49 protein-coding genes, 3 pseudogenes and 1 riboswitch (2 of these 53 cut by a window edge) are annotated in these 57671 nt (G+C 37.7%); of the genes and pseudogenes, 23 read left to right on the top strand and 29 right to left on the bottom strand.

Translation table 11 applies throughout. The features are described 5' to 3' along the window. Both AC58NB_RS13235 and AC58NB_RS13230 read left to right on the top strand, forming a co-directional pair. Positions 1–129 carry the 3' end of an aldo/keto reductase gene (locus tag AC58NB_RS13235; protein WP_497427312.1) on the top strand. Its footprint begins 804 nt before the window's first position, so only the last 129 of its 933 coding nucleotides appear in the window; its start codon lies beyond the left edge, outside the window; the stop codon is at positions 127–129. 19 nt (positions 130–148) lie between these two features. Next, positions 149–661 carry a GNAT family N-acetyltransferase gene (locus AC58NB_RS13230; RefSeq protein WP_497427311.1) on the top strand — a complete coding sequence of 171 codons (513 nt, stop codon included), beginning with the start codon at positions 149–151 and terminating at the stop codon, positions 659–661. Between the two features lie 57 nt (positions 662–718). Here the strand turns inward: AC58NB_RS13230 and AC58NB_RS13225 are convergent, their stop codons facing one another. Then, on the bottom strand, positions 719–2371 hold the full coding sequence (locus AC58NB_RS13225) for a SulP family inorganic anion transporter (RefSeq protein WP_497427310.1): 1653 nt from the start codon (positions 2369–2371) through the stop codon (positions 719–721). 422 nt (positions 2372–2793) lie between these two features. Here AC58NB_RS13225 and AC58NB_RS13220 point away from each other — a divergent pair, with 422 nt between their 5' ends. Further along, complete coding sequence (locus AC58NB_RS13220; RefSeq protein WP_497427309.1) at positions 2794–3954, top strand: sensor domain-containing diguanylate cyclase; 1161 nt, start codon at positions 2794–2796, stop codon at positions 3952–3954. Here AC58NB_RS13220 and AC58NB_RS13215 read toward each other — a convergent pair. The 3 genes from AC58NB_RS13215 to AC58NB_RS13205 all read right to left on the bottom strand — a co-directional run bounded on the left by AC58NB_RS13215 (position 3947) and on the right by AC58NB_RS13205 (position 6089). Continuing rightward, entirely contained in the window at positions 3947–4270 is a 324-nt protein-coding gene (locus AC58NB_RS13215) for a hypothetical protein (RefSeq protein ID WP_497427308.1), read from the bottom strand. The two genes, AC58NB_RS13220 and AC58NB_RS13215, sit on opposite strands and share 8 nt — an antisense overlap. A gap of 192 nt (positions 4271–4462) precedes the next feature. Continuing rightward, a complete protein-coding gene (locus tag AC58NB_RS13210) occupies positions 4463–5593 on the bottom strand; it encodes a PQQ-dependent sugar dehydrogenase (RefSeq protein WP_497427307.1) in 1131 nt (376 codons plus the stop codon). A gap of 13 nt (positions 5594–5606) precedes the next feature. Next, positions 5607–6089, bottom strand: a complete 483-nt coding sequence (locus AC58NB_RS13205; protein ID WP_497427306.1) for a helix-hairpin-helix domain-containing protein — start codon at positions 6087–6089, stop codon at positions 5607–5609. Between the two features lie 158 nt (positions 6090–6247). On the opposite strand from AC58NB_RS13205, the gene AC58NB_RS13200 reads away from it, so the two are divergent. Both AC58NB_RS13200 and AC58NB_RS13195 read left to right on the top strand, forming a co-directional pair. Further along, positions 6248–6838 carry an undecaprenyl-diphosphatase gene (locus AC58NB_RS13200; RefSeq protein WP_497427305.1) on the top strand — a complete coding sequence of 197 codons (591 nt, stop codon included), beginning with the start codon at positions 6248–6250 and terminating at the stop codon, positions 6836–6838. A 240-nt stretch (positions 6839–7078) separates the two neighbouring features. Then, entirely contained in the window at positions 7079–7636 is a 558-nt protein-coding gene (locus AC58NB_RS13195) for an isochorismatase family protein (RefSeq protein WP_497427304.1), read from the top strand. Positions 7637–7689: 53 nt separating this feature from the next. Here AC58NB_RS13195 and AC58NB_RS13190 read toward each other — a convergent pair whose 3' ends face one another. Then, positions 7690–8730, bottom strand: coding sequence for a S66 family peptidase (locus AC58NB_RS13190; RefSeq protein ID WP_497427303.1), 1041 nt, complete (start codon positions 8728–8730; stop codon positions 7690–7692). 207 nt (positions 8731–8937) lie between these two features. Beyond that, the gene (locus AC58NB_RS13185; protein ID WP_497427302.1) at positions 8938–9813 is read right to left on the bottom strand and encodes a DUF1186 domain-containing protein; all 876 of its coding nucleotides are present in this window, start codon (positions 9811–9813) and stop codon (positions 8938–8940) included. Between the two features lie 150 nt (positions 9814–9963). On the opposite strand from AC58NB_RS13185, the gene AC58NB_RS13180 reads away from it, so the two are divergent. Then, on the top strand, positions 9964–10308 hold the full coding sequence (locus tag AC58NB_RS13180; RefSeq protein ID WP_497427301.1) for a DMT family transporter: 345 nt from the start codon (positions 9964–9966) through the stop codon (positions 10306–10308). Then, positions 10308–10622, top strand: a complete 315-nt coding sequence (locus AC58NB_RS13175) for a DMT family transporter (protein ID WP_497427300.1) — start codon at positions 10308–10310, stop codon at positions 10620–10622. Before AC58NB_RS13180 ends, AC58NB_RS13175 begins: the two co-directional genes overlap by 1 nt. Before the next feature lie 67 nt (positions 10623–10689). On the opposite strand, the gene AC58NB_RS13170 is transcribed toward AC58NB_RS13175, so the two are convergent. After that, positions 10690–11583 (bottom strand): TetR/AcrR family transcriptional regulator, encoded by an 894-nt coding sequence (locus AC58NB_RS13170; RefSeq protein ID WP_497427299.1) that lies wholly within the window; start codon positions 11581–11583, stop codon positions 10690–10692. Between the two features lie 189 nt (positions 11584–11772). Here AC58NB_RS13170 and AC58NB_RS13165 point away from each other — a divergent pair, with 189 nt between their 5' ends. Beyond that, positions 11773–13284 carry a DHA2 family efflux MFS transporter permease subunit gene (locus AC58NB_RS13165; protein ID WP_497427298.1) on the top strand — a complete coding sequence of 504 codons (1512 nt, stop codon included), beginning with the start codon at positions 11773–11775 and terminating at the stop codon, positions 13282–13284. Between the two features lie 16 nt (positions 13285–13300). Here the strand turns inward: AC58NB_RS13165 and AC58NB_RS13160 are convergent, their stop codons facing one another. Continuing rightward, positions 13301–14851 carry an ABC transporter substrate-binding protein gene (locus AC58NB_RS13160; protein ID WP_497427297.1) on the bottom strand — a complete coding sequence of 517 codons (1551 nt, stop codon included), beginning with the start codon at positions 14849–14851 and terminating at the stop codon, positions 13301–13303. A gap of 986 nt (positions 14852–15837) precedes the next feature. Here AC58NB_RS13160 and AC58NB_RS13155 point away from each other — a divergent pair. Next, positions 15838–16308 carry an Hsp20/alpha crystallin family protein gene (locus AC58NB_RS13155; RefSeq protein ID WP_497427296.1) on the top strand — a complete coding sequence of 157 codons (471 nt, stop codon included), beginning with the start codon at positions 15838–15840 and terminating at the stop codon, positions 16306–16308. 779 nt (positions 16309–17087) lie between these two features. Here AC58NB_RS13155 and AC58NB_RS13150 read toward each other — a convergent pair. The 7 genes and pseudogenes from AC58NB_RS13150 to AC58NB_RS13120 form a co-directional block, all read right to left on the bottom strand. Continuing rightward, positions 17088–17749 (bottom strand): annotated as a pseudogene (locus AC58NB_RS13150) (transposase); the annotation flags it as partial. 14 nt (positions 17750–17763) lie between these two features. Beyond that, a pseudogene (locus tag AC58NB_RS13145) lies at positions 17764–17933 on the bottom strand (transposase); the annotation flags it as partial. A 169-nt stretch (positions 17934–18102) separates the two neighbouring features. Further along, positions 18103–19749: a glycoside hydrolase family 13 protein gene (locus AC58NB_RS13140; protein ID WP_497427295.1), complete on the bottom strand. Its 1647-nt coding sequence runs from the start codon at positions 19747–19749 to the stop codon at positions 18103–18105. 199 nt (positions 19750–19948) lie between these two features. Continuing rightward, positions 19949–20629 carry a CAP domain-containing protein gene (locus AC58NB_RS13135; RefSeq protein ID WP_497427294.1) on the bottom strand — a complete coding sequence of 227 codons (681 nt, stop codon included), beginning with the start codon at positions 20627–20629 and terminating at the stop codon, positions 19949–19951. A gap of 519 nt (positions 20630–21148) precedes the next feature. Then, positions 21149–21804: pseudogene (locus AC58NB_RS13130) on the bottom strand (nitroreductase family protein). An 83-nt stretch (positions 21805–21887) separates the two neighbouring features. After that, on the bottom strand, positions 21888–22343 hold the full coding sequence (locus AC58NB_RS13125) for a nucleoside deaminase (RefSeq protein WP_497427293.1): 456 nt from the start codon (positions 22341–22343) through the stop codon (positions 21888–21890). Between the two features lie 309 nt (positions 22344–22652). Then, positions 22653–23243, bottom strand: a complete 591-nt coding sequence (locus AC58NB_RS13120) for a methyltransferase domain-containing protein (RefSeq protein WP_497427292.1) — start codon at positions 23241–23243, stop codon at positions 22653–22655. A gap of 409 nt (positions 23244–23652) precedes the next feature. On the opposite strand from AC58NB_RS13120, the gene qoxA reads away from it, so the two are divergent. From qoxA to AC58NB_RS13085, 7 genes are all read left to right on the top strand, one after another. Continuing rightward, positions 23653–24588 carry a cytochrome aa3 quinol oxidase subunit II gene (gene qoxA / locus AC58NB_RS13115; RefSeq protein WP_497427291.1) on the top strand — a complete coding sequence of 312 codons (936 nt, stop codon included), beginning with the start codon at positions 23653–23655 and terminating at the stop codon, positions 24586–24588. Positions 24589–24621: 33 nt separating this feature from the next. Continuing rightward, complete coding sequence (gene qoxB / locus AC58NB_RS13110; protein ID WP_497427290.1) at positions 24622–26568, top strand: cytochrome aa3 quinol oxidase subunit I; 1947 nt, start codon at positions 24622–24624, stop codon at positions 26566–26568. Continuing rightward, the gene (gene qoxC / locus AC58NB_RS13105; RefSeq protein ID WP_497427289.1) at positions 26565–27161 is read left to right on the top strand and encodes a cytochrome aa3 quinol oxidase subunit III; all 597 of its coding nucleotides are present in this window, start codon (positions 26565–26567) and stop codon (positions 27159–27161) included. Before qoxB ends, qoxC begins: the two co-directional genes overlap by 4 nt. Position 27162: 1 nt before the next feature. After that, positions 27163–27444, top strand: a complete 282-nt coding sequence (qoxD, locus tag AC58NB_RS13100) for a cytochrome aa3 quinol oxidase subunit IV (protein ID WP_497427288.1) — start codon at positions 27163–27165, stop codon at positions 27442–27444. Positions 27445–27699: 255 nt separating this feature from the next. Then, complete coding sequence (locus AC58NB_RS13095) at positions 27700–28008, top strand: DUF2628 domain-containing protein (protein WP_497427287.1); 309 nt, start codon at positions 27700–27702, stop codon at positions 28006–28008. Positions 28009–28249: 241 nt separating this feature from the next. Next, positions 28250–28819 carry a TetR/AcrR family transcriptional regulator gene (locus tag AC58NB_RS13090; RefSeq protein ID WP_497427286.1) on the top strand — a complete coding sequence of 190 codons (570 nt, stop codon included), beginning with the start codon at positions 28250–28252 and terminating at the stop codon, positions 28817–28819. 78 nt (positions 28820–28897) lie between these two features. Continuing rightward, a complete protein-coding gene (locus AC58NB_RS13085; RefSeq protein WP_497427285.1) occupies positions 28898–30331 on the top strand; it encodes a DHA2 family efflux MFS transporter permease subunit in 1434 nt (477 codons plus the stop codon). A 56-nt stretch (positions 30332–30387) separates the two neighbouring features. On the opposite strand, the gene AC58NB_RS13080 is transcribed toward AC58NB_RS13085, so the two are convergent. Together AC58NB_RS13080 and AC58NB_RS13075 are read right to left on the bottom strand one after the other, a co-directional pair. Continuing rightward, positions 30388–31320 carry a TRM11 family SAM-dependent methyltransferase gene (locus AC58NB_RS13080; RefSeq protein WP_497427284.1) on the bottom strand — a complete coding sequence of 311 codons (933 nt, stop codon included), beginning with the start codon at positions 31318–31320 and terminating at the stop codon, positions 30388–30390. 322 nt (positions 31321–31642) lie between these two features. Then, complete coding sequence (locus AC58NB_RS13075; RefSeq protein ID WP_497427283.1) at positions 31643–33460, bottom strand: carbon starvation CstA family protein; 1818 nt, start codon at positions 33458–33460, stop codon at positions 31643–31645. A gap of 412 nt (positions 33461–33872) precedes the next feature. Between AC58NB_RS13075 and AC58NB_RS13070 the strand changes: the two genes are divergently transcribed. Further along, positions 33873–34784: an EamA family transporter gene (locus AC58NB_RS13070; RefSeq protein ID WP_497427282.1), complete on the top strand. Its 912-nt coding sequence runs from the start codon at positions 33873–33875 to the stop codon at positions 34782–34784. A 526-nt stretch (positions 34785–35310) separates the two neighbouring features. Beyond that, positions 35311–35388: riboswitch (glycine riboswitch) on the top strand. Positions 35389–35559: 171 nt separating this feature from the next. Further along, a complete protein-coding gene (locus AC58NB_RS13065) occupies positions 35560–36909 on the top strand; it encodes an amino acid permease (RefSeq protein WP_497427281.1) in 1350 nt (449 codons plus the stop codon). Between the two features lie 492 nt (positions 36910–37401). Here AC58NB_RS13065 and adhP read toward each other — a convergent pair whose 3' ends face one another. After that, entirely contained in the window at positions 37402–38427 is a 1026-nt protein-coding gene (gene adhP, locus AC58NB_RS13060; protein WP_497427280.1) for an alcohol dehydrogenase AdhP, read from the bottom strand. 368 nt (positions 38428–38795) lie between these two features. After that, on the bottom strand, positions 38796–39722 hold the full coding sequence (gene rbsK, locus AC58NB_RS13055; RefSeq protein ID WP_497427279.1) for a ribokinase: 927 nt from the start codon (positions 39720–39722) through the stop codon (positions 38796–38798). 306 nt (positions 39723–40028) lie between these two features. On the opposite strand from rbsK, the gene exaC reads away from it, so the two are divergent. The 3 genes from exaC (at position 40029) to AC58NB_RS13040 (ending at position 43648) form a co-directional block, all read left to right on the top strand. Beyond that, a complete protein-coding gene (gene exaC / locus AC58NB_RS13050; RefSeq protein WP_497427278.1) occupies positions 40029–41549 on the top strand; it encodes an acetaldehyde dehydrogenase ExaC in 1521 nt (506 codons plus the stop codon). A gap of 20 nt (positions 41550–41569) precedes the next feature. Further along, entirely contained in the window at positions 41570–41896 is a 327-nt protein-coding gene (locus tag AC58NB_RS13045; RefSeq protein WP_497427277.1) for a DUF779 domain-containing protein, read from the top strand. A 255-nt stretch (positions 41897–42151) separates the two neighbouring features. After that, entirely contained in the window at positions 42152–43648 is a 1497-nt protein-coding gene (locus AC58NB_RS13040) for a peptide MFS transporter (protein WP_497427276.1), read from the top strand. Positions 43649–43733: 85 nt separating this feature from the next. On the opposite strand, the gene AC58NB_RS13035 is transcribed toward AC58NB_RS13040, so the two are convergent. From AC58NB_RS13035 to AC58NB_RS13015, 5 genes are all read right to left on the bottom strand, one after another. Beyond that, positions 43734–46124, bottom strand: a complete 2391-nt coding sequence (locus AC58NB_RS13035; RefSeq protein WP_497427275.1) for a polyprenyl synthetase family protein — start codon at positions 46122–46124, stop codon at positions 43734–43736. 243 nt (positions 46125–46367) lie between these two features. After that, complete coding sequence (locus AC58NB_RS13030) at positions 46368–47255, bottom strand: spermine/spermidine synthase domain-containing protein (protein ID WP_497427274.1); 888 nt, start codon at positions 47253–47255, stop codon at positions 46368–46370. Positions 47256–47553: 298 nt separating this feature from the next. Then, positions 47554–48972, bottom strand: coding sequence for an L-arabinose isomerase (gene araA, locus AC58NB_RS13025; RefSeq protein WP_497427273.1), 1419 nt, complete (start codon positions 48970–48972; stop codon positions 47554–47556). Between the two features lie 33 nt (positions 48973–49005). Next, positions 49006–49701, bottom strand: coding sequence for an L-ribulose-5-phosphate 4-epimerase (locus AC58NB_RS13020; RefSeq protein WP_497427272.1), 696 nt, complete (start codon positions 49699–49701; stop codon positions 49006–49008). Positions 49702–49723: 22 nt separating this feature from the next. Next, positions 49724–51334: a xylulokinase gene (locus AC58NB_RS13015; RefSeq protein WP_497427271.1), complete on the bottom strand. Its 1611-nt coding sequence runs from the start codon at positions 51332–51334 to the stop codon at positions 49724–49726. 337 nt (positions 51335–51671) lie between these two features. Here AC58NB_RS13015 and AC58NB_RS13010 point away from each other — a divergent pair, with 337 nt between their 5' ends. Next, entirely contained in the window at positions 51672–52760 is a 1089-nt protein-coding gene (locus AC58NB_RS13010) for a GntR family transcriptional regulator (RefSeq protein ID WP_497427270.1), read from the top strand. Positions 52761–52913: 153 nt separating this feature from the next. Here the strand turns inward: AC58NB_RS13010 and dhaQ are convergent, their stop codons facing one another. Then, positions 52914–53912 carry a DhaKLM operon coactivator DhaQ gene (gene dhaQ, locus AC58NB_RS13005; RefSeq protein WP_497427269.1) on the bottom strand — a complete coding sequence of 333 codons (999 nt, stop codon included), beginning with the start codon at positions 53910–53912 and terminating at the stop codon, positions 52914–52916. A 19-nt stretch (positions 53913–53931) separates the two neighbouring features. Next, positions 53932–54489 carry a dihydroxyacetone kinase transcriptional activator DhaS gene (gene dhaS / locus AC58NB_RS13000; protein ID WP_497427268.1) on the bottom strand — a complete coding sequence of 186 codons (558 nt, stop codon included), beginning with the start codon at positions 54487–54489 and terminating at the stop codon, positions 53932–53934. A 175-nt stretch (positions 54490–54664) separates the two neighbouring features. Between dhaS and dhaK the strand changes: the two genes are divergently transcribed. Next, on the top strand, positions 54665–56422 hold the full coding sequence (gene dhaK, locus AC58NB_RS12995; protein WP_497427267.1) for a dihydroxyacetone kinase subunit DhaK: 1758 nt from the start codon (positions 54665–54667) through the stop codon (positions 56420–56422). A 201-nt stretch (positions 56423–56623) separates the two neighbouring features. Here dhaK and AC58NB_RS12990 read toward each other — a convergent pair whose 3' ends face one another. From AC58NB_RS12990 to AC58NB_RS12980, 3 genes are all read right to left on the bottom strand, one after another. Next, entirely contained in the window at positions 56624–56944 is a 321-nt protein-coding gene (locus AC58NB_RS12990; RefSeq protein WP_497427266.1) for a hypothetical protein, read from the bottom strand. Between the two features lie 173 nt (positions 56945–57117). Further along, positions 57118–57327, bottom strand: coding sequence for a hypothetical protein (locus tag AC58NB_RS12985; RefSeq protein WP_497427265.1), 210 nt, complete (start codon positions 57325–57327; stop codon positions 57118–57120). A 117-nt stretch (positions 57328–57444) separates the two neighbouring features. Continuing rightward, on the bottom strand, positions 57445–57671 hold the 3' portion of the coding sequence (locus AC58NB_RS12980) for a hypothetical protein (RefSeq protein ID WP_497427264.1). Its footprint extends 127 nt past the window's final position; the window shows 227 of its 354 coding nt (coding positions 128–354); the start codon falls outside the window, past its right edge; the stop codon is at positions 57445–57447.

Raw genomic sequence — 57671 nt, 5'->3', positions numbered from 1 at the left:
GCACAGGACTCCATTGATGTCATCATCCCTGGTGCAAAACAGCCTGAACAAGTAATTGATAATCTTAAAACATTGGATGTTGCGTTATCTGCTGAGGAAATCAAACAAATCAGTTCTATATTCGAATAAGAAATTGGTATAGCACACTATGGCTCAAATAGTAAAGTGGAATCGAACAGATCATTCGCTCGAGGAAATCGTTTCTCTGTATCAACAAGTATGGAATATGGATACTGACTGTACAGAACAATTCAACCGGCACATGCATTATGAGGATTTTAGAGGGTATATATGCTTAACTGAAGAGGAAAAACCTGTTGGATTCACCTATGGCTATGCTTCTTTACCAGGACAATATTATCATGAACTATTGAGTAGTCATCTAAAACCAGACTTATCCAATGAATGGCTGACAAATTGTTTTGAGTTCGTTGAGTTATGTGTCGATTCCTCCATGCGCCGGCAAGGAATTGGGGAATTGTTACACGATCACTTATTAAAGGACTTGCCTTTTCATACATCCGTATTAACAACCCAGTATCCCAATTTGGCTGCACGAAATCTTTATGATAAAAAAGGATGGATTGTCATTGATGATTCCTTCTTCCCAAATGAAAAAACAAAAGAACGATATCTAATATACGGTAAAAAGCTGTCCTAGCAGCTTGCAATGAAAAAGGAGAGCAGCCAACTTTAGCGCTCTCCTTTTTCATTTATCTTATCTTTGTATTTGATTGATTTTAGCAAGTGCTTGGTCCGTACTCCAGAAGACATTATCTTCTCCAATTACCTCCAGAATACCGCCTCGTTCAAATCGGCTGAGAACTCTACGCTGCACACCACTAAAGATGATGGTTACACCCTCTTGTTTCTTTAATTCGCAGAATTCAAGCAAGGCTTGTACCCCAGAACCGTCAATAGAGGATACACCGCGCATAGAAAGAATCATTATCCCTTGACTGATGTCTTCCAGGCGATCAGTCAACGAGCTCACCGTTGCAAAGAAAATAGGCCCGGTGAGGTAAACAACCCGTATATCATCATATGCCTGATCTAATTTTATCCCTTTATCTTCTAATTTTTCGATATCCACTTTACTGATGTTCATCTCTACGTCTGCACTGTTAATAACAAATAATATGGCAGATAGAGCAATTCCAGCAACAATGGCAACCGTTAAGTCAAACACAACAGTCGCAAGCAATGTTAGTATGAATTTAAAGATGGCCCCTTTAAATTTGTGAGAGAAGATATAATGTATACTTTCCCATTCATTCATTCGCCATGCCGTTACAATCAAAATACCTGCTAAAGCAGACATCGGTATACTCGACATAATCGGGCTAAGAAGAAACATCGACAATAGCAACCCAACTGCATGGAAAATTCCCGTCAATCTTGTTTGCATGCCGGCTTTTATCGCCACACTCGTACGGGCAATCGCAGCTGTAGCCGGAACGCCTCCGAAGAATGGGATAATCATATTCCCAATTCCCTGTGCAACCAGTTCACGATCCCCATTCATTTTTTCTCCAACCATACGACCGGCAGATGCACCACATAATAAACTTTCTATCATTCCTAAGGCTGCAATACTGATTGCCGGCCAAATCAATGATTCAATTTTAGCGAGAGATAAATCTCCAAACACTAGTCGGTTTTCCGGTAAAAATGTTTTTGGTATATCTCCCACTACCGCAACTGGTAATTTTAAAAGGGCATTTATAAGTAAAACAAGCAGTAAGGCTGCTAAGGATGATGGAATAATCGCATTCCATTTTTTCGGCCAAACAATCATCGTGACAACGGTAATGATACCAATCAATACCGTGGCAAAATCAGGATGGAAACCATTCTCTATATAAGACATGATTTGGGCAATAGGATTCTCTCCGCTCGATTCAACACCAAAAAAGTTATCCACTTGTCCCATTGCAATAATGATAGCAATTCCTGATGTAAAACCTGTGATAACCGGCATCGGTATAATAGAAACGACACGACCAAATTTCAATAAACCAGCAATCACCAAAAGGATACCAGCCAGCAAACAGGCAATAAACACTCCATCAAGCCCATACTGAGCAACAACAGCTATCAAAATAGCAGACATTGCTCCCGTTGGTCCTGATATTTGATAGGAGGCACCTGATAGCATACTGATAATTAGTCCGGCTAGAATTGCCGTAATTAATCCGGCTGCTGCATCCGCTCCACTACTCACCCCGAACGCCAGCGATAAAGGCAGTGCAACAGCCGTGACTGTAATACCTGCCATAATATCTTTACGAAGCTTCGCCGAATTGTATCCAGCAAATTCGTTATGCAAATCAAGAATATATTGTTTAAGCATGCTGATTCTTCTTTCCATAGGTAATATAATAATAAATTTCAACCTTTATATTATACTGACCTCAGAAATGGAATTCTATATACAATCAATTCCAATTATGACCTATAGGACGAGGTATGATTTGCCCCCAAATAATCTATTCCTTTGCTCTTTAGTAGATTTTATATCTCTATATTTTGCAGCTCCTTTTTCTTGTCATTCTAACTCAAACTAATCAAAAACTTTCTAAAGAAAAAACCTGTAAAAACTTTGTAAAATAATGTAGAATTAACTTTTAATACCAATAGAAAGAGTGAATTACTCTGCGTAAAAAAGTATTCAAATGGCAAATTGGGCATCGATTCTTCTGGAGTTTATTATCCATTGGATTAATATGGATTTGTTTAAACTTAGCATCTCTTTTTTATGTAAAGAGTGAATTTGTTTCTTCAAACAAAACAATGAAACAACTAGAAGCCATGAACGAACATGTATTAGTTCTTTATCAATCTTTAATCGATCAAGAGACGGGGCAGCGAGGATATAGTTTATCTAAAAATGATGCCTTTCTTGAACCATTTTATTTAGGGACTACAACATTTCAGCAAACCTCTGAAAAGCTCAAACAAGATATAATCATTTTTCCAAGCGTCAGTAAATCTATTACTACCTTGATTACTAGCGGAGAAATATGGATTAGTGAGTATGGAGATGTTCAAATAAAAGTTATTAAAGATAATAAACTCATTTCAAATGATGTACTTGATAATAGTAAAATGGCATTTGATCATATACGGCTCCATTATAAAGAGACAAAAAACGAAATTAAACTGTTAAAATCAGAAATGGAAGAGCGTTCACAAAACAGGGTGATGATTATTCTAACTATTTTTTGTTTTGGTATTCTACTCATGCTGGTACTGGCTGTTTTCTATATCATCTGGCATTTAACCAGTTTGGTTCAACCAATTGTGGAATTAGAGCAAAGCGTTACTTCCTATTCAAATAAAGACTTTTCGGTTAAAGTCCCAGACTATCATAAAGATGATGAACTAGGCCGTTTAATCACCGGTATCGAGCACATGCGTACCGAACTGAAGGAAAAATTTTTCACGCTTGAATCTATCGCCTATAAGGATGGATTAACCGGTATTAATAACAGAAGAACGGCAGATTACTACTTAACAAAATTTATAGAAAAAGCACCACTAGAGAATGATTTAAGTATCCTACTAATAGATATCGATCATTTCAAGGATTTTAACGATAAATACGGACATTTAGAGGGAGATCGGGCATTGAAACATGTTGCATCAGTTCTCGAAAAGAATGTGAAAACCTTTGATGTACTAGCCCGTTTTGGTGGTGAGGAATTTATTCTCATTTTACCTAAAACCAAATATCCTTGTGCGTTGAATATCGCGGAGCGCTTACGGAATGCAATAGAAAAGGAGCCCCTTGGTACGTATCAAATCCGAGCAAGCTTTGGTGTAACCACCTTTGAAAAAGGGGATAGCTATATTTCTTTGATTCATAAAGCAGATGAAGCCCTCTATACGGCTAAAGCAAATGGACGAAATCATGTTGAACTCAAACTTACTAATATTGAAGCACTCAGCTAGGATGATAAATAGTTGAGTGCTTTTCCATTCTATTGTTTATCAGGAAAACGGCCATCATGATTTCCACGACTCCTATCACGATTATCTGAGCAATAATCCAAACGAATAGCATAGAACCTATGATTTGCGCAATTCTCCCCGCTGCTCCATGATTTCTCCTGAAACAAATATAGGCCGCCCAACCACTGCCAATTCCATTCAGACAGAATAATAATAGACCCGGTATAAACCAGATGTTTATAAAAGGAATAGGATCCAGTAAAGATACTGACAATTTCATAGCATCCATTTCAGGGTATACAGCACCAAGCATCATGGCTCCACCCCACCTAAAGCTCCAAAAATACAATTGCCAGCAATAAACCAAGAAGCAGATGAATATACGTTTTTAACTTCTTCACCATCTCACTTCAGTCTATTAATATATTTAAAGAAAAAAGCACTTCATATGGAGAAGGATCACAAACATATGAGGCGCTCTAATCTTATTTCAATTGTTTAACAGTAATTAAATATTTCGGTTTTTAGGAATCAAACGAATGATTCTGTCGTCTTTGTCAGTTGGATTACCTCTTCCATCCCGATTATTGGTCATCATATATAAGGACCCATCCGGTGCCTCTATGATATTTCGGATTCTCCCATACTTTTCTTTAAAGAGGGAATCGATTTTTTCTACCTGTTTGCCAGATTCATCAAGCTCTACCTTAAGTACCTGCATGCCACGTAAATTGGCAACCAGTAATTGATTTTCCCATTCACCTTTGGAGACAAATGTCATTCCTGACGGTGCCCATGTTTCAGTTGCACTTTGGGCTATAGGGGTTTGCATCCCCTCTTTTTCTTCATCCCCCTGAATAATCGGCCAGCCATAATTTTTTCCTGGATCAATTAAATTGATCTCATCATGTGCCGATTGGCCGTGTTCCGAACTGAATAAGTCTTCTGTTACAGGATGCCAGGCTAGTCCCTGCGGATTACGATGGCCATAACTGTAGACAGGTGAGCCCTCTATTGGATTATCATCCGGTATCGAACCATCTGGCTGGATTCTGAAGATTTTGCCGCCCATACTTGTCTTATTCTGAGCTAAGTCAGGTTCATACCGATCTCCTGCGGTAATATAGAGCATCTTGTCAGGACCTATCTTCATCCTCCCTCCATTATGATTCGTATCACCAACAATCCCATCAAGAATCACTTTATCAATACTAGCTTGATTATCATCGACTACAAGACGAAGAACACGATTTTTGATTTCACCATTATCTTTATAGGTGTGATACGTATACATAAAGTGATTCGTTTGGAAATCAGGATCTAGCGCCAATCCAAGTAATCCTCCCTCTCCTTTACTAATGAAAGGGGCCGCCAAAGACAGAAGCGGCTCTTTCACTACTTTTCCATCACGAATTTCCCTAATTTGTCCTGGTCTTTCCGTAAAAAACATTCTCCCATCTTCAGCAATAACTAATTCCCATGGTACATTCAGCCCTTCAGCAACCACTTCAATATCATATGGTTGTTTTTCATTTGTATCTGTTTGCCTGACAACGGTGTCATTTTCCTCTTCTTTTGAACAACCGAGTACAACCATGACAATTAAATAAGGCAGTAATAAACGAAAAGCTGTTCTCATATTAGCCTCCTTTTTAACTTCGACCATTCTGAGATGTCAAACGTGATAAATTTTTTAATCCTGTTTTTTCAGGGCGATTCAGCGGATATCCATGGATATTTCGATACGCTTTCCTTTCCTCCGTAAAATCTGGCCACTCCAGTACACTATTTAATTCATTGGCATGAAAAACAATGCAGCGGAGCTGATCTTCTACACATGGATCGACACGGCAGCCTATCAACTCTTCATAGCGATCAAATAATTCTGCAGGATTTTCGTTTCTGACTTCGCTTACAGAATAGAACTGCAGTTCACGTACCATCATCTTGGCTGCACCCAGCCCAATTGAAGGTATTTGCTGAAATTCTGAAAGACCCTTCAATTCTTTTGCCCGATTTTCCGAACAATTCAAGATATCTCTTAATTCATCCGTCGTTTTAGTAGGAATTTGGTCTATTCGAACCCGGTTTTTACGAAGATAACTCCGTTCCATTGCAGATAAAGGTAGTTTCATCCTCCTAATCCTCCTCTCATTCATGATTTTGTTAAATTTTAACACAATATACTCTTACAACTAAACGATCTGAATGCTTAGAACTAATGAGTTATAGAATCTCTTGAAAAATCCGAGTAAATTATCCATAATAGAATAACTTGGGAGGAAATGAAAAAATGACTAATTCAGAAGCAAATATTACATTATTTCGTGCGGTCAATGACATAGGTAAGGAATATCCTGATATAAACCCCCTTTTTATTTTTTTCGCTGAATATACGGTTTATTGCTTGATACTTATTCTGTTGTTTTATTGGCTAACTCGTAAAACAGAAAATAAATTAATGGTGGTTAGTGCCGTTATTTCATTTTTTGTCGCTGAAGTAACCGGCAAATTGATCGGGTTAATCTACTCCCATCATCAACCATTTGCTGTTTGGTCCAATGTTAACAAGTTAATTGAAAAAGAGGTTGGAAACTCGTTTCCTAGTGATCATACGATTGTATTCTTCTCTGTTTGTATATCTATTGCCCTCTTCCGGAGACGATTCTGGTATTTATGGGCAGCACTAGCACTCCTTCTTTCTATTTCCCGAATCTATGTCGGGGTTCATTATCCCGTCGATATTTTAGTAGGTGCTGTTCTTGGAATAGTTGCTGCTATTCTTGTCCATAAATTCATTCCTAAACAGAAATGGGTTAGACAATCGATTGCCTTATATGAAAAGGGAGAAAGTTATCTATTTGACCGGAATAAAAGTATCTAAACCAAGTTCATATCACCATCATGGTCACCGAAACTATCGGTGGCTTTTTTCTACATATCTTTTTAAATCAGGCTATGTTAAGGTTTAATTGTCTGAAAATTCAATGCGCTGGTTTTTAGCTAGTATTTTAACTGGGAGGTAATTCGTATGAATAATAAAAAATACCGCAGTGTGATTGATAACCTGGGGAATACCGCTAAATAAAAGAGGGTTTCTCCCTATTTGAAAGGGGAAAATGAGTTGAATCAATTATTGCTAGTGATCGATGGACAACAAGAATTAATGGATGGGAATAAAGAAGTAAAGGCTGTTTTCATGAAAGAGAGACTAATCCAGACTATTAATTTAGTCATTGATAAGGCCAAAGAAGCAAATGTTTCTATTGTATTTGTAAGAGATCTTGATGTTGCTGGTGGTAAAGGTAAGGGATTTCAAATTCATGATAAAATTCATGTACCAGTAGAAGCAAAAATCTTCGACAAGGTAGCAACGAATGCCTTTCATGGGACCGGACTTTTAAATTATTTACACTCTAAAGAAATAGAACATATTGTTATAATGGGCTGCGAGACACAACACTGTATTGATAGTGCAGTTAGAACAGCCACTATTAACGGATTTGATGTCACATTAGTTGGTGATGGACATTCTACAAATGGCAATGAAATTATAGACCCTGAACAAATCATCCAACACCATAATAAGACTCTACATGGTCATTACAATGTTGAACATTTTTCAATTGTAAGAAATGCGGAAGAAGATTTATTTCACCCAAGTCATGATTCATATCGGTAAACTTCAACAGTATCCCAATTTGTTCAATGATTGGGATACTGTTTTTTTACCTTTTACCTCACACCAGATTCCAGTATACTAAACGTTTTTCGTTCACAATCTAATTCACCCATCGCTCCAAGAGGGATTGTACTCATTGGAGACGTATGCCCAAAACTCATATTATAGAAAATTGGCATATCCAGTAACTTAAGCTCATCTCGCACCACCATCAGGATTGCTTTCTTATATTCATCGTAATAGCAATCATCGTATGGCTTGGAAAATAACAAGCCCTTAGCATTTTGCAAAATTCCCTGAGCCCCATAACTACGGAGCCAACTAATAAACAGATCCGGACTTACCTTCACTTCTGATGTCTCAAAAAACAAAAGGTTATCCTTCCATTCGGCTTGTGCGGGCCAAACTACAGTTCCTTTAAGCATTTCAAGTACATCCATGCATCCACCCAATAAATTCCCCGTATGTATCCCTTCGCCCTGTAACACCTCATAGCCACGATGGGGAACTGTCTTTCTTTTACGTGTCCAATTCTGTTGTTCCCATGGGATATATTCACTGGTCCATTCAGTTGGTGGCTCCACCTTGCCAATGTGTTCTCCAGAAAATAAAACCTTCTTCACCCAATGATTTGTATAGTCAAAAGCCTCTACATTTTCTGCGAACTCAGCTAATATCGATGGACCATAATAACTCATTAAACCTGCCTTATAACAAATAAAATGAGTCACAGTTGAATCAGAATATCCAAGGAAAATCTTAGGATTCTTTTTGATAATTTCGTAGTCGATATAGGGCAGTATCCGAATACTGTCATCCCCGCCTATGCAGGAGAATATTGCCTTAATGGAAGGATCCCCAAAGGCATTCATCAAATCTCGCGCCCTCTCCTCTGGATGCTCGTGCACATACTCAGAACCCTTTAACGTATGCGGTAACTCAACAACTTCTAAGCCGAATTCCTCCAACCGGTTCTTTCCTATTTGATAACGCCAACGGATATCAGGGTCACCCGCTCCTCCCCAAGAAAGACTGACTGCAGCGATACGGTCTCCCCTACTCAATCGATTCGGTTTCTGTAACTCCAGCCCCATCCAAATCACCACTTCCAAACTTTGGTATAATAGATATATTATAGTATGAATTCTCGGAATATATAAGTGATTATCCGTTAATCGGCTATCTTTTAAACTTGCCTTGATTGCATAGAAAACAAAATAAAGCCACCATAAAAATGGCAGCTTTACTATACAAGACAATAACATTTACAACCAACTAACCTATCTTGTTCAAACGATAAATTAGGATTTACCACAGCATTTCTTATACTTCTTTCCACTTCCGCATGGACATGGTTCATTTCTACCTACTTTTAGTTCCCCAATATTCCTGGTATTATCTGGTTGAAATTGACCATTCCACCAAGTGAACTCTTCATGAATGTTTGTGATGGGGCAATAATCATTGGCATACATTGGATCATAATTTCTGAATTGAGACGCTACATCATCGAATGACATATGAAAGGCATCTACTTTCTTTAGAGCGAATACCTCCTCGATATCGTCATATAGATTTCGAAAATTAAGCACCATACATGAATCAATTAAAATGGTATAGATATAACCAGTCTCATCATCGAGATCACCCCGTAGAAGATCATGGTAGTAATATTCAATCATTTCCCCTGATATACGTTTTTGCAGGACAAGGGAGGTAATCGCCTGAATACCCGTCGCCCGAATACACTCATCCAAAGATATATCATCTATTAATTCAAATAAAGCATCCAAATCCGGAAATGAAGGAGAATTCCCATCCATTATTATTTCGCCAGGATAAGTATCAGCTAGGATTCGTCCTGCCGTTGTAACTAAATACTCATCATATAAATCCAATGCTAGATCATTCGGTAATTTTAATATTTCTAAAAATGGATAAAATGCTTCTCTCGCGCCTAACTGCCCTAATAAAATAGCAGCATAAATGTGGTCAAATCGATCCCGTTCACTTAAAAATAATTCCGGTTCCTGACTAACCAGATTTAAAATATCTATTAGTTCAGTAATAGTATCCTCCCGTTTCAATAACCGGTCCAGCTCATCTTTTGGGTAAGTATCCCCAATATAACGAATATTTTTTATTAATTCCTTAGTTGAAACAGTTGGAGTATCCATATAATTGCACCTCCGCACCCTTCTTATATAATCAGTTTACCAAACTTCCTCGCAATTTCTCTACTCGCATACTAACTGGATAATTGTTAAAATGAACAGAATAACAAGATAATAGGCTACTATATAGTTTACCAACAAGGGAGTGGCATAATGAATAAACATTGGGTAAAGGTTTTTATCGGAGCTTTCTTTGAAGTCATCTGGGTAAGCGGTCTTAAAAATGCAGATACTATTTGGATGTGGCTGATTACACTTCTAGCTATTTGTATCAGCTTCTACATGATGATTGATGCAAGTCGTTATCTACCGGTTGGTACGGTATACGCTGTCTTTGTTGGATTAGGGACAGTCGGAACAGTTATTGCAGAAGTTCTCTTTTTTGGTGAACCTTTAAAGATAGAGAAAATAGGATTGATCCTTCTCTTATTAATAGGGGTAATCGGATTGAAAATGGTGACTGATGAGGACAGTTCCAAAAAGGAGGCTAACCTCTAATGGCCTGGTTCGCATTGATTGTCGCTGGATTTTTAGAAATTTTCGGTGTAGGTATGATTAATAGACTTAATAAAAAAAGAGATTTGTTATCTCTACTTCTTTTAATCATCGGATTTTCCGGCAGTTTTTTCAGTCTATCGTTCGCAATGAAGACACTTCCCATGGGAACAGCCTATGCTGTATGGACGGGAATTGGTGCTTCTGGCGGAGCATTAATCGGTATGGTTTTATTTGGAGAAGCTAAAAGTATAAAGCGAATATTTTTCATAGTGATTATCTTACTATCCGCTATTGGTCTTAAAATCGTTTCATAATAATTATCATACGAAATATATAAAAGCCATGCTGGCAAACAACGACTTGCGTAGCATGGCTCTTTTATTACTTATCCAACCACTCCATAATAATCTCTTTAAAATCTCCATAGTAAGCATTACTCACTAAGATAGGATCGAGATTTAAAGAAGCAATCATATTTTTAACTACATAATGGCGCGGGGCTTTATTATGCAATAGTTCGTCCTGCAGAAATTCAATTATTTGTAACTTTTCCACGCGATACTCCGGTTCTAAAGCCTCTTGCTCAAGGTATGTCTTCAGTTTGTTAACGGTTTGGATTAAATCGTAGCAAAAATCTCTATTTCCCTTAGGGGCATTCGGAATAAACCTATTTAAGACTTCCGGTTCAATTAAAACAACATCATTCTTACTCAAATCATCCACAATCACCTTTATGCAATCTAAATAATAACGAATGGCTCTTTTCGTATCATTGTCTCCTTTTGCGATACTATAAAAATGCATGTGATGTTGAAGCATCGAGGAAAGGAGAATCGCACAATCTAACAAATATGGTTTCTTCTCCACCCCAAATAGATCGACTAGACGGTTGTAAATCCAATTTAAATATAACCATCGTGTTTGTTTCAAATATTCCTTTAATTCAACATCATTCGAAACCATTACATCTTCTATAAGAAGAAATAATTGATTATGAGAATGTGATTTTCTTTGTATATGAAGTTGTTCTATAAAGATGTCTATATCACTTAGATCTCTTCCAATAATCAATTCATCCCGCTGTTTATGATACTCCTCAAGGAACGCATCATATACAGCTTTGAATAACTCACTTTTAGACGGGAAGTAATTATAAAACGTACCTCTGGATATCCCGCTATCCTCTAAAATCTCTTGAATAGAGGTATTTCTATAGCCCTTTTCAATGAAAAGTTTCTTCGCATGATTAACGACTTCCTTTTTCCTTACGTTCATAACAACTCAATCCATTCCTATGACTTCTTCAGTTATTTGAGTGTATATTAGCTTATTTTTTGGGTAAATACAAATTTGTAAATACTGAATTCTTTTAATTGCCAAACGAGGGGAAAGGGAGTAATATATTCAACATGAATTCAGAGTCTAAAAATTAAACACTTAGTATAAATTAAAGGAGAGAAGTACATGGCAACAATAGAAAAACAACAAGTGCGTCCTAATTATGGAATCATAGCTATTCTTTTAGCCGGTGCATTTGTTTCAATTTTGAACTCTACCTTATTGAATGTTGCCCTTCCGTCCATGATGACGGATTTTGATGTTCAGGCAACAACTATTCAATGGCTGGCAACAGGATATATGCTTATAAACGGAATTATCATTCCTACGACTGCATACTTAATCCAGAAGTACTCAGTTAGGAATTTATTTATAACCGCGATGATTTTGTTTACAATCGGAACCGTCTTTTCCGGATTTGCTCCGAGTTTCACACTGTTATTAATTGGAAGAATGATTCAAGCAGCAGGCTCTGCCATTATGATGCCACTCTTAATGAACGTTCTTTTAACCAGCTTCCCAATTGAAAAACGTGGATCTGCAATGGGCGTTTTAGGTCTTGTGATGACTTTTGCCCCTGCAATTGGACCAACATTATCAGGATGGATTATCGAACATTACGAATGGAGATATCTGTTCTATATGATTATCCCAATCGCGGTGATTGTTCTACTCCTTTCAATCTTTAAATTAAAAGATACGAAAGAAAAAAGTGACGCTTCATTAGATACATTATCCGTGATTTTATCTAGTATCGGATTTGGTGGATTATTATATGGATTTAGCTCAGCAGGTGATAAAGGCTGGGGAGATGTCGAGGTATACAGCACTCTGATTGCCGGCACAATCGCCTTAATTTTGTTGATTGTTCGCCAATTTAAATTGGAAGAGCCTATGCTCGATTTCCGTGTCTATAAACATCCAATGTTCTCCTTATCTTCGGCAATTTCGATTGTTGTAAATATGGCGTTGTTCTCAGCTATGATTCTAATGCCAATTTACCTACAAAATATACGTGGGATTTCTCCATTGGATTCAGGTTTATTAATGCTTCCAGGGGCCATTATTATGGGGATTATGTCACCTGTTACCGGTAATCTATTTGATAAATTCGGCGGTCGTGTTCTTGCTATAGTCGGGTTAACGATCACAGTAATCACAACATATTTCTTCAGTGAATTAACAATGGACACCTCTTATACAACATTAATTGTCATGTATTCCATTCGTATGTTAGGGATTTCAATGGTCATGATGCCCGTTATGACAAATGGAATGAATTCATTACCTGCCCGAATGAATCCACATGGTACAGCTATAAACAATACACTTAATCAAGTATCCGGTGCGATTGGTTCTGCCTTGCTTGTATCGGTCATGACGTCGCGTACGAAAATTCATGCGGAAGAATTAGCTGAAAAAGCAATGAGCAAACTGACAGGCCAACCAAGTCCTGAAGCTATTGCTCAAATGAAGGCTGAAATAGGTGCTCAAGCTACGGTTAATGGAATTAACGATGCTTTCTTTGTAGCTACCTTTATCGCTGCTTTCGCTCTTATCCTTTCCTTCTTTATTAAGCGTCCAAATAGAGCTGATGAACAAATTAACTCTCAAGAAACTCAAAACCTCTCCCATTAAGGAGAGGTTTTTTATATTATTCTTCCCATTTCCATTCCTCGATATTATTGAAAACAAAGAAAGGCTGCTCATTTGATTCAAATGTCTGCTCACCTATATTTAATTCTTTTTTCACAAAGAATAAATGGTCTGGATTAACCAACCACATCCATGGCACATCCTCTGCAGTCTGCCTCTGAATCATTTTCCACAACTTAAAATCACCGCTGTCTAGAGCCTCTTCTATCAGTTGATCCACTTCATCAGAAGAATATAAATTCGTATTATAAAATCCTGTTCCAATACTGTCCGTATGGTACCTGCTATATACATCAAAGGGATTATGATTTCCCGCTCGCATGATAATCGGATCTTTAAACTTATTTGCACTGATGTCCGCCCATGTTTGACCGACCAATTCTACCTCAATACCCAGCTCTGTTAATTGCTTCTTGAAGATCTTCGCCATGGCCTGTGCAATAGAATCGGATTCCAAAAACTGCAGCTTAAATTTCGCTTTGAGTTCCTCTTTTTCAAGAACACCATCTTCATCTGTATCTGCCCATCCTGCTATTTTTAAAATTTCCTCAGCCTTTTCTCTATTATTGTATTCTGATTTTGTATCTTTGTAGCCCCATGGAAGCTGTTCAGCATTAGTGTATGCTTCTTTCCCATATCCATATAAAACTTCATCGATAATATACTCACGATCAACCGTTAAATTAATTGCCTGTCGAATAGACCGTTCACTTGTCACGTCATTTCCTGCCTGCTTTCCATCAATTTCTGCTCCTGAAGGTACCGTAACAAAGGCAATTCCATACTGATTGATGCCTTTAAAAGCATTGATGTCCATTCCATCCACACCAACACTTGCATAAGCAGGAGATGTCTGAGCCACATCTATCCCCTCTTTTTGTACGGCTGCATAGGCTTCTTCCTCATCCATAAAAAGAATCGTAATCTTTTTGAAAAAAGGTTTATTTCCATAATACTGTTCATTTCTAATGAAAACTGCCTGTTCTCCTTCCTTCCATTCCTTTAAGATAAAAGGCCCCGAACCAATCGGATTTAATGTGTAAAAATTATCGTATTGATTTTCAGGAACAATTCCCAATTGAGCAGCCGTATAACTAAAGGTTGATAGGGGCTTCTCAAATTGAAAATGGACAGTGTAATCATCGAGCACCACAGCTTCTTTTAAGAATGCTAACTCCTTCCATCCACTGTACTTAGCCATATTAAATGTAAAAGCTACATCATTTGCTTTTACCTGTTCACCATTCGAAAAGTAAGCATCATCTCGAAGTTTAAACTCCCAGGTCAATTTATCATCACTGACCTGGTATTCATCAGCTAAGTCATATGTAATTTCCATATCCTTATCAAGCGATAATAAAGTGCTTTGAAGGATTGGTGTAGCATTGGCTGAGGAAAATACTAAAGGATCAACCCCTTTCAATGCCTCCGGTGTCAGAGCCAATGTTAACTCATCCTGAGTGGTTTCCGCTTTACTAACTACCGGACCAACATTCAAGCATCCGCTTGCCAGAATAAGTATTAAGGTTATTTTCATTATTATTTTCATCCACTTTATCTCCCGCTGAACTAACGCTTTACTAAAGCCAGTACCAAGTAGTCCAAGTACTAAATAGTATTAGTATGTACAGGCAAATCCTGTTCATTCTATTCATCAAAAAGAAAGGCAGTTTTCGTAAGGATTTTTACTATTGACCCGTTATTCAACAAATGCTCCCGTTAGCCATCCATGAAGCGCAAAATCAGCACTTCACCACCTGTTCATATACTTTTGAGCTAGAAATTCTTTTATTCATATGAACAAGTATGTAATAAGAATTAGATTAACAACTAAGAAGATCATACTGCCTTCAATTTTATAGATGCCAACTGATATTAATGAATTCCCTGAAACATACTGTTTAAAAGATTTGATAAAAAAAGTATATAGAATGGGTTCTATATACTAGCCTAAAATGATAGTTGTCAAACGGTCGCCGTATGTAAAGTTTCTTTCCCCTTTACACATGCCATGGCAACACCATAAATGCCCCAACTTCAAAATGTGGCAAGTAAATAATGTTCTTCCTTCACATTTGTTGCAAATCCAACATTCAGCTCGTATTGACTAAAAAATGAATAATAAGAAAATTTAATTCGGTATTCTGACATAAAATACAGATTAGAAAAGATTCCTGACACGCAGGTCTCTTTCATATCATCTAATTGCTGCGGGTTCCGAATAGACAGCACATCTTTTTGTATTTCATGTTTTCTCGACTTTTCTTGCCTTCATTCAAAAACAGGGTCATGAAATCCTTGATGTACAACCATTTGAATGTTCGAATTGTTAAACTAACCTGTCCCTTGTTGAATAAGCTACCTCCATTTGGCAATACCATAAAATGGATAATCAACTTCTTTTATTCAGGAACAACACTCTATGCGAAAACAGCCTTACCAAAAAAATTATTATATTTATATAGTTTAATCCAAGTAGAAAGGGGTATATGCCAAAATGTCTTGAAAAATGTGTATAAGGAGAGATTAAAAGCTATGAAACCAATACGTCACAGAAATCCGGAAAAACAACTCGGACAGCCAACCTTCGCGGATGATTGGAATGGACTTGTGCGCCGTTTCTTTGATGATTCACCTTTTTCTAACTCATTTTTCTCAAATCAAGACCATTTAGTGCCGGCAATAAATATATCAGAAAAGAAAGATTGCTATACAGTCGAAATGGAGATACCAGGTGTAGATCCTGAAGAAGTGGATATTGAGATGGAAGGTAACGTCATGATTGTTAAAGGTGAAAAGAGTTTACACAGCAAACATGAAGAGAAAGAGACCCATATGCATGTGGAAGAACATAGCTACGGCTCCTTCTATCGGACATTAACTTTGCCGCCCAATATTGATGTTGATAGCATTGAAGCTGAAAGCAAAAATGGTATGCTCTATATTGAAGTACCTAAAAAAGAAGTTGACAAGTCTCATAAAATTAAGATCAACCATAAAAAATAAATTCTCAAAACCTTCTTGATGGCAAAACTGTAAGAACGCTTGGATTGTTTAGTCCAAGCGTTTTTGCGTGTTATTATCTCGATTATCCGAACAAGTTTTTTTGGTTCTATACTAAATGTTGGGGTGTCCACTAAAAAGGACAAAAAAGAGCACATATGATCCACTTTTCATATACTTGAATTGTCCAAAAACAAGTCGAAAAGGAGATGTGTGCTCTTGAATTGTACCTTGATTTTGCCAGTACTAGGTTTGTCACCACAAAAATCACACCACATTCCTTCCATATTTCTCGCTCCTTCTCAGTCCGCACCGTTTTGGTCAAATGCAACATAAAAAGGTCATTTCTCTTCTTCAACTAACCTCCCTCAATATACAAAGCGAAATCTCTCGATTTCTCCTGTTTTCAAAGATTTACTTAGTCGTTTAATGACAGTTGGTTATCTTCTCGATGGTTGAAACTATCTCATAAGGATTTGGTTATTCAAAGAAAAAGACTCATAACCAACTAGCCAATCCTATACAAAAATTGGATAATGGTTGTTCTATGATCGCACTAAAGGATATCCACATGTCTCATAGAGGTCTAACCACCTATATCTCAAAGAGTCTTCGCTCTCAAATTCTTTCGTCCAACCTTTCCATGAGGTGGAGGTCAGTTATACTGCCACTGCCCCACAGGGTCCATGCCCGAAGTTTAGTTGCGTGACTGACTAATCCGTGCTTCAAGTGTCCAATAGCCATCGATATCATAAGACTCTTCCATCCTATTTACACATGAGTTATGCGACTGCTTCAGCTTCTTGATAGCTTGCCATATGAGGGATATCCTTCAACAACTTTTCTTCCTGAAACTCAAGTGGCCTTTTGCCGATGGCAAATAAGATCCGAATAAGTTTATTACACAAAGCAATGATAGACTGCAACTTTTTCAAAGGGTTGTCAGATCGCTGCGTATAATAAGCATGAAGTGCCTTGAATGCTGAATTCTTCGCAACCAGGATCATACACACCCTAAACAATAAAGCCCGCAGTTTCTTTCTTCCTCGCTTTGTAATCCTCGTTTGTCCCTTGTGTTTACTAGAGGTATTTTCTTTTAAACTCAGTCCAGCCAGTTTCATGATTTGCCTAGGATGGGAGTACTCATTTAGATCTCCGACTTCCGCAAAGAAGCCTGCGACAGTATCTCTTCCAATTCCTTTAATCGCCATCATTTGTGAAACACCTGGTACCTGATCAATTAAGCCATCTATTTTGGCATCTAATTCTTCGAATTTAGATTGCAGAAATTCATATTTCTCAATCAATGTTTTTTCCAACTCCAATTTCGCCATATCTGCGCCCTGACGAATACCAATAGATGTACTGGCTGCTGTTTAATAGCTTGGATCTTTTTCAAACCAACACAACGTGTAACAGCCGTTCTTAAATACGTTAACAATTCTAGAACTCATTGAGCTTCTTCTTTCTGGAACTTCTTATTCCACATAAAACAGCTAGATACAAACTGTGCCTTAGCCTGCTGGACCTCGCTTTATAATCCGATTCGTCTTCGTTGTAAACTTGCCAGATGAATGGACACTTGGATCGATGCCAGCGAAGGCAACCAATTTCTTAGGGTGATTAAACCCCTTCCGAATCGTTCGAAACAACATTCTCATGTTCAGAACCACCTTCCGAACGATTCGGAATCTTATTTTACTACCTGTTTATTAAGATCTACATTGCTATCGATGGAATCCATTTCAATTTCTCATTTTCCGTTTGTCACGTTTCTCCGCCGCTATACTCTTTCCCCTATCGTATTCCCCGGACTTCATGTTCTCCCATGACTAGATAAATACGCGCTTCAAAGGCATTCAATTTTAGAGTTGATTCTTCATTATAGTTGGAAATTAGTAAAGACGATTTGCTCAAGTTCATTTCATTGTTCAGATTAACCTCAATAGATTTCGACTGATGATTCGAGACAAAGTAAATCGTCTCATTCGCATAGCTTCTTATATATCCATAAAGATGAGGATGCCCTTTAAAAATTTCCAGATAGTCCCCATATACGAAGACCTTGTGCTTTTTTCTTAACTCAATTAGTTTTTGATAAAAATAAAAGATTGAATTTGAATGTAGTAATTCATTATCCACATTAATTGTTTGATAGTTTGGATTAACCCCAATCCACGGCTTGCCTGTTGTAAATCCCGCCTGTCTCCCACTGGTCCATTGCATAGGTGTACGGCTATTATCTCTGCTCAATGGCTGTAAATTACAAAGTACCTCTTGTGGATCCGCTCCCTTAGAAACTAATTCAGCATACTGATTTTTCATCGCAATATCATTATATTCATCAATCGAAGAGAGACGAATCCCTGTCATACCTATTTCTTCCCCTTGATAAATATAGGGAATTCCCGGCAAAGAATGAATCATAGCTGCAAATAGCTTAGCAGACTGAACACGATGCTCCGTATCATCACCATATCTCGTAACCACTCTAGTATGATCATGATTATTTAGAAATTGTGAATTCCAGCCCTTCTCCCTTAACCCTTCATACCATCTTTCCTGAATCTCTTTAAATTTTTTCAAGTTCCAAGTCGGCATTTCATCACATACTTCGAAGTGAAACAAGGTATTCAATTCATGGCGGTCCTTATCTATATATAATAAACCCTGCTCCGGTGATACATAAGCGACTTCTCCGACAGTTAACATATCATAATGACTGAATACCTGCTCATTCATCTCCCGTAAATAATCATGAACTTTCGGATGATTGGTCAGATAACGAATATCATAAGGATCCTCCGCATCTGGAAACCCCTCCAGCTTCGCAAGCAAGGCGATGGCATCGAGCCTAAACCCATTAATTCCTTTCTTCAGCCAAAAATGCATGATTCGATATATTTCATTACGTACTTCTTTGTTCTCCCAATTTAAATCAGGCTGTTCTGCAGCAAATGAATGAAAATAGTATTGTTTAGTCCTTTCATCATATTCCCATGCAGACGGGGAAAAATAGGAACGCCAATTATTTGGCGGATTCTCCTGAATTCCATCTCTCCAAATATACCAATCTCTTTTGGGGCTATCCTTGCTGGATCTAGACTCTTTAAACCACTTATGCTCATTGGATGTATGGTTTACGACCAAATCCAATATAATTTTCAGGTCTCTTTTGTTCGCTTCATTGATTAATTCCTCAAAATCCTCCATGCTGCCCGCTTTAGGCATAACGGAATAATAATCGGAGATATCATATCCATTATCTTTATCAGGAGAAAGATAAAAAGGATTGAGCCAAATGACATCTGCCCCTAACTTTTTTATATAATCAAGTTTCTCTGTTACACCACGTAAATCTCCATACCCATCTCCATTACTATCGTAAAAGCTCCTCCAATAAACCTGATAAACGACACTTTCCTTCCACCATTGTTTACTCATATCTCCACCTCAGATTTCTATAATTCTGCGCAGCTTACCTATACATTACCCACAATTGTCCTTATTTTACATTTAGTTCTAATAAACCTAAAAATTGTTTATATATAGTTTGAGTGAATATAAAAAAACTGGCCCAAAAGGTAAGTTTTCACTTCCTTTTGGACCAGCCTTATTGAAAATCTATCATACTTGCATTCTCTTATTTACCAATGAACATTTGCGTCCAGTAGTTTCCATTCTCTACATAACCAATTCCAATATGAGTATAGCTTGAACTTAAAATATTTTTTCTGTGGCCATCGCTATTCATCCATGCATTTACCACTTCTTCTGGTGTACGTTGTCCCATAGCGATATTTTCAGCTGCTGCTCTGTAAGAGACACCGAATTGATCCATCATATCAAATGGAGACCCATAAGTTGGACTTGTATGGCTGAAATAATTATTCTTTTGCATATCCTCAGATTTTACACGTGCCACTTGGCTTAATTCTGTATCCAATGCTAATGGTTCTAGTCCTTGTTTAGCGCGTTCCGCATTCGTAAGCTCAAGAACTTCCTGCTCATATACGCTTACTTCATAATCACTTGATTCTGCTTGATCAAAATCTGAATTATTTTCTTCAACTGTTGGAGTATCTGTATTTTCGGTATTCCCTTCTACCGAACCAGTTGAGTCGGAATTAGAATCCTGTCCTGTGTTATTACTATTCGGGAATTGAATAAACCCACCTGGGAATTTAATCATTCCTCCGTATATGAATTTATATGAAGTAGTTGTATTTGGTTTAGAAGATACGCTGGCAGCCTCCGCACCTGTCATAGCTGTAAAAGAAAGTGCCGCCGCTGCACCAATTGTAAGAATAAGCTTACGTTTCATCGATAATTCTCCTCCTGTTAGATGTTTGTTCAATCGACAACCCTATCGTAACATGAGTTTTTTGTAACATTAGAACCATAAACTACCAGACCAAGAAACATAGGATATTAGACATATAACACTGAGTGGAGATACCGAACTTAATATATTGATATATCAACAAACCCATTTATCTCATCCTTTTTTCCACATTATGATAATCAAGTCCCTCTTTTTGTAAAGTCGCCACTTTTATCCTATAAAATAACTATTGACAGCATTTAAATGAAAATGTTTTCTTTACTGATACTACAACTGTGTTACAAGCATTGCAGTTATTTTTAAATAATGATTGATTGGATCAGCTCCTATCGCTGAACGTATATGTAGAATAGTAAATCTTATTTAAATATTTATCCAACAAATTTCATTTACATCAATTACACAATTACCCAGATACATGTGTTCACTTTTAACCAAAAAAAGGAGCAGGTTGTTACCTGCTCCCTACCGGATCTTAATCATTCGTCCGCGAAATCTTTATTTCCATTCCACAACTTTGTCTACTGCCAGACGCATAGTGGGGAATCCATTATCAGCCGCTTTGCCCATGGTCAAAATCATGACCGGAGCATATCGTTTTTTGTCTAATCCATACACATCGTTAATGCGCGTTTTATCGTATCCGGCAATAGGATTGGTGTCATACCCGTGAGCGCGAGCCACGAGCATCAATTGCATAGCTACGTGGCCACAATCTGTCATGACGATATCTCTACGATCCTGTTCAGTTAGAGACGTAATCCATCCCAGTATCCCCTCAAGCTGCCGCTCTTTATATTCAGCAGGCATATCCCAAGCTCTACATTTGCGCTATAAATTTCATCAGCTTTCAATGTATTCTGCAAGTCACCAAAAATCGCAATCGTTACCGACGAAGTATCGATTTTCACATGATTGGTCGGTGAAGCGATTTCCATTAATTTCGTTTTGGCTTCATCACTTTCAATGACAAGAAAATGCCAAGGCTGAAGATTCGTTGAAGATGGCGCTCGTGTCGCTTCGCTAATTATATCAGTCATTTCTTCACGACTGATTTTCACCGATGGATCATAACTTTTGATGGAACGGCGTTCTAACAATATTTTCTTGAAATCATTAGTTGGAATAACATGAGAACTACCTGACATATGCATTCTCCTTTAGGACTAGATTAGAAATGACGGTATTCTATCTAACCGAGAGTTATAGTTGATTTTTTTATAAAAGTTTAGAGATTTTAATAAGACACTTTATTCTCCATTACTTGATATGCTTTGAATAGTTCATCACATTCTTTATGATCAACTTGGAGCAAATCATACGATAGCTTCCCATCAATCATTTTATAAAAAATATCATCTCTAAAACCAATCTTATCCGTATCTAATCGATCGCATCCATAATAAACCTTCGTTATGCCGGCCCAAAGTATGGCTCCTAAACACATTGGACAAGGTTCAGCCGTTGTATAAAGCTCTGCTCCAGATAAATCAAAGTGATTTATCTGACGGCATGCTTCTTTAATGGCAACAATTTCTCCATGCATGGTTGGGTCAAGCTCCTTAATCACCCTGTTATGGCCCTTACCAATGATCGTTCCATCCTTGACTATAACAGCTCCAAACGGTCCGCCATGCCCTTGCTTGATTCCTTCGTACGCTTCTTCTACAGCGACTTTCATATATGGATTCATACGTCTTGCCCCCCAAATTGGTTTATCTATAGGATGTCGTATTTTATGTCTCTACTTTAAATCTATAGTATCACATGACGATCAATATTCCAGATATCCCCTGGTCAAAAACCTTCTTTGCTTTATCGAGAAAAAGAGCAGGCGCTCCAAATTCTGATTGAGCCCGACTCTTTTCCAGTTGAGATACAGCTTTATTACACTTTATTTATTCTCCAATCTCCTTCGAGGATACCGCTTCACATACTTTCCTTATATTCACTCGAACTATATGTGACTAAAGGCTTCTCCACTTGAATTCCTTTACTCTAATTAATAAGCAAGCCGATAAATAAGAATTCTTTCAAGCGGATTCGCTTCTGTCAAAATAATCTCTTTATACAGTTCAAATATTGTGTGGTTTTCTAGATAGTATATATAATCCTCAGATGGATAATACAATATCAGATGCACTTCGCGATATGTCTCTTCAACGGATAACAGGATACGATTAAGAACTTGGCGGAAAATTTGAATCGTAAAAGGATTAAAGAAATAGAACCGATTATCGGTTGGCTGGATCTCAAACTCCTCAGCCAGGCAACAGTGAAACTTAATACGCTCTTTCCCCTTGTATGTGTAGTTCTTAAGATTTTCTTTAGCTTCATGAATAAATTGTTCATTCATTTCAATCCCGCTTATATATACTCCAGTTTTGTAATGAAGAAAGAAATTTAACCTTCCCTTTCCGCATCCGAAATCCACGACATGGTCGTCACTTTTAATGTCGTACTCAGCCAATAATCTTTCCAAGATCCAGTACGGTGTTGGTTCATACCGGTGATAATGCAGGGAATGATAAAATCCAGCTTGATCGCCGATCGTATTTATATGTAATAAATTATCATACTCTTTTTCTTTCATTATATAACTCCCGTTTTACTTTTCTACTTTTATCCATAAGTTTAAGCCTTTTAGATACTGATCGAAAGTCTTTTTCTGTATAATAGGCACTTTCAAATTTTGTAACCTAGTATTCGCCTAAAATGTAACTTTCAAACGAGTATTTTTACATTTAATTCTAATAATATAATTAAATGTTAATTTGTTCACAACTTTGTCATAATTGGAGATTTCCATCTCTTCTTTTGGTTTCATATATTTGTAATTTTGAAATTCAGTTATTATATTGAAAATCAGGGGTATGGCAAATGTATGAATTATACCTAAATAGCTACAAGCAAGGGAAATTATAACTACATCAGTGTGCAGATTTACATCAATTTTCCTTACATAGCTCAAATTTACTTATTACATTAGGAAGGGGAAAAATATGAATAAAAAATGGGCACTTTTAAGTTCCATGATGGCGTCTATTCTTATGTTAGCAGGATGTGACTGGGTTGTATTTGACACAAACGGTCCTGTAGCGAAAACACAATCTAATGCCATTCTTTTCTCAATGGCTTTAATGGCAGCTGTTGTGATTATAGTTTATGTACTTTTTATCGTTATTTTATATAAATATCGTGCATCCAAAGCTCCAAAAGATTACGAGCCTCCTCATATGGAAGGCAGCAAAGCGCTTGAAATAACATGGACCATCATTCCGATTATCATTGTAGCTATTTTAGCAGTAGTTACTGTGAAAACTACTTTTGAAGTAGAAGGAAAACCAAAAGGCTATGAAGATCAAAAACCATTGGTAATCTATGCAGCTTCTTCAAACTGGAAATGGCATTTTAGTTATCCAGAACAAGGTATTGAAACGGTTAACTATGTAAACATTCCAACTGATAGAGTCGTAGAATTCCGTCTATATTCATATGGACCAATTACAAGCTTCTGGATTCCACAGCTTGGCGGTCAGAAATATGCCATGAGTGACATGGTAACTAAACTAAACTTTGTAGCTGAAACACCAGCATCCATGATGGGAAGAAATGCAAACTTCAGTGGCGAAGGCTACGCCCATATGGATTTTGAAGCACTATCTATGACTCCGGATGATTTCGAAGAATGGGTTAGTGATGTGAAAGCAAATGAAGGTAAATTAACAGAAGAAAAATTTGAAAAACTGCTTGATACAGCACACGTCGGCAGACAAGCCTATTCTTCTACTCACTTGGATTTCAGTCCTCCACCTGAAGGACACCACAACGGCGGTTCTGAACCATCTCCATCAAACGAGAGCGATGAAGCAGACAATATCTTTGATGAAGACACAGAAAAAGGCAATTCAGAACACGAAGATCATTCAAATCATTAAAATTAAAGCTTTTATAAGAAAGGAGTTACTACCTTGGATTGGGATAAATTTATAGTACATGGTGGCCCGTTAATTTATGGTGCAATGGTAAGTATTGTCGCTGTGTCCCTGGCTATCGTTATCGGCTTAACCTATTTTAAGAAATGGCGCTGGCTTAAGGATGAATGGCTCACCACCGTTGATCATAAACGTATTGGTGTTATGTATATTCTCTGTGCATTAGTCATGTTATTCCGTGGAGGTATTGACGGTTTAATGATGCGTGGACAGCTGGCTCGACCAGAAAGCGGCTTCCTTGATGCGCAGCATTATAATGAAGTATTTACAACACATGGCGTTATCATGATTTTATTTATGGCAATGCCATTTATCATTGGTTTAATGAATATTGTAGTGCCTCTTCAAATTGGGGCTCGTGACGTTGCTTTTCCTTATTTAAACGCAATTAGCTTCTGGTTATTCTTTGCCGGAGCAATGCTATTTAACATTTCGTTCGTTATTGGGGGATCACCGGATGCCGGCTGGTCAGCCTACTTCCCACTGGCAGGTATAGAATTCAGCCCCACTGTAGGGAATAACTACTACAGTATTGCGATTCAAATTGCCGGTATTGGGACACTGTTAACTGGTATTAACTTTATCGTTACCATTTTAAAAATGAGAGCACCAGGTATGACCATATGGAAAATGCCAATGTTCACATGGTCTATTCTAATCACTAGCATCATTATCGTTTTTGCATTCCCAGTTCTAACAGTGGCTCTTGCATTAATGATGTTTGACCGTTTGTTCTTTACACAATTTTTCACTATGCAAGATGGCGGAATGGATATGCTTTGGGCCAACCTATTCTGGGTATGGGGTCATCCTGAAGTATATATCGTTATTCTTCCTGCCTTCGGTATATTCAGTGAAGTCATTTCAACATTTTCAAGAAAAAATCTGTATGGCTATAAATCGATGGTATTCAGTATGCTTGCCATCTCTGCTCTATCCTTTACTGTATGGGTTCACCATTTCTATACAATGGGACAAGGAGCTATGGCAAACAGCTTCTTCTCGATTACAACCATGTTAATCGCTGTACCGACAGGGGTTAAGATTTTCAACTGGCTCCTTACGATGTATAAAGGGAAAATTGAAATCACCACGCCAATGCTATACGCTCTAGCATTCATACCAATCTTCACATTTGGTGGAGTCACAGGCGTTATGCTAGCTATGGCAAGTGCGGATTATCAATACCATAATACAATGTTCCTAGTAGCCCATTTCCACTATGTTTTAATACCAGGAACCGTTTTCGGGGTATTAGCTGGAATGTACTTCTGGTTCCCAAAAATCTTTGGTTTCAAATTAGACGAGAAATTAGGGAAAATTGCATTCTGGATCATCTCTATTTCATTCAACGTAACATTCCTTCCTCTATTCGCTTTAGGGCTAAAAGGAATGAACCGAAGAATGTATACGTACTCTGAAGAAACTGGATATGGACCTTTGAACCTTATCGCATCTTTAGGTGCTGTTGGTTTAGCAATTGGTTTTATTGTTCTCGTTTACAGCTTCTATTGGAGCTTCCGTTATGCTCCAAGATTGGCAGGAGACGCAGATCCATGGGGTGGCCGTACATTGGAATGGGCAACAAAAACTCCTGTTCCGGCCTATAACTTTGCTATCACACCTGAAGTGGATTCCGTAGACTCCTGGTGGGATCATAAGAAAGGCACACATAATCTGTTTAAACGACCTGTAGAAGAAATACACATGCCTAATAGTGACTTTAAGCCATTTCTTATGGCTGTATGCTTCTTCTTCTGGGGATTCTTCATGGTATTCAGTATGTGGATTCCGGCCATTATCACGGCACTTCCAATTATCTATCTAATGTTTGCACGTTCTTTCAAGGATGATCATGGATTCCATATATCTGTAGAAGAAATCGAAGAAGAAGAAAGAAAACTGCGAGGTGAGACAAAATGAAAATAGATGCCTCTCAACCATTGGAATATAGTACTGAACAAAATCAGCTTAAAATACTTGGCTTCTGGATTTTCCTTGGAGCTGAAATTGTCTTATTCGCTACATTGTTTACTGTCTACTTTGTACTAGAAAATCGTATAGGTGACGGACCTGCCGGGAGCGATATCTTCGCTCTTAGTGGGGTTTTAGCTGAAACCTTTATTCTTTTGGCAAGTAGCTTTACCATTGGGATTGCTATTCATGCTATGCGTATGGGCATGAAAAAAGCAATGATGGTGATGTTCTCGATTACGCTTGTCCTAGGATTAGCTTTCCTAGGCATTGAGATTTATGAGTTCTTCCATTATGTACACGAAGGAGCTTCCATCCAAACGAGCGGCTTCACATCTGCATTACTTACCTTGCTTGGAACACACGGAGCCCACGTAACAGGAGGGATTCTGTGGGGAATCGCGATTCTGATTCAAATGAGCAGACGTGGAATCAATCACCTTACGGCCAATAAAGCATTTATTTTCTCACTTTACTGGCACTTCCTGGACGTTGTTTGGATTTTCATCTTCAGCTTCGTCTACCTGAAAGGACTGATGTAAAATGGCTAAGTTATTCCCTAAAGAGCATATCATTGGATTTTTATCATCCATCGCTCTAACAGTGGCAGCATTATTAGTTCTTTTCCTGGATGTATCATTCGGATTTAAAATGGCTATTCTGCTAATCACTGCTGGCCTTCAAGCAAGTTTACAACTTTTCCTATTCATGCATATCAATGAATCCAAGGAAAGAAGAACACTATATACCAATATCGTTTACGCCTTATTTGTAGCCGCAGTTACTATCTTCGGTTCCATGTTTGTCTTACTTTGGGATTGGTAAACAATACGACATATATAGGAAACGGACAGGGAATTTACTCTCTGTCCGTTTTTCTTTTTGCGAGTTTTTAAACGTAAAAGATTCACCTCCACCCTTATATCCCCTATTTATCTTTCCTTAATTAAACAGATAGGATATTCATTCAAACTTTATATCATAGATTACCTTCGACCCCTTTAAATGCTTCTATAAACTACCATGTATTCATTCGAGAAATTCTTTTATGATGGAACTATATGAACCAGGAGTGATTGTATGAAAATATCTTTAATAAATAAGGAAGGTAATATAAAAGAGGTTAAGCTTGGCTTTAGTTGGACTACTCTCTTTTTTGGAATTTTCCCTGCTTTACTGCGCAAGGACTATAAATGGGCAGTAATCATGCTTTCAATAGCTATTACAATTAATCTCTTTGCATTTGGATTAGGTGCATTACTAACCAGCAGTATTTTCGCCTTTATCTATAATAAAATCTATATTAAAAACCTACTCACAAACGGCTATCGCCCTGTTTATGCAGCTGATCGAGAAATATTAATTAAGAAACAGCTGTTAGCTGCTTAAAGTTATGATGGTCCCAAATAGCTCAAATTTTGTATTTGGCTTAAGGGACCATTTCTATCACATTCGATCCACTCTTCTCTTTTTCCTTGAAAAACCTGTTGACAACTCAACGACCCACTCTATCTCACACGAAAAATGAATCCTGCAAGGAATGATTGACATAAAATAAAGCCATCTTATAGAATGAAACAGTCACTCATTTATATAGACCAGTCATTATACTTGAAGAGAGGGATTCCATGTGAGTGCAAAAAATGACTCGCGTCAAAAGATTTTAGAGGCTGCTACTCGTCTTTTTAACATACAGGGATATCATGCGACAGGCTTAAATCAAATTTTGAAAGAAAGCGGTGCACCTAAAGGGTCTTTATATTATCATTTTCCAGATGGTAAAGAGCAACTGGCCGTGGAAGCTGTCAATAGAATGGCCGTTCAAATTGAAGATGATATTAAGCTGGCAATGAATAAGTATGAGGATGCTGTGGAGGCATTACAATATCATGTTGATAAAATCGCTCAACATTTCAATGAAAATGACCTTTTTGAAGGTTTACCAATCGGACTATTGGCCGCAGAAACATCCTTAATGAGCGAACCTTTACGTAAAGCGTGCAAGGCTGCATTTGAGGGCTGGGAAACACTTTATTATGACAAAATGATTCAAGATGGATTTGAACCAGAAAAAGCCTACCGTCTAAGTCTGTTGATTAATTCAATGATCGAAGGAGCCATCACCCGCTCGCTTACCAATTTAAATGGCCAACCTTTACTAAACATCTCTAAATGTCTGCCCGATATAATAAAGAAATAAGCAGACAAAGATATAGATTCTTAACAGCTTATTATATAGACTGGTCTAGTAATGCATATAATGAAAGGGGAATACTATTTGAGTAATTATCAAGACACAAACTTAGAAAACAAACAAATTAAGCCACTTCCAATCGTCATTGCTATTATGATTGGTGCTTTTATTGGACTCTTTAGTGAAACGGCCTTAAATATGGCTTTCACAAACATTATGGATGACTTTCAAATTGGGCCTCACGTCGTTCAGTGGTTAACAACCGGCTATTTACTTGTACTAGGAATTCTTGTGCCTGTAACAGCATTGCTTCTTCAATGGTTTACGACCAAACAATTATTTAGCACCTCCCTCATTTTTTCGATTGTAGGAACATTAGTAGGAGCTATGGCACCCAATTTTGAAATTCTACTTTTAGCCCGTGTCATTCAGGCTGTAGGAACAGGTCTCTTACTACCACTAATGACAAACGTTATTATGGTTATATATCCTCCTCATAGACGTGGGACCATCATGGGAATGATGGGGCTTGTTATTATGTTCGCACCCGCTGTCGGTCCAACTCTTTCAGGATTAATAGTAGACAGTCTGGGCTGGCAATCTATTTTTTGGATGTGTTTACCTTTACTTATTTTTACCTTCATATTTGGTCTTTTCTATATGCAAAATGTATCTACTATCACAAAGCCAAAAATAGATATTCTCTCAATCATTCTGTCTTCCATTGGTTTTGGAGGTATTGTATTTGGATTCAGCAGTGCCGGAGAGGGTGCTGGCTCATGGGGAGATCCTGGAGTTCTTGTACCAATCATTGTCGGGGCAATCAGTCTAACCCTATTCTCTTTCCGCCAGTTTAAAATGGAACAACCTATGCTTAATTTACGCGTATTTAAATACCCTATGTTTTCCCTTGGACTTTTAATGGTATTCCTGGGCATGATGATCATTTTATCCTCATCAATCCTATTGCCTATGTATCTAAAGGGCGGACTATTATTATCAGCTTTGGCAGCCGGCCTTGTCTTATTGCCCGGTGGAATTGTGAATGGAATCATGTCTCCAATTACGGGGAAATTATTTGATACTTTTGGACCGAAATACTTAGTTATCCCCGGTTTTATCATAACAACTATCTTTACGTATTTATTCACCAATATAACTACGGAAACCACACAATTAACAGTGATCATCATGCATACTTGCATGTTTATCGGAGTTGCCATGGTCATGATGCCCTCACAAACAAATGGGTTAAATCAGTTGCCAAGACAATATTACCCTGATGGAGCTGCCGTCATGAATACACTTCAGCAAATTGCAGGGGCGATTGGGACTGCAGTAGCAGTCAGCATCATGTCAGCTAGCCAGGCAAGCTATATGGCTGCGGCTGATCCTACTAATCCACTTGCTATCTCTGAAGCTTTGACAGCGGGTGTTCAAAACGCCTTTCTGTTGGCGTTAATTGCGTCCATTATCGGATTGGTAGTATCCTTCTTCATTAAACGAGTAGATGTTTAAAAGTGAATAAAATAAGAGGGTGGCAAATTAAAATGCCACCCTCTTGTTTTATAAATCTAAAAACATAATAAAATCTCTCTCGTAAATCCTGTCTTTTTTGCTTCACATCGGTCCTGTATGCTTAATCCAGCTTCCTTTATCATGCTATCAATCCGTTCCCCTGTCACAACTACTACTCTGTCTGCGATGCGATTTGCATGCTTTAAAATCGACAATTGTTCTCCAGGAGTCGCTGTATGGCATAAATTATAGGGTAAATCTACGATAGCTGCATCATAGTGCTCCGTAACTTCCTCAATTGCACCTATTTTAATATCACAGCTATATCCAAAATGAGCTACATTTTCCCTGGCTCCGATAGCTGGCAATGGCTTGATATCACGTCCACAAATCGTAATTCCCATTGATAAGGCTTCTACCAATACATTTCCAATGCCGCAACAGGGGTCAATCGCTTTGATACCATCTGGATTGGGAACTGCAATATTAACAACTGCCCTTGCCATTCTAGTACTGAGAGCTGTCGAATACTCACGTGGTTTCTTTTGATGATGCAACCAGACCGCTTCATTTTTTTCATAAATACCTACATACCATTTCCCTCTGCAAGTAATAATGCCAAGAATGATATCTGGCTTCTCCAAATCAGCTTCAGCCTGGATTTTCAATCCAATTTCTCGTTCAATCTCTCTTCGACGATTGAAGCTTACTTTATCCTCTAAATCATTCGTTTTCACAAATATCGTTTTAAATGTCTGATCTGGGAAGGATAACTCGCCTGCCTTCAGATAAATCGTCTCCAAGCTGTCCCCTTCAATGAGAATCTCTATTCTTTCCCTGATAAAGGGGCTTCTGCTTGGATTGATTTTCTTTGGGCTTTTAAATACGAGATCTTCAGGATTCGAATTAAACAGTGCCCTGAATTCCATTTTACATAGAGGTTCATCCTCTGAACTGCATCCATACGTGTAGATATAAATTGGCTTCACCAATCCTATTCCTTATATTCTTTTGAACAATCAATTAAATAGATTAACAGGCTTATTATAAAGTATTTTGATAGGAAACGAAAATATCATACATATAGTTCATCACATAAAGTAATCTAAAAAATGATTATTGAAGTAGATTATAAATGAAGAGGGTAAGTAACCCTTAGGCCATTGGATGTAAAAATCGCTGTGCTCCTGGTATACAGAAGCATGTATCCTATCCAGAAATCCCCAACGCTTTAATGAATTATTTCTTTTAAAACATATAAAAAACAGGTAGAGAAAACTATTTGTTCCTCTACCTGTTCTAATTTTAATTTTACATATGATTATGCAGTTCATTCTCTGACTGCTTGATTAATTTTGCTTGTGGAATTTTGGATAAATTAATCCACTTAATGATGGATGCCACCATAATGACGAGACCCAATCCAAGCATGATAATAGAGAGAATACCATTTAAGACATTATATCCTCCGGCATCAGGATTTAGATAAACATTCTTAACCATCCAGTAGCCCCCGACATTAACCGTTACATATAGATAGGCCAATGGAATTAAACAAGTTAGCATATACCAACGTTTCTCTGCTATTTTCAAAACAACGGTGGCTCCTACTATCAATCCTATGGAGGCCATCAATTGGTTGGAAACCCCAAACAGAGCCCAGACGGAACTGATGTCTCCAGAGAATAATAGATACCCCCAAATAAAGCAGGCCAGTGCACTAGCGAAAATATTAGCTCCGACAGAATCTGTTCGCTTAAGCGGTTTGATAAAGTCTCCAAAGAAGTCCTGGATAAGATACCGGGCCACCCTGGTTCCTGAATCAATAGCCGTTAAAATAAATACCGCTTCGAACAGGATTACGAATTGATAGAAGTAGGAAGCTAAGTTTTGGAAGAATGGTACACTGGTAAAGATTTCTGTCATACCAACAGCAAGTGTTACTGCTCCACCTGTTCTTCCCTCTAAGTCCATATCTACCGCTTCTTCCAATCTGTCTAAATGGACTGTTTCCATTCCTAATGTTGAATAGACTTCAGGTGTAGAGTTGATGGCAAAATAATCTCCAGGTTGAAGGGCAACGGCCGCAATCAATGCCATAATAGCCACCAAACATTCTACTAACATTGCCCCAAAAGCTATACCTTTGATATCTCTCCAACGGCTAACCATTTTAGGTGTAGTCCCTGACCCAACAAAAGCATGGAATCCCGAGATCGCTCCACAAGCTATCGTAATTGAAATAAACGGCCAAACCGGACCGGCCACGATTGGACCTCCACCATTAATGAAATCAGGAAGAATGGCCGGGAACTCAACAGAAGGGTTAACGATAAATACTCCAATAATAAGTGCAGCAAAGACGCCAATTTTCATAAATGTACTTAAATAATCGCGTGGTGCAAGCAACAGCCAAACAGGAAGAGCTGCGGCGAAAAATGCATAGACTGGTAAAATAATAGCAAGAGTGCTTTTTTCAAGTGTTAAGAAATCGCCTAACCACGTCCCCTGAATTTGGGGTCCAAAGAAAATAGCAGCCATAATTAACATAAATCCAACCGTCGTAGGAATTTTTAAGTTTCCTGTTTTCTTATGATAGATTCCCACTAACATCGCAATCGGTATTGTAATCCCTACTGCAAATGTCCCCCACGGGTTTCTTTCCAGTGCTCCAAGTACAACCAATGACAAACCTGCCATCGTAATCGTAATAATGAATAGCATGGCCAAACCCGTACAAAATCCCGCTACAGGTCCAAGCTCTTCTTTTGCTACCTCAGATAATGATTTACCATCCCGGCGCATAGAGGCAAAAAGAACAACTGTATCATGAACAGCTCCCCCGATTACAGCTCCAACAAGTAGCCAAATCAGTCCAGGCAAATAACCAAACTGAGCTGCCAGAATCGGACCAACTAACGGGCCAGCAGCAGCGATGGCTGCAAAATGATGCCCAAATACTACCCATTTATTCGTTGGCACATAGTCCTGTCCATCCTCAAACTTTTCTGCTGGTGTTGGTGAATCATCAGATAACTTCAAAACCTTGTTTGCCATAAACGTCCCATACAGACGGTAGGCGATTAAAAGGATGCAGATAGAACCAATCACTATTGTAATCGCATTCATTTTAAAGTTCCCTCCTCTTATTATGTATTTATTAATTGGGGTTAAATTTTAGCCGCCACCCTCCCTTGTTTTCAAACTTTTCCATCCCCTATTAAATCATCCACTAGCATTTTCATTATATTGTAAAACTTAGGAAAATTAAAAGAAAACCCTTTCTTTATAGAGAAGATTCATTAGGTACGATTTTATCCTTTAAATACCTTGACACGCTTTAGGAAGAAATTATATTCTTGACTTTGTGACTCTGTTAATGTGCAGGATTACTTAGCACTTCTCTCCGTTTAGCGGTAGAGATCAGTCCTTCTATTAGAAAACAAAATTTCTTCCTGGTCTTTATTCCTATTCGGAGTTCTGCAAGCCTATTAAACATCAACAGTTCTAAATTAGAAAATCTTCAACAAGGAGAATCATTATGTGGTTTATTTTTTCACTTCTAACAGCTTTGGCGTGGGGTGGCGCTGACCTGTTTTACAAAAAGGGGTCCGACAGCAATGACAAGTACAGCCATATAAAAATCATTATCATGGTTGGTCTTGTCATGGGAATTCATGCAACTGTCTATATGATTATCAAAGATATACACTTTAGTCCAATGGATATGATTCATTATTTACCTGTATCTGCTTTATACATTCTATCCATGGCATTTGGTTATATTGGTTTGCGCTATATTGAATTATCCATCGCTTCACCAATACAGAATTCCTCAGGTGTCGTAACAAGCATTCTACTCTTCATCTTTTTCACTCATGAGCTGAGTATCCTCGAAGTGCTTGGAATTATCATCATTACTCTTGGGATTGTCGGGATTGCCGTTCTAGAAAAAAGAGCAGAAGATGAAGCTCGTCGACTGAATTCCGAACATATCGATAAAAAATACCAAATCGGCTTTTTAGCCATCATCTTTCCCATTTTATATTGCATTATTGATGGGCTTGGTACATTTGCGGATGCCGTCTATTTAGATGAATTGATGTTAATCAGCGAAAACTCAGCATTGCTTGCGTATGAATATACCTTTTTCATATGCGCAGCTGTATCATTTATCTATCTTCGTTTTATCAAGAAGGAATCCTTCCATGTATTTAAAGAGCGCGATAAAGGGTTGGCAGCCATTTTGGAAACAATCGGGCAATTCTTTTATGTTTTTGCCATGTCTTCAGGAAATGCCATTATTGCGGCACCATTGATTGCTTCTTACAGTATCTTTTCGATCATCTTGTCACGGATCTTCCTAAAAGAGAAGCTGACCAACAAACAATATATGATTATCGCGGTTGTCATATTTGGTATTATCCTGCTCGGCATTGCGGATGAATTGTAGATTTAAAAAAGTATGTAATTCCGTCCTTGTACGGGCATATCAAAGACCAAATCTTCATTGATTTGGTCTTTTTGTTATGCTCTCCTACCCTTAACTATAAAAAGGAAATTATTCAGCACTCCCCCTCTGAATCTGGTATTCTCTTTTGATTTCAAATCCCTTGTTTTGTAATTAATTTGATTCATCCTTTGGTAATCAAAAAGTCTCATTCTATTTAATAGATTTAGACACAATCCCTCCCTTCTTTTTTGTCTTATATAAACTTTTTAATCAATTCACCTATATTTTATTTACATCGTTCATATTTTAGAATGGTCTTTGAAGTTTACGTTTACTTTACAACGACCTCTATCATCATGGTTTTCATCAGATTAAATAACTACCTGCAATATATTTGACAACAAATTAATATAGTGATAGCATTTTTTTCATATCATATTTTCAGAATTGTGTTAATAAGATAACATAATCTCGATTAGATAATTTAATAAAGCACGCTTTGATCGCTGTGGATAAAACTATGGTGGGAGCAGCTTCTGGAGAGACTGTATTTATACAGCGCCGAAGGATTCACAATCTCAGGCAAAAGGACAGAATGATAACGATTTTTGTTATTCTAGCCCTTTTAGAGATTGGAGACAACCAATCTCTTTTTTTATTGTCCAATATCATTAGTGAGGTGAGACATAGCATCTAAATAAAAAGAGAAAATGATAGATATCTATTTTACTAGGTGCCTGTTTTAGACATCTAAGATTAAACGGGGGCATGCAACTTGGCTAAGCAAGAGTTAAAAAGAGATTTAAAAAATCGTCATGTACAATTAATTGCAATTGGGGGCACAATTGGAACCGGCTTATTTTTAGGCTCCGGCAAATCCATTCATTTAGCCGGTCCATCCATCCTATTTTCTTATTTAATTATTGGAATCGCCTTATTTTTTGTGATGAGAGCATTAGGAGAATTACTTTTATCCAATTCAGGCTATACGTCCTTCATAGATTTTGCCGCTGATTATCTCGGCCCATGGGCTGGATTTGTAACTGGCTGGACGTATTGGTTCTGCTGGATTATGACGGCCATGGCCGATATTATTGCTGTTGGGTTATATACGCAATACTGGTTTGATATCCCGCAATGGGTGCCTGCCATCATCTGTTTAGTGATTCTATTAGGATTAAATCTATTAACCGTCAAACTATTTGGTGAGTTGGAATTCTGGTTTGCGATTATTAAAGTCGTCACTATTGTTGCTCTTATTGTCGTAGGAATCGTACTGCTTGTGATTGGATTTGAAACAGATAGCGGAACTGTTTCTGTTTCTAACCTTTGGAATCATGGCGGCATGTTCCCGAATGGAATATCCGGGTTCTTACTATCACTGCAAATGGTTGTCTTCTCCTTTGTAGGTGTTGAACTGATTGGTGTATCTGCTGCGGAAACAGCTAATCCGCGAAAGAACATTCCATCTGCGATCAACAAAATACCGGTACGGATTTTGCTGTTTTATGTAGGTGCCTTGTTTGTTATTTTATGCATCAATCCTTGGGATCAATTAAGTGCAACAAGCAGCCCATTTGTAGGTGTCTTCGCCTTAATCGGTATCCCAATGGCGGCAGGTATTATCAACTTTGTTGTATTAACATCCGCAGCCTCTGCTGCAAACAGCGGTTTATTCTCAACTAGCCGGATTATGTACAACTTAAGCAATCATAATGAAGCACCAAAAAAATTCAGCAAATTAAATAAACACCATGTACCAAGCAATGCGTTAGTAACTTCTACAATTGTCGTTTCTGTCGGTGCACTGCTTAGCAAGCTACTACCTGAGCAGGCCTTTACAATCGTTACCACTATCAGCGCTATCTGTTTTATTTGGGTATGGAGCATTATCCTAATCTCTCATATCAAATATGTCAAAACGAGACCTGATTTAAGAGCTTCAACTACATTTAAAGCCCCATTAACACCAGCTATAAATTATGTGATACTGGGTATGTTTACTTTCATATTAATCGTGATGCTCTTTGCTGCGGAAACACGTTTACCTATGCTGTTGACACCATTCTGGTTTATCTTATTGATTATCTTATATAAATATCAGAAAAAGAAAAGATTAAGATAATAGCTCATTAATAAAAATGCACTCTAATTGTTAAGTTTGATCAAACAATTAGAGTGCATTTTTATATATACCCTATATGAATGAACACTTATTTAAGAAATAAAGCAGTCAGTGACTTAATGAAAATTGAGCCCAGCACGATACCAAATTAAAGTTAAAATAGTTCCAAAATCTATTTTCTTTATTTATCATTCTCCAGTGTCTCCTTATTCTACGGTATATTCACTGTGATAGGATCAAGATCAACTGTATCTAAAATGAATTAAAATCAAATTCCAGAATGGCATGATTCATATCGAAATTAGTGATTTTTTGAACGATATCCCCCCATATACAACTTCTCCACTTAAATCAAAATACCGATGTTAAATACTTTTTCTATGTATTAATCCCTCTTAAATCCAAAAAAAGGGATAAAAAAAGCAGCCTTACATCCAAATGAATGGAATGTATGGCTGCCAAATTTCTATTTTATAAAGATATTGATTGGAATTACTCGTGTTTGTGCATATCGATGACCATACGGCCCTGGATTTTACCTGCTTCCATTTCTTCAAAAATATCATTTACTTCATGCAGGCATCTTGTTTCTACGATTGGCACTACTTTGCCCTCTGCCCCAAATTGGAAAGCCTCTTCTAAATCTTTACGTGTACCAACTAAGGATCCAACGATTTGGATACCATCCAATACAGTTTTCACAATAGCTAAATCCATTGTTTCTGGAGGAAGGCCAACAGCAACAACTTTGGAAGTGGCACGTACAGAGTTTACAGCTTGGTTAAAAGCAACTTTAGAAACAGCTGTTACGACAGCAGCATGAGCTCCGCCAACTTTTTCCTGGATCCACTCACCTGCGTCACCGTCTGTTAATGGGTTACACACAAGATCTGCTCCCACTTCTTTTGATAAGGCTAATTTATCATCATTGATATCCACTGCGATTACTTTTGCATTGAATACATTTTTAGCATATTGAATGGCCAGATTTCCTAAACCGCCGCATCCATAAATCGCAATCCATTGACCAGGTTTAATATTAGAAACTTTGATTGCTTTGTAGCAAGTAACACCTGCGCAAGTAATACTGCTCGCTTGTGCTGGATCTAACCCTTCAGGTACTTTAACTGCATAGTCTGCATCGACGATACATTGTTCAGCCATTGCTCCATCAACAGTGAAACCTGCGTTTTGTACGCTGCGGCAGAATGTTTCATTTCCTGTCACACAGTACTCGCAAGTCCCGCATCCTTTAAAGAACCAGGCAATGCTGACACGATCTCCTACTTTTAAACTTGTCACATCGTTTGCAATTTCTTTAACAATTCCGATTCCTTCATGCCCAGGAATTCTTCCCGGAACTTCTCCAAAATCACCTTTTGCTACATGCAAATCTGTATGACATACTCCGCAATATTCTACATCAACTAAAGCTTGACCGGGTTGTAATTTAGGTAATTCCTTTTCAACTATTTCAACTTTACCAGGATTCTTTGCACTCACTACAGCTGCTTTCATTCCAATCAATCCTCCGTATGTATATTAGATTGCTCAATGTTTCACATACTTATTATAATTGCGTTTATTCCCAAAAGCAATACATATTGAATAATTTTCTATTTTTTGATTATTATACGAATACATTTCGAACTTACGAGAACTCTCATTATTAAACTCAGAAAGTTAGAGTTTAAAGTCTAACTTCCTGAGTTTACTCACTTCATCGGCCCTTTTTACAATAATCGTATATTTCTAATTTAATTGTTTATAAGTTAAATAATAGCTCTCCAATTTTCCGCCATTAAATAGCATGTTCTAAGCCTAGTAAAAAGAACTACCTCTTATGAGCCTCGTTTCCATTTAGCAAGTTACAGTTAAAATCCTGCTTATGATTCCTTCCTTTTACTTAGAAACAAATTGACTTCATCCATACTTGGATAAGAATTTTGTGTACCACGTTTTGTGACACTTAATGCTGCAAAGGCGGTAGCCATTTTTATCGATTGTACAACATCATTATTTTGTACATAATAATGGGCAAAACAGCCGATGAACGCATCTCCAGCTCCCGTCGTGTCAATTGCATCAACCGTATATGAATCCACGATATGTGTCCCATTATCGGTTACCCACATCACACCACGGCTCCCCATCGTCACAATGACGTTTTTAACCCCTTCCTCTATCAGGCTCGCTGCAGCAGCTTCAATTTGTTCAATCGTTGAAACAGGCAGGCCTGTTAAAATCTCGAGTTCACTTTCATTCGGAATGAAAAAGTCACATTTACATACATAGCTAAAGTCTAATTCTTTGGCAGCAGGAGCTGGATTCAGGACAACAGGAATCCCAAGCTCATTCCCCATTTCGACCGCACGATAAACAGTCTCAAGCGGGATTTCCAATTGAAGAACGATTAAAGAACATGTCTTCAGCTTTTCTTTTGCTTTATCCACATCCTCTGGTGAAAGGTATTGATTAGCCCCTTTTATAATTAAAATACGATTTTTAGAATCTGAATCAACAAAGATTGGCGCAACCCCGCTGGAGGTTCCCTGAATCTTATTGGTAAACTCTGTATCAATGCCGTACCGCTCCAGATTTTGAATGGTATTATCTGCAAAGATGTCATCGCCTACCTTTGTAACCATCATTACCTTTGAGCCTAGTTTTGCTGCCGCTACAGCCTGATTGGCCCCTTTACCGCCACAACCCATTTCAAAATCCGGAGCCTCCAGGGTCTCTCCCTCTTTTGGCATTCGATCAATATATGAGATAAGATCGACCATATTTGATCCAATAACTGCAATATCCATTGTTTTACCCTCCTTATTTTTACTTTGATAAAAAGATTCTATAGACTTTTTAGCATTGATACTATCATACTATAGGATTATTTTGGTAGAAGAATAACGTCCATCACTACATACTTCCTTACTCCAAGATATTATTTCTCTTATACATTTCATTTTCTCCTATAATCACAGTCATATTATTTGAAATTTTACTGAATTAGTCGAATAATAGGAAAGTAAACGTTTTCTTGATGAATATTTTTATTCAATAGCATCAAAAACCTTACATCTACGATTTTTCAATACGAACAAAGGGGAGAAATTAAGATGATTTATGCAAATCCTAATACGGATGGGGCCGTTGTCCAATTCAAAGAAAAATACGATAACTTTATCGGAGGTAAATGGGTTGCACCGGTTAAGGGTCAGTATTTTGATAATAAATCTCCGGTAACTGGAGAAGTCTTTACAAAAGCCGCTCGTTCTTCTGCTGAAGATATCGAATTGGCATTAGATGCAGCACACGCAGCTAAAGAAGCTTGGGGAAAAACCTCTACTGCTGAACGTGCCCGTATATTAAACAAAATCGCGGATCGTCTAGAAGAAAATTTAGAAAAGATTGCTATAGCTGAAACTTGGGATAATGGGAAAGCAGTACGAGAAACATTAAATGCAGATATTCCTTTGGCCATTGATCACTTCCGTTATTTTGCAAGTGCCATTCGCACCCAGGAAGGTAGAACTACTCAATTAGACAATGATACAGTAGCGTACCACTTCCAGGAACCTCTTGGGGTAGTCGGACAAATTATTCCTTGGAATTTCCCAATTCTAATGGCTGTATGGAAAATTGCTCCGGCCTTGGCAGCGGGTAACTGTATCGTATTAAAACCTGCTGAACAAACTCCTGCTTCCATTATGGTACTCATCGAATTAATTCAAGATTTACTACCAGCAGGTGTTCTTAATGTTGTAAACGGTTTTGGCGTGGAAGTTGGTAAACCACTGGCTACTAACCCGCGTATTGCAAAAATCGCCTTTACAGGTTCTACAGCTGTTGGACGTCAAATTATGCAGTATGCTACTGAAAATATCATTCCTGTCACATTGGAGCTTGGTGGTAAATCACCTAATGTATTCTTCGAAGATGTAATGGATCAAGACGATGAATTCTTAAATAAAGCAATCGAAGGTCTTGTTATGTTTGCGCTAAACTCAGGTGAAATTTGTACATGTCCATCCCGTGCTTTAGTCCAAGAATCCATCTATGATAAATTTATGGAACGTGCATTGGAGCGTGTGAAAGCCATCAAAATTGGTAACCCTCTTGATACAGAAGTCATGATGGGTGCGCAAGCCTCTAATGAACAAAAAGAAAAAATCTTATCCTACATTAAACTCGGTAAAGAAGAAGGCGCTGAATGTTTAATCGGGGGAGAAGAAAATGACCTCGGTGAAGGCCTTCAAAATGGTAACTATATTAAACCAACTGTTTTTAAAGGTCATAACAAAATGCGTATATTCCAAGAAGAAATTTTTGGTCCGGTTCTTGGCGTAACTACTTTTAAAGATTTTGATGAAGCAATGGAAATCGCAAATGATACTCTATACGGATTAGGTGCCGGTGTTTGGTCCCGCAGTGGAGATCTTGCCTACCGTGCAGGCCGCGCTATTCAAGCCGGTCGTGTTTGGACAAACACATATCACCAATATCCAGCAGGTGCAGCGTTCGGTGGTTACAAATTATCCGGTATCGGCCGTGAAAATCATGCTATGATGCTGGATCATTACCAACAAACTAAATGTTTGTTAGTAAGCTATGATAAAAAGGCTCAAGGTTTTTTCTAAAAAGTGAGGTTACCTCTTAAATGGTAGAACGTGTCGTAGCAACCGAAGAAGCACTACAATTAATAGAAACATTAAAGAAAACACATGGCTCGCTCATGTTTTATCAATCAGGTGGCTGTTGTGATGGATCGGCTCCGATGTGCTATAAGGAAGGCGATTTTAAAACTGGGGATTCAGACATATACTTAGGTTCTATTGGAGATTGCCCCTTTTATATACACAAATCGCAATATGAGTACTGGAAGCATACTCAATTAATTATCGATGCCATTGAGGGAAAAGGCGCAGCCTTTTCACTTGATAGTGTAGAAGATCGCCACTTCATTACGAATTCTCATGTTCTTTAGAGAAAGAATATGAGGATTAAAAAAATCAAATAGGTGTCTGAATCAAACTGCCCTTCAAAGTCTTAGATGACTTTGAAGGGCAGTTTTTATATTAAAATATTTTTTCGGATGATATTCTTTAAGATTTATTATAGAAATCCAGTAGATTATGTTATATTACTATTAAACAAAATTGCCTGTATAATCTATTAATTTTGATTTTTTGATCTATGTAAAATAAAATTATAATACATCATGTTAAAGGAGAGGGAATTTTTGAATAACCAAAATAAACAGCCTGGTGTCCCTGGTATACCTAATACCGGTTTCTTCGGACATCCAAAGGGACTTTTCACACTATTTTTCACAGAATTTTGGGAACGATTTTCTTACTATGGAATGCGGGCCATTCTGGTCCTCTACCTCTATGCTGAAGTTAGTAAGGGTGGATTAGGATTTGATCAATCCACTGCCATGTCCATAGCTGCCATTTATGGATCGTTAGTCTATCTATCTGGTATTATCGGCGGATGGGTTGCTGACCGCTTGCTCGGGACAAGCAGAACCGTCTTCTATGGTGGAGTTTTTATTATGTTTGGTCATGTTGTTCTGGCATTACCACTAGGTGCTGAAGCCTTTTTTGCCAGTATGTTCTTAATTATCATTGGTACAGGGCTATTGAAACCGAATATCTCCAGCGTTGTTGGTGATTTATATACGAAGAATGATCTTCGTCGAGATTCTGGATTCAGTATTTTCTATATGGGGATTAACTCAGGTGCCTTTCTTGCACCATTTATCGTAGAAGGATTACGCGGACATTATGATAGCTATCATGCCGGATTTTCAGCAGCCGCTGTCGGTATGTTTCTTGGATTGATCGTATTTGTGCTTACGAAAAAGAAAAATTTAGGAACGATTGGAACACAGCCACCTAACCCATTAAGTTCGGAGAGCAAAAAGAAATTTGCTCTTTATTTTGGAGTAGCAATCGTAGCTTTAATTGCTCTTTTTTATGCTCTAATTGCAATCGGTTGGCTAACTATTGATCGATTTGTCTTACTTGTAACCATTTTGGCAGTTATTATACCAATCATTTACTTTGTATGGATGTACAAAAGTTCAAAAACAACAGCTGAAGAACAGTCAAGACTGCTGGCCTATATTCCATTATTCCTATCTGCTGTTATTTTCTGGGCTATTTATGAACAAGGTTCTAACCTTTTGAATATCTATGCTTTGGAACGAACTAATTTAACCTTATTGGGCTTTAAAATTGCACCTGGTGTGCTCCAGGCGATGCCCGCTCTCTTTGTAATCATATTTGCACCAGTTGCAGCCTGGTTATGGATGAAGCTTGGGGATAAACAGCCTTCAACATCTAAAAAGTTTTCAATAGGATTGCTATTAGCAGGTCTATCATTTATCGTCATGCTAATACCAGGTTACCTAAGTGGCGGTGATACACTTGTCAGTCCTTATTGGCTGATATTGAGCTACCTAATCGTCACACTTGGAGAGCTTTGTTTATCTCCTGTTGGTTTATCAGCCACTACCAAACTGGCACCAGCAGCATTCTCTTCTCAAACAATGAGCCTATGGTTCCTGGCAAGTGCAGTTGCACAGGCTATTAATGCACAACTTGTAAAACTATATAGCACAGAAACGGAACTCCTTTACTTTGGATCAATTGGCGGATTCGCCATTCTTTGTGCCATCATTATTTACTTTATTTCACCAATCATTCAAAGATATATGAAAGGCGTTAAATAAAGTGATATGAAAATGACCCCGGCTATGTAGTCGGGGTCATTTTTGATATTCTGATAGCTAAGCTAAACAGACAGCGAACAAACTCTCAACGTTGTCTGTTTACTATATAATTCAGTAAATGCTTCAAAAAGGTGCTCTTTGGTGAAATCTGTTTAATAGCCTCCATAGCATGGCAGTAATGATCCCACATTACTTTCCTGGCACCCTCCCTGCCAAGTACTGATACAAAAGTGGAGTTATTATTTTCTATATCCTGTCCAACAGGTTTTCCAAGTAAACGATTATCCCCCTCTATATCAAGTAAGTCATCCTTAATTTGAAAGGCAATTCCAGCATGTCTGGCGAATTTTTTTATTGATTTCATTTGAGATTCCCCTGCTTGCGCAAGAATGGTAGGCATGATTAATGAGGCCTCAAATGCTATTCCTGTTTTGTAAAAGGAGAGCGTATTCAATTCTTCCAATGTCAGTTTTTTTCCCTTTGACTCCAAATCCATTGCCTGCCCTCTGCACATAATCATGGCTACTTCGGATGAATACTGGATCAGATGAAGGACAGACTCAGAATCAAACTGTCTTAATGAAGCCTGTTCCTTCATAGCACATTGGATAAGATAAACAGAAGTTATCTCTGCAATACCAGTGTTATAGACCTCATGTAGAGTTGCACGTCCCCTGCGAATAGGCGCATTATCCTGGGATGGCAGGTCATCAAGGATCAGCGATGCTGTATGCATATATTCCAAAGATTTTAGAAGCGGCACAATTGCCGATGGATCTAACTCATATTCTCTGACTCCCATCATCCAAGTCACAATGGGTCTTAACCTTTTCCCATCACCTTCGAGGCTATAATTAGCCGCATCATTGATTGTATCCTGCATTAAAAAATCCGTGTCCTCTTTATAAATAGGCAGGCATTGATTAATCTCCTGGCGTACGGCCTTGATCATGTTTGAAAAGTCTCTTTCTTCCTGACGATCCTTTTTCAAATTGTTTAGGATATGATCACGAAGCAGTTTATCAAAGAAATCTACATCATCTGCTTTCTGAACCATTTTTTGAATGAAATGATTGAATTTGGGCATATCTGCTGTTAACAGATTCATCAGATCCTTATATTTCTTAGTACCCAATCGTTCTTTATTTCTTTTTAGTCCATTAATCGCTCGATCCAATATCACTTCACAGGCGTTAGGGTCAGACTTATACACATGATGAATCAGGTTAAAAATGACTGTCCAATATAATTCAAATGGATTGATAAGATCGGGACGCTTATCATGATAGGTTATATAATACGTATAAGGAGTAACCGCACCTGCCTCCATATCATCGAACAAATCAGCAAAATCATCAGCCAGTTGATTATAGATTCCATAATAAAAGGTGTGCTTGTTAAACTCCTCATCCTCAGGAGCACTAATAACAGAACGAACAATTAATCGTGAGGAAGAAGATTTTAAAATGATCGGAACGTATAGCTCTTCATTTGTATAGTTCTCGTTTGTTAATTCTTTAACTCGGTCTACTTCCTGTGAATGAAAAAATACATATGCCTGTTCGAAAAATACTTTTATGGTTTCTGGCCTTTGGCAAGCTTTAATATACTGAAAAGCTTCTTTAAGTTCAGAATGAATAGGTCGAATGACCGTTTCATTTTCCCCACGCCATTCGTCTATTTCTGGAACTGTCCCACTAATCAGCGTAGTTCTTATGATATCTGAAAACTGTTTTTTCTCCTGAATAGATAAAATGCTAGCATCCAGCAAATCATCAATAAACGGATAGGTCAGTCCATAGGAATACCCTAGTCGGATTGCTTCATCAAGCTTTTGTGCCCGTTCCTCAGGGAGAATAGCAGGACTCATTTCTTCCATAACATGCATCATAACCCCGGCAATGATTTTAATTAATTTCCGTTGTGCATTCTCAGCATCCATCCCATTCGGTATAGAGGATGATACTGTTTTCAGCTTGTCGAATAACCAAATGACTGAAGACTCAATATGTTCCTTTTGACCCCATCTGTACAAACCCGGCATGCTAAACAAATCGATTTCGCCAACTTCATCCGTTTTATCTTGAACGAGTTGAGAGATCAGCTTGTCTACGACTTGTTTGATTTTATTTTGTGTTTCAGGCAAGTCCAAAGCTTTACCCAAATCCCTCAGATAGATGTACGAGATACTTCGATGAAGATACTGTTCCAATTTCCCCTTCGAATTCAACCAGCGTAAATACTGATGATACTCCTTATTGGTTGGTTTTCTTTTTTTATGCGAAAAAAGGGAGGCTAAGGATTGATGACGAACATGGTTCTGCTGCCACGATTCCATATCTTTCATTAATGTATCCATATAGGTCTTCTCTATCACCTGGGCGTGTAAAGATTTAAAATACTTTTCAGCCTTCTCTTCAGCCGATGCATAACATATATCGCTATTAATGATGACCTTCTCTTTCATAAGCTCCATTACCTCTTGTTTTCTTTTGGATATACAATCATTCTCCAATTCGATACTTCAAAAGTAACATCTTTATAACGAGAATGCTAAAAATAAACGAATTGTATTTTTTACCTACTTGTTATTCAAAGTAAATTCTTCTCATTAATATGAATAAATTTTGTTCATATATTCTCTCAAAGCAAGACTCCAACATCATTAAATAGAAAAATCCTCCTTCAATTAATTTGAGGGAGGATTTCTAGCGTACTTTTATAAATAGCATTTAATTGATTTTTCAATCCAATAGGTAAAGACCGTATTGGGGCATCTTTTTTCAAACAGCTTCATACTTAAATACATATCGATTCCATCGGAAACATCATGCCATAAATCTGTAAATACAAAATCAAATTGGCCCTTCGCCATCAATTTTTGTGCATATTCAAAAGCATCCGCTTTAATGATCTTGATCTTTTGACTATTTTTGAATTGTGGCAATATATAGGTTTGAAATAGCTTGATCACATCTTCATTCATTTCAACTACAGTGATACTTTCAACATTTTCTTTTTCAGAAACCATATAGGTATAATAGCCAAGACCCAATCCAAAAGTAAGCACATTCCCAAATGCCTGATCAACCGCTTCTTTCATTGTTTCAATTTCGTTCGGCGTAACCGTCATCCATATTCTTTCGTTTTCTAAAATAGCAGGATACTTAAATTCTGTCTCAAAAAAACCAATTTGCGGTATTTGTCTTCCTTCTCTTGTTTTGACGATATCATTGTATACAAATCCTTCAAACGCTTTATACTTTTCATATTTTAATTCACTAGTTCCCAATTTGATGGTGGGAAGCTTGATATTCTTATAATAGGGATTATCATAATATTCATTTGCATCCAGCTTAAAAAACATCCTATTAAAATAATGGTTGAATAGTTCCTTATCTTCCATGTTATCTACAATATCCAAGCCGAAAGCAGCAGCTAATATAACTGCAAAAGCATGTTCATACGATACACCATACTGAATAATCTCATTGATTTCTTCTTTATCAATAAAATCGGGCGCATTATTTAAATAATTGCTTAGCAATGCGAATACTTTTTGATTATCTTCTTTTATTCTATCTTTAGGTTCCATACCTTCACCCATATTCCATAGTTATAAGTAAAATAATAGCGAAAAAAGGAGGGGAGGGCAACGATGATGGAATGAAGCAAATTCGGAAAGATACCTAATCTTGTACAAAAAAAGCTTTGCCGAGTATATCTCCCCTCCACAAAGCTTAATCTACTAAACTAACCTTATTTAGTTAACATTTTATTTAATGACTCCTGGGGTCTTTGGTGCCAGATTCAGCAAGGATTTGAAAGGTAACCTGATGCATATCAATCTCTGAAATTTAATTTATTCTCTCCAAGGAAACATAGCTCCTTAGAGGATAAAGTCATTACTTAATAACTACGTAGTCTAAGTCAACAAGCTTTGCATAGGTGATAATTTGGTCTGTTGTCAGATTGAATGAAACAACCGTATGATGACCGCCACCATTCTCGATCCACGCTTTAACCCCATCTTGGAAGTTTGGCTTAATAGACCAAAGTACACGGGCTACTGGTAGATTTGGTGCTGGAATGGTTGGTTCAAATGCAGATACTTCATTAATTAAAAGTTTATAATGTGTACCAAAGTCAGCCATTGAAACTACGACTCCATCCCCTGCCTTACCATCAAAAACTAAACGGGCCGGATCTTCACGGTCACCAATACCTAATGGAGATACGACAATTTTTGGTTTGTTACAAGCTAAGGTTGGATCTACTTCAAGCATATGTGATTGAAGAGCAGCTTCTTGCCCAACTGCTAATTCATATGTGTAATCTTCCATAAATCCGGTTGATTGATTATGACTCATCACTTTCAGTAAGCGATCCAGTGCTGCAGTCTTCCAATCGCCTTCACCAGCGAAGCCATATCCTTGTGCCATCAAACGTTGGACTGCAAGGCCTGGCAGCTGCTTCATCCCATATAAATCTTCGAAATTAGTTGTAAAGGCATTGTAACCACCCTCATCAAGGAAGCGTTTAATAGCAATTTCATAGCTTACTTGTACCTTTACGCTCTTTTCCCACTCTTCTTTGCTATATGTACCATAATCAAATTCATATAGCTCTGCATACTCAGCTAATAAAGCATCTACTTCTCCTTCCTTCACTTCATTTACATATTGAACAAGATCCCCTATACCAAAGTAGTCTACAGTCCAACCAAATTGAATTTGTGCCTCAACCTTATCCCCTTCTGTAACACCAACATTACGCATGTTATCACCAAAACGAGCCACTTTAATAAGGAAGCTTTCGTTATAGGCAACAGCTACATCCATCCATTCTGCTATTTGCTTTTGAACTTCATTACGTTGCCAGTAACCAACCACCACTTTGTTTTGCTTTTTCAAGCGAGCATTGATAAACCCGTATTCACGGTCTCCATGAGCGGATTGATTCAAGTTCATAAAGTCCATATCTATTGTATCCCAAGGTATACTTTCATTGAATTGCGTTGCCAAGTGGAGCAATGGCTTTTGTAATAGTTTCGTTCCACGAATCCACATTTTTGCAGGCGAAAACGTGTGCATCCAGGTAATGACACCCGCTACTTCATCACGATAGTTCACTTCTTTCATAATGCTGGTAATTTTTTCTGCACTGACAGCTAAATCTTGTAATACAAGCGGGTAAGGTAGAATACCACTTTCATTTAAGGCATCCGTCATCGTTTGGGCATGTGCTTTGACTTCTGCTAATGTCTCTTCTCCGTAAAGATGCTGTGAACCTACTACAAACCAAAATTCTTTTGCTTTTAACATAATAATCCTCTTTTCATTGTTTGATAGTTTGTCTTATTTTTGCCCATAGTAAGCATTTTTCCCATGTTTCCGCAGATAGTGCTTATCTAAAATACGTTGTGGCAACTCTTCGGCAAAATGGTTTAATTCACGCGTAAACAAATTCATCTTGGCAACTTCTTCTAATACCACACTGTTCATAACTGCTGATTTAGCATTTTTTCCCCAAGTAAATGGTCCATGTCCGTGAAGTAAAACACCTGGTATAGCCAATACATCTAACCCACGGTTTTCAAAAGTTTCGATAATTACCTTTCCCGTTTCCACTTCATAGCCACGATCAACTTCCTCTTGAGTTAAGAACCTCGCGCATGGAATAGAACCATAGAATGTATCGGCATGAGTGGTTCCCATCGCCGGAACATCTAAACCTGCTTGAGCCCATATAGTCGCCCAGGTTGAATGGGTATGTACAATCCCGCCAATTTCGGAGTAATGCTTGTATAGGACTGCGTGAGTTGCAGTATCAGATGAAGGATTTAATTCTCCTTCAACCACATTGCCATCTAAATCAACAACGACCATATCACTAGGCATCATCGTTTTATAATCAACACCACTGGGTTTGATCACAAATAAGCCACTATCACGATCGATCGCGCTTACATTTCCCCATGTATATTTCACAAGTTCATGTTTGGGTAATTCTAAATTCGCTTCATACACTTCCTCTTTTAACTTTTCTAACATTTGAAACCCTCCAAACTTCCACTCATAAAATCAAATGATCTACAGCAGTCTGCTCAATGACCAGACCTTTTTTATAACGCTCTATAAATGTTTCAAATCCTTTAACATCAAATTGATCCGGATATATTTCTTGACTATCAACCTTGTCAAAGACCCTTTGATCGAGGAATTCTTCCAGACTTTCGTTATCCTTTTTGTTCATCATGTATGAGGCCAGAATTGCCACTCCCCATGAACCACCATCTCCAGCTGTTGCCATAACGGATACCGGAGCATTAATGGCAGCTGCTACAATTTTTTGACCAACAACAGGAGTTTTGAATAATCCACCATGAGCTAATATTCCATCAATTTCAACACTTTCTTTTTTCGTCATAATGTCCATTCCGATTTTCAAAGCGCTAAAAGCAGTAAAAAGATGTGCCCGCATAAAGTTTGCTAAATTAAACTGACTATCAGGAGATCGGACAAATAGCGGCCTCCCCTCTTCTAATCCCGTAATATTCTCACCGGACAAGTAGCCATAACTTAGCAATCCACCAGCATCCGGATCAGCTTCCAGAGCTTTATTTAACATCACTTCATATAACTGATCCGTTTCAATTTTTTGTCCCATTGCTTCGGAAAATTCACGGAATAGTCTCAGCCAGGCATTCAAATCACTGGAGCAGTTATTTGCATGCACCATAGCTACTGGGCTGCCGTTTGGTGTTGTTACCATATCAATTTCTGGATAAACTGCAGAGAGTTCTTTTTCCAGTACAATCATGGCAAAGACTGATGTTCCTACTGAAATGTTCCCGGTATGTTTTCTCACACTATTTGTGGCAACCATTCCTGTACCGGCATCACCTTCCGGCGGGCAAAACGGAATGCCTGGCTGTAAATTTTGTGATTGATCAAGAATTTTTGCCCCAACTTCAGTCAAAACACCTGCTTGCTCTCCGGCAAGATAAATTTTGGGGAGAATCTCCTTTAAGCTCCAAGGGTAACCATTGGTAATCATTAGTTCGTCAAATTGCTTAACCATCGATGAATGGTAAGTTTGTATTGATTCATCGATTGGAAACATGCCTGAAGCATCTCCAATGCCGATCGCTTTATTTCCTGTCAGTAACCAGTGGATATAGCCTGCCAAAGTGGTAACATAATCAATACGCGGCAAATGTTTCTCTTTATTTAAAATAGCTTGATAAAGATGAGCAATACTCCAACGTTCAGGAATATTGAAACCAAATTTTTCAGTCAATTCTTTTGCTGCTGTACTGGTTGTTGAATTACGCCAAGTACGAAATGGAACTAGTAGCTCACCGGTACGATCAAAAGCCATATATCCATGCATCATGGCAGAAATCCCAATAGAACCAATCGTACGAATGGTCATTCCATAATTTCTTTCAACTTCTTGCTTCATTTCACGATAAGCTGCTTGCAGCCCTGTAATAATATCCACTAAGCTGTACGTCCAAAAACCATCTTCTAATCGGTTTTCCCATTCAAAACTTCCTGATGCGATGGTAACAAAATTATTGTCCATTAATACCGCCTTGATACGTGTAGATCCAAATTCAATTCCTAGCGATGTTTCTCCCTCGGTGATCGTCTCTTGAATAGTTGCTTTGTTTGTTTTCATATAAACCCCCATTCTGATAGCGGTTTCAATATTTACAGAAAAATGATTGCGCTTTCTTTCTACTTAGCCCAATTATATTTATTTGTACGTACAATTGTCAAACAATATGAAATTAGTACATACAAATTTCATAATTTTAATCCTTTTATACTAGTAGCCCCCTGAAAAACTAATATTAGTTTTCCTGATAACTATAAGAGAAACTAAAGATTTTACGATTAAATTGGGTTTTAAATTACTTGTTTAATTTCTCTCTAATACCAAGTAAAATATGTACATACAACTATTTCGAATAGATCGGATAGGGATCAAGCAACTTTGAAGGAAGTGGGCAATCATGAAACCAAAATATCAAGTCATCATCGATGATATAAAAAGCAAGATTCTTTCAGAAGATTACAGTGTTGGTGAACAAATCCCTACAGAAGCTGCCCTCCAAGAAATATACGAGGTGAGCCGACAAACCGTTCGTAAAGCCATTTTAGAGCTATCAAATGAGGGATTCCTAAGGAGTGAAAAAGGTTCTGGCACTTATGTCAGTAACCAGTACCAAATAAAATCAGGTGGCCACTCCAACACAAAAACAATTGGGGTCATTACAACTTATATCTCTGATTACATTTTCCCCTCCATTATTCGTGGAATCGAAGGAAGATTAAAAGAAGAGAATTATTCATTGCTATTAGCCAGTACGAATAATGATGTTGAACAAGAAAAAAAAGCGTTGGAAATGATGTTGTCTTTTGGCGTGGATGGTTTGATCATAGAGCCTACGAAAAGCAATTTATATAACCCTAATATTTCATACTACTTATCATTTAAAGAACAAGAGGTTCCTTTTATCATGATCAATGCTTACTATGAGGAATTAAGCGTTCCTTTTCTTTGTCTTGATGATGTTCAGTCCAGTTACCTTGCAACAAAGGAATTAATTTCAAAAGGACATACCGAAATCGGTCTCATATCAAAATCAGATGATTTACAAGGAAAGTATCGAATGAAGGGATATATAAAAGCACTCGGAGAAGCAAAATTAGGATTTCGTCCTGAGCATGTGCTTACATTCGATACAGAAACAAAGCCGCTATTATCCACTAATTTGAGGAAGTACCTAACAGAAAATAGTGATTTGTTAACAGCTATTGTTTGCTATAACGACGAAGTCGGTTTAGAAGTAGCAAATGTTTGCAAACAACTGGATATATCCATTCCGGATAAATTATCGATTATTGGGCAAGACAATTCCTATATGGCCCAAAACGCTACGATTGCTCTGACAACCTTAACACACCCGCAAGAACAAATGGGACGTGATGCGGCTGATTGGGTTATTAAGAAATTACAAGGAAAAAAGGATTTACCCAATGAAACCTATTATCAACCCATGTTAATTAAAGGAGAAACAGTAAAAGAGTTAAAAGTATAATGGACATAATGGTACCTATACTTCAGTTCATCTAGCATTACTTACACAAACAAAAAGCCCAGTTTATGCTCTTCTAAGATGAGCATAAACTGGGCTTTTACTCTTTTATTCCTACTTATGATTTATCCTTTGAGACTGCCAATTTAGATCTTACTACCAGTTGGCTACTTCTACCTCTGCTTTTAACCACTTTTCCCAAAGGGGATCGTTAATTTTAAGTAAACTTAATGATATGCCTTTCATATCTAAGGACGTTAAATGGTTTCCAACTTTCACAAATCTAATATCTAAGTCTTCGAGTTCGCATAAACGTCGGATGTCATTGGTAAAGATGTACTGTTCCATTAACGGTGTTGCCCCTAATCCATTCACCAGAATGGCAAATTGCTCCCCTTTTTTCCAACGATAAATACTTTTTAGTTTATTCATCAGCTCTATCGCCAATATTTCAGAGGAATGAAATACCTCTTTTCGGTATCCTTTTTCTCCATGAATCCCAATACCATAAAAGACTTCATTGTCCTGCAATATAAATGAGCTTCTTTCTTGGTCAGGATGGTTTACCGGTGAAAATGCAACACCCAATGTATGTAAATGGCTAACGACAGACTGACCAATATCTGTTAATTGATTTAGAGAATAGCCTTCACGCGCAGCAGCCCCTAAAATTTTATGGACGAAAACGGTACCGGCAACGCCTCGTTTCCGCTTATTAAAGGAATCATCGTCTTCAATGGAAACGTCATCACTTACAATGACATGATCCACAGTCCAGCCCTCTTTTTTGGCAATGGATTCAGCCATCAGGAAACTATCCAAATCAGCTTTAAAATTTTTAATTATGAGCAGGACACCCTTATTTTTATCAACCATTCGAATGGCAGCTACTATTTGTTCAGTCGTTGGCGGAGTGAAAATCTGCCCATTAACCGTAATCGAGAGCATTCCTTTCCCTACATAGCCGTAATGTGCCGGTTCGTGTCCGCTGCCGCCACCGCTAATGATGACAACATCTTCTCGCATTTCTGTCAGGTCTCTCCGATAAACAAGATCATGTTCGGTCTCATAAATAATCCTTTCTTTATGTTCAAAACAAAATCCAGCTAACATATCCCTTACCACATGCTGAGCATCATTGATTATTTTTTTCATTTTTATTTCCTCTCGCTGCTCATTCCTGCAAAAATGGCAGTAATTGATCATTTATCATATTTTTCATCAAGGACGACATCGTAGATAAATCGACCTTGCAATCATTCTCAATCCACTCTTTTATTATTCCTACAAACCCATGGCTATAAAAAGAAGCCATTAATCGTTTCCTTTCATCAGAAACGATTATATTACTTCCCTCCAAACGTTTGGTAATAATTTCGAGATACAAATTCTTTGTGTGTTCAAATAAATACTCATTAAATGAATTTTGTTCTTCTACTTTAAATGCATTTTGATAGAAGCGCCGATTCTGACTGAAGTATTCCAATAACAAATTAAAGATATTCTCCCACTTTTCATATCCAATAAAGTCCGTAATGTTTTCTTTCGTTTCTTCTTTATAAATCCAGCCAAGCAATTCATATTTATCTTGAAAATGATAATAAAATGTTTGTCTTCGTATCTCACAGTTTACCATAATATCACTTACTGAGATTTTGTTAAAAGGCTCGGTTTCCATTAATTCTTTTAAAGATTTTGCAATTATTTTTTTTGTGATAATCGATGAGGTCATAGATACCTTCCCTATTAAAATTGTAATTCAATTATACATAAATGATATATTTACGGCTATTTTGACAAATCCGGGTTATTGTCCGTTTACTTTAAAACGCTTACATTATATTGTTAATAGCATGAATAAATTTAGCAAGACTACCATTTTTTAATAAGAATAGGAGGCAATACAAGTGAAAAAGATTATAAACAAACCCGAGAATCTCGTCATGGAGATGGCAAATGGACTAATCATGGCACACCCTGAACTCGAGTTTCTTAAAAACTATAAAATCATTAAGAAACGAGTAATTAATGAAAACAAAGTGAGCCTGATCAGCGGTGGGGGCAGTGGGCATGAACCTGCACATGCAGGATTCGTTGGGAAAGGAATGCTCGATGCTGCAGTCTGTGGGGATGTATTTGCTTCTCCATCTCAAATACAAGTGTATCAAGGAATCAAAGCAGCTGCCGGCCAAAAGGGAGTTCTGATGATTATCAAAAATTACAGCGGTGACATCATGAACTTTAAAAATGGGGCTGCATTGGCTATAGAGGATGGTATTCAAGTAGAATATGTCCGGGTTGCAGACGATATCGCGGTAGAAGACAGTCTGTACTCTGTAGGGCGCCGTGGCGTAGCCGGAACTGTACTGGTTCATAAAATCGCTGGAGCAGCTGCTGAAGAAGGCAGAGACCTTATGCAAGTGAAAGAAGTTGCAGAAAAAGCTGCTGAAAATGTAAAAAGCATTGGGGCAGCTCTCACTTCCTGTACCGTACCAGCTAAAGGAACTCCTACATTTAAATTAGGAGAAAACGAGATTGAATACGGTGTCGGCATTCATGGAGAACCCGGAATTAGAAGAGAAAAAATGATTTCTGCAGATGAGCTGGCAGGACAAATGATCAATGATCTTCTAAAGGATTTTGGAATAGATGGGGATGAATTAACTGAAATAGCTGTTCTTGTAAATGGCTTTGGAGGTACTCCACTTCAAGAACTCTATCTATTTAACAATTCCGTTATAAGAGAAATGAATAAAAGAAATATTCCTGTTTATCGAACCTTTGTCGGCAATTATATGACAAGTATTGATATGGCAGGAGTATCCCTAACCATCATGAAACTAGATGATGAGCTAAGAACATTGTTATCAAGCGAATGCTCTGCTCCTGCATTTAAAGTAGATGGGCCTGTTGAAATTGTTCAGTATACCGACCCTATTGAAGAACTCGAAGAAAAGACCGTTTCATTCGATACAGAGACAATCGAAGAACATGCTGTAATCCAAGAGAATGTAATTACCCTAGAGAACATCATCTACCTTATTGATAAAATGAGTGAAGTCATTATTCGAAATGAGGTACCATTCTGTGAACTTGACTCCCATGCTGGGGATGGAGACTTTGGTATGAGTGTGGCTAAAGGATTCAAGCAATTAAAGCGTGAATGGAGCTCTATCTTAAATCAGGAACCATTAACAATCGGGAATTTTCTGGATGCATGCTCGATAGTCATCATGGAATATTGCGGAGGTGCGTCCGGTCCAATTTGGGGTTCTGCATTCCGTGCAGCAAGCAAAGCCGTTGGCGATAAAAATCAGTTATCCATCGAGGAGTTTGCTAATCTACTGCAGGCAGCTGTCAAAGGAATACAAGTGACTGGAGAACGTTCCTTTGGAAGAGGTGCAGTCGTAGGGGATAAAACTCTGATCGACGCCTTAGTTCCATGTGCTGACATTTGGTCTGAATGTGCAAAATCCGGTATAGACTTTAAAACTGCATTTGAAAAAGGGGCAGCAGCTGCCGTTGAAGGAGCTAAATATACAGAAACGATTGTTGCGCGCATGGGACGTGCTGGTACAGTCGGTGAAAGAAGCCTGGGTTATCCTGATGCTGGAGCCTATGGGCTCGGCGTTATTTTCACAGAGCTCTCTCGCAGTCTAAGATAAACCTTATCTATAATGCTTATTACTGAATCAACCTAAAGGGCTGCAAAGTTTGCAGCTCTTTTCTATTATTTAGACAGGACTGTTGCATATGACTAAAAACAAACAGCTTATCTGCTGTTGATCCACTAAAGCCCCTGATCAGTTAACATTTGCTAAGTCCTCTTTTACTTCATTGTTTTATCTTTTAGGGCAGCTAAGAATTTAGTTCTCCCTTTTTTTCAAAAGTTGCAAACTCCCTTTTTTCTGTTCCCTAAAATCCTCTAACCGTCTAGGAACATTAGTTACTCCGTGATATCTTGCATAAAATTCTTCCCACGGTTTTCCATCCAATCGATAATATTTTTCCAGTATATCTATATAAGTAAACAATGCCTGTTCCACCACAATTTCAGATAAATCATACTCGCTTGGCAATTCCATATCCAATTTTTCGCATAACAATTTTTGTATTCTCTTTGCATACTTTATCTGTCCTACGGATACATCAAGATTCTCATATTCCTCTTTAATGCTCACAATCATTTAATTCCTTTCTGATTAGTAATTCGCTACAATTAATAACCTAATTATAATTAAAAGTATATAATCGACAATAGCTTCTATTATATTAAGATAATTTGCAATTTATTTTCTATTTTTATTCTTGACTATATGTATGAACTTTATTTCATTTATATTGTTTAGTACTAAAAATACTAATTCCAGATACAACACAGAGCAATAACAGTAATAATAATCCAATCCAATGTAAGCCATATTTCTCCACCATCAACAATATCAGGGCTTAAACCATACTCATCTACAAAAATCCCAAAATAATTTAAGTGAAATAAGTAATGAAAAAAAATTAACACGAATACAGTAATTTCGTTTTCCCACTGTAAAATCCCCTTTTTATCTATCACAGAGATTCCCCCTTATAAAATTCCCTTTAAATAGCCACACACCACTCTAAAACTCTGGCAAACAGAAATTTTTCCATCTATAAAAAGTCTTCCATTCAAAAAAGAAAATAAGTCAGTTCAGGAAACACTATTCATGATAAATAAATATACTATCGCAAATACAAAGGCTACAACCATCATCAAAATACCTTGAGCTTTTAATAGAATGTTCATTATAGGCACTTGTTTATTTGAAGAATATTCTTTAGCAAATAAGAGATTTAATGGGATACAAAATAGGGAAAAACAAAAACCGACACTCCAGCAGATTAAAACAAATTGAAAGAAGAGTGGCAGATTCGTTT

This window comes from Pradoshia sp. TA40_28, assembly GCF_059694525.1.
The sequence above is the reverse complement of the archived record's forward strand: the minus strand, read 5'-3'. Positions and strand labels throughout refer to the sequence as shown.

Coding starts and splice junctions, on each gene's coding strand:
- qoxC (WP_497427289.1), top strand. CDS start 26,565: ATGAAAATAGATGCCTCTCAACCATTGGAATATAGTACTGAACAAAAT.
- AC58NB_RS13175 (WP_497427300.1), top strand. CDS start 10,308: ATGGCCTGGTTCGCATTGATTGTCGCTGGATTTTTAGAAATTTTCGGT.
- AC58NB_RS13095 (WP_497427287.1), top strand. CDS start 27,700: ATGAAAATATCTTTAATAAATAAGGAAGGTAATATAAAAGAGGTTAAG.
- AC58NB_RS13070 (WP_497427282.1), top strand. CDS start 33,873: ATGTGGTTTATTTTTTCACTTCTAACAGCTTTGGCGTGGGGTGGCGCT.
- AC58NB_RS12990 (WP_497427266.1), bottom strand. CDS start 56,944: ATGATTGTGAGCATTAAAGAGGAATATGAGAATCTTGATGTATCCGTA.
- AC58NB_RS13125 (WP_497427293.1), bottom strand. CDS start 22,343: ATGAATCCATATATGAAAGTCGCTGTAGAAGAAGCGTACGAAGGAATC.
- AC58NB_RS13120 (WP_497427292.1), bottom strand. CDS start 23,243: ATGAAAGAAAAAGAGTATGATAATTTATTACATATAAATACGATCGGC.
- qoxA (WP_497427291.1), top strand. CDS start 23,653: ATGAATAAAAAATGGGCACTTTTAAGTTCCATGATGGCGTCTATTCTT.
- exaC (WP_497427278.1), top strand. CDS start 40,029: ATGATTTATGCAAATCCTAATACGGATGGGGCCGTTGTCCAATTCAAA.
- AC58NB_RS13155 (WP_497427296.1), top strand. CDS start 15,838: ATGAAACCAATACGTCACAGAAATCCGGAAAAACAACTCGGACAGCCA.
- AC58NB_RS13225 (WP_497427310.1), bottom strand. CDS start 2,371: ATGGAAAGAAGAATCAGCATGCTTAAACAATATATTCTTGATTTGCAT.
- AC58NB_RS13045 (WP_497427277.1), top strand. CDS start 41,570: ATGGTAGAACGTGTCGTAGCAACCGAAGAAGCACTACAATTAATAGAA.
- AC58NB_RS13135 (WP_497427294.1), bottom strand. CDS start 20,629: ATGAAACGTAAGCTTATTCTTACAATTGGTGCAGCGGCGGCACTTTCT.
- AC58NB_RS13170 (WP_497427299.1), bottom strand. CDS start 11,583: ATGAACGTAAGGAAAAAGGAAGTCGTTAATCATGCGAAGAAACTTTTC.
- AC58NB_RS13010 (WP_497427270.1), top strand. CDS start 51,672: ATGAAACCAAAATATCAAGTCATCATCGATGATATAAAAAGCAAGATT.
- AC58NB_RS13160 (WP_497427297.1), bottom strand. CDS start 14,851: ATGAAAATAATAATGAAAATAACCTTAATACTTATTCTGGCAAGCGGA.
- AC58NB_RS13220 (WP_497427309.1), top strand. CDS start 2,794: ATGAAACAACTAGAAGCCATGAACGAACATGTATTAGTTCTTTATCAA.
- AC58NB_RS13185 (WP_497427302.1), bottom strand. CDS start 9,813: ATGGATACTCCAACTGTTTCAACTAAGGAATTAATAAAAAATATTCGT.
- dhaS (WP_497427268.1), bottom strand. CDS start 54,489: ATGACCTCATCGATTATCACAAAAAAAATAATTGCAAAATCTTTAAAA.
- qoxD (WP_497427288.1), top strand. CDS start 27,163: ATGGCTAAGTTATTCCCTAAAGAGCATATCATTGGATTTTTATCATCC.
- AC58NB_RS13190 (WP_497427303.1), bottom strand. CDS start 8,730: ATGGGGCTGGAGTTACAGAAACCGAATCGATTGAGTAGGGGAGACCGT.
- AC58NB_RS13015 (WP_497427271.1), bottom strand. CDS start 51,334: ATGAAAACAAACAAAGCAACTATTCAAGAGACGATCACCGAGGGAGAA.
- AC58NB_RS13215 (WP_497427308.1), bottom strand. CDS start 4,270: ATGATGCTTGGTGCTGTATACCCTGAAATGGATGCTATGAAATTGTCA.
- AC58NB_RS13180 (WP_497427301.1), top strand. CDS start 9,964: ATGAATAAACATTGGGTAAAGGTTTTTATCGGAGCTTTCTTTGAAGTC.
- AC58NB_RS13140 (WP_497427295.1), bottom strand. CDS start 19,749: ATGAGTAAACAATGGTGGAAGGAAAGTGTCGTTTATCAGGTTTATTGG.
- AC58NB_RS13210 (WP_497427307.1), bottom strand. CDS start 5,593: ATGAGAACAGCTTTTCGTTTATTACTGCCTTATTTAATTGTCATGGTT.
- dhaQ (WP_497427269.1), bottom strand. CDS start 53,912: ATGAAAAAAATAATCAATGATGCTCAGCATGTGGTAAGGGATATGTTA.
- AC58NB_RS13035 (WP_497427275.1), bottom strand. CDS start 46,124: ATGGAGCTTATGAAAGAGAAGGTCATCATTAATAGCGATATATGTTAT.
- AC58NB_RS13165 (WP_497427298.1), top strand. CDS start 11,773: ATGGCAACAATAGAAAAACAACAAGTGCGTCCTAATTATGGAATCATA.
- AC58NB_RS13200 (WP_497427305.1), top strand. CDS start 6,248: ATGACTAATTCAGAAGCAAATATTACATTATTTCGTGCGGTCAATGAC.
- adhP (WP_497427280.1), bottom strand. CDS start 38,427: ATGAAAGCAGCTGTAGTGAGTGCAAAGAATCCTGGTAAAGTTGAAATA.
- rbsK (WP_497427279.1), bottom strand. CDS start 39,722: ATGGATATTGCAGTTATTGGATCAAATATGGTCGATCTTATCTCATAT.
- AC58NB_RS13030 (WP_497427274.1), bottom strand. CDS start 47,255: ATGGGTGAAGGTATGGAACCTAAAGATAGAATAAAAGAAGATAATCAA.
- araA (WP_497427273.1), bottom strand. CDS start 48,972: ATGTTAAAAGCAAAAGAATTTTGGTTTGTAGTAGGTTCACAGCATCTT.
- AC58NB_RS13205 (WP_497427306.1), bottom strand. CDS start 6,089: ATGAAACTACCTTTATCTGCAATGGAACGGAGTTATCTTCGTAAAAAC.
- AC58NB_RS13230 (WP_497427311.1), top strand. CDS start 149: ATGGCTCAAATAGTAAAGTGGAATCGAACAGATCATTCGCTCGAGGAA.
- AC58NB_RS13075 (WP_497427283.1), bottom strand. CDS start 33,460: ATGAATGCGATTACAATAGTGATTGGTTCTATCTGCATCCTTTTAATC.
- AC58NB_RS13020 (WP_497427272.1), bottom strand. CDS start 49,701: ATGTTAGAAAAGTTAAAAGAGGAAGTGTATGAAGCGAATTTAGAATTA.